Below are 53,569 nucleotides of genomic sequence, written 5' to 3' on the forward strand. Positions count from 1 at the left end.
ATTACATGCACTTCACTACAGCCCTTTAGCAATTGTTAAAAGTTAACCATGCCAAATTCCATCATTACCGAAGACAAAAAGCCACAGCATGACGTATTTGCTATAGCTGCCTTGACCCCCGCGCAAACCAAATATTTGCCAATCGTGGTGGCAATCGCCTTGTTTATGCAAATTTTAGACTCAACGGTGCTCAATACCGCTTTGCCTGCGATGGCGCATGATTTGAGTCAGCCTGCGTTATCAATGCAGTGGACGGTGATTAGCTATGCGCTCACTTTGGCAATTTTTACCCCGATTAGTGGTTTTATTGCTGATAAATATGGCACTAAGACCACCTTTATGGTGGCAATTGGCGTGTTTACCGCAGGCTCGATGATGTGTGCGGTGTCACCAACGCTCAATAGCCTAATTTTTTCTCGCGTGGTGCAAGGATTGGGCGGTGCGATGCTCATGCCTGTGGGCAAGTTAACGCTGATCAAAAGCTATCCGCGAGAGCGTATGCTGTCGGTGATGAATTATGCGGTGATGCCTGCGATGATTGCGCCAGTGATTGGACCTTTGGTCGGGGGGTATTTGGTGGAGCTTGCAAGCTGGCATTGGATTTTTTTGATTAATATTCCCATGGGGGCATTGGGGATGTGGGCAGGGTGGAAACTGATGCCCAACTATCTACAGCGCAATCCCAGCATGGATTTGCTTGGGTTCTTGCTGTTTGGTGGCGCGATGGCAAGCTTTACTTTTGCGCTCGAGTTTGCCAATAACATTCATGCCGATAGTCTGGCTTCAGCGGTTTTTCCCGTGATGGTTGCTTTATTGGCGTTTATGCTGCTTATTGGCTATTATTATCACGCCAAATACTCAGAATCGCGTAATGGACAACAACCGCTATTTGGCTTGGATTTGTTTCAAGTGCGTACCTTTCGCGTGGGCATCGTTGGCAATTTGCTGACCCGTTTGGGGATGAGTGCGATTCCTTTTCTACTGCCGCTACTGCTGCAAGTGGTGCAGGGTTATTCGCCGTCACAAGCGGGTTGGATGTTGGCACCGATTGCGGTGGGCGCGCTGTTGACCAAGCCGCTAGTCACGCGTATTGTGAAGCGATTTGGCTATCGTAAAACATTGGTGGGCAATACCTTGTTGATTGGCGTCAATATCATGTTGCTATCACAACTTAATCAAACCACGCCGATTTGGTTAAGTGTGCCATTTTTGACTTTTATGGGAGCGTGTAATTCGCTACAATTTAGCACGATGAACACCATCAGTATTGCACGGCTTCGCCCAAGTCAAACCAGCAGTGGCAATAGTTTATTGTCGGTCAACCAACAGTTGGCGATTAGTTTTGGGATTGGCTTTGGGGCGATGCTGCTACATTTACTGACGCCCGCTCGCGCCTCGCTGGCACAGACGCAAACCGCATTTTCATACAGTTTTATCATTTTGGGTATCATGACGATTTTATCTGGGCTGTATTTTTTGCGGTTGCACCGATTTGATGGCAAAGGACTATACCAGTAGTCGCCCTTGTACTCTTGCCCATATTGTCGATACCATGTTGTCGATATAGGTTGCCAAGCCATACCGATAGATAGCGTGGTGATTTATTTCACTTATTTTTATGATAATTTTAATCCTTTAACCCGATTGTCCCTAATTGCTATTCTATTGGCGCAATCGTTTTGGAAAACCTATGCTCTCCAATGCTTTTTCAATGATAATTGATACCCGTTGGTGTCTTGATGAACTGCTAAAAGATGACATCATTGACCAACGTGATTATAATTTGGTGATGACCCATAACCGCAAAACCTTGCATCCCCTGCAAGTGATTGCAGGCTTTCATCTGGTCGATAAAACCACGCACATGGCGCTCAGTCTTGACCAGCTCAATCGCTGGTTGGCACAAAAAGCAGGCGTTGATTATGTACGTATTGACCCGCTGAAAACCGATGTGCCCTCAGTGACATCGATTATGTCATTTGAATATGCGCGCTCGCAGCACATTTTGCCAGTCGCCGTCACCCAAGATACGGTGGAAATCGGCACTGACCAGCCATTTTATCAAGATTGGCAGCTCAATATTGCGCATATCGTGTCGCCCAAAAAAATCAAAACCGTATTAATCAGTCCCGAGCAAATCAACCGCTATCGCCAAGAATTTTATCAAGTCACCAAAGCCATTGCGGGGGCAAACCATCAGCAAAAACGCGCGGATGCCGATATCACCAATGTCGAAGCGTTATTACAACTGGGCAATGCCGCCAATATTGAAAACCCCGATGCCAATGACCAACACATCGTCAAAATTGTCGATTGGTTATTACAGTACGCCTTCGACCAACGTGCCAGTGACATTCACTTAGAGCCGCGCCGAGATAAAAGCAACGTGCGATTTCGTATCGATGGTATTTTGCATACCGTTTATCAAATGCCGACTGGGATTATGACCGCGGTAGTGGCTCGGATAAAAATTTTAGCAAGACTCAATGTCGCTGAAAAACGTAAACCGCAAGACGGACGGCTCAAAACCCGTACCCCTAAAGGTCAAGAAACCGAGCTACGGTTATCGACGCTCCCCACTGCGTTTGGCGAAAAATTGGTGATGCGGGTATTTGACCCAGAAGTACTGGTGCGCTCTTTTGAACAGTTGGGGCTGACAGGGCGAGATTTGCAAAAATGGGATGACATGACCCGTAAAGCTAATGGCATTATTTTGGTCACAGGTCCGACAGGCTCGGGTAAAACCACGACGCTGTACAGTACCCTCAAAAAACTGGCGACAGAAGAAGTCAATGTCTGTACCATCGAAGACCCCATTGAGATGGTGGAGCCGTCGTTTAACCAAATGCAAATTCAAAACAATATTGATTTGACCTTTGCTGACGGTATTCGCTCGTTGATGCGTCAAGACCCCGATATCATCATGATTGGCGAGATTCGCGATACCGAAACCGCAGAAATGGCGGTACAAGCCTCGCTGACTGGGCACTTGGTGTTATCGACTTTACATACCAATGATGCACCCAGTTCGTTAACAAGGCTGCATGATTTGGGCGTGGCGCCGTTTTTAACCTCAGCGACCATCTTGGGCATCATGGCACAGCGTTTGGTGCGTACCCTTTGCCCGCATTGTAAATCCAATAAACCCATGAATGACATTGAGCAGCAGACTTGGCAGGCGTTAGTCAGTCCTTGGAAAGCCGCAGCCCCAGATAGCATCAATCATGCCGTTGGCTGTGAACATTGCCGTAATACCGGGTATCTTGGGCGAGTGGGACTGTATGAAATCATGGTGCTCAGTAATACGCTTAAAAAATTGATTGGCGAAGGCGCTGACTTGTCGCAAATCGCGCAAAAAGCCTACCAAGATGGGTTGCAGCCGTTAAGACTGGCAGGCGCGAAAAAGATTGCCGAAGGTATTACCACGTTTGAAGAAGTGATGAGAGTGGTGCCGTTAACTTAGGCGGCTACCCATTATTTGAAAGACAATAAGTAAAATTTGAAAAGCAACAGGTAAAATTCAAAAATAACCGGCAACAAAAAAGCCTAAACGTAAAAGTTTAGGCTTAATCAATGGTGCCCGGGGCCGGACTTGAACCGGCACGCTCGTAAGAGCGAGGGATTTTAAATCCCTTGTGTCTACCAATTTCACCACCCGGGCAGGGTAGTCACAGCACTGACGCTTGGCGTCGTGTGGTGTCTGTGTCAGAAGTGGGTGCTATTATAATCAGTTTTGTTAACTTTGCAAGCAATTTTTTACGATATTTTTTCGCGTTTATTGCTGACTCGTAATAACAAAACACCCATAATAAAAAAATAATAGTACCGCAAAATGAAAATGGAGGCTGAGGCCGGAATCGAACCGGCGTCCGCGGATTTGCAATCCGATGCATGGCCACTGTGCTACCCAGCCATTTCATTTAGGTTTGCTATGATAGCAAAAATTTTTAAAAGTGCAAGGACTTTTTTAGCCATTTGAGCAATGTAATGAAGGATGGTGAAGGGCATTCGAGCGCTAATTTAGCGGTTAAACATTTTCAATGGATGTTATCACACCGCAAAATCGGTTAAAATAACGCAAATTTTTTGCTAACCGACTTTTTGTTGACCGATTCGTTATTGATTGAGGAACCACCATGACTGCGACAGTTTTAGATGGCAAAGCGTATGCCAAACAAATGGAAGCTGAACTTGCTGAGCGGGTTGCCAAGTTAAAACAAGACTCTGGACGCACGCCGATTTTGGCAACGATTTTGGTGGGTGATGATCCTGCCTCTGCAACTTATGTCAAAATGAAAGGCAATGCCTGTCAACGTGTGGGTATGGATTCCTTAAAAGTTGCCATGCCACAAGCCACCACCACCGAGCAACTATTGGCAAAAATTGCCGAGCTTAACAACAATCCAGACGTGCATGGGATTTTGCTACAACACCCTGTGCCCAGCCAAATCGATGAGCGTGCCTGTTTTGATGCCATTGCACTGGCAAAAGATGTGGATGGCGTGACTTGTTTAGGCTTTGGCAATATGGCGATGGGCGAGCCTGCGTATGGTTCTTGCACCCCGCAAGGCATTATGTATTTATTAGAAAAAAACGGCGTTGAGCTTGCTGGTAAGCATGCGGTGGTCGTGGGTCGTAGCGCGATTTTGGGTAAACCGATGGCGATGATGCTATTAAATGCCAACTGTACTGTGACCATTTGCCACTCACGTACCCAAAACTTGGCAGAATTGGTCAAACAAGCGGATATCGTGGTGGGTGCTGTCGGCAAACCAGAACTTATCAAAAAAGATTGGATTAAATCGGGCGCCGTGGTGGTCGATGCAGGGTTTCATCCGCGCACCCATGCGGATGGCACGAGCGGTGGCGTGGGTGATATTGAGCTGACAGGTATCGAAGCTATTGCCTCAAGTTATACCCCAGTGCCAGGTGGCGTAGGTCCAATGACCATCAATACACTCATCCGTCAAACGGTAGAAGCGGCAGAAAAAGCAGCAGCAAAATAATGGATTTGAATTAAAAAAGGAAGTGTTTGAAGCTTCCTTTTTTTGTACATTTTTTTTGTATTCATTTTTTTACCATGACTTATGACTGGAAATCTTTACGTGACTGTTGTTAAAACTTCCGCTTATAAAAATTCGCCCTATAAAACTTCAATGCCATCAAATACTTCTGACCCATCAACCGTTTTTCACCAACTGATTACCGCATTGCAGCAAGTGTTGCCTAGCGCTAATCTTGCCAAGACATACGTGCCATTATTATCTAAGCCGAATCAACCTTTTTATTTATGGCTTATTGATCCAGATTTTTGTCATGAAGATTTGACGCCAGCGGTGATAGAAAATCTGTGGAATAATTGTCCATATTGGGTGTTTGCATGGGCGTCCGGGCAAGTATTGGCGCAGTATATTTTGCAGCAGCCACAGATGGTGCGCAATAAAGTGGTGATGGATTTTGGCGCAGGGTCGGGGATTGTCGGTATTGCCGCAAAAATGGCCGGTGCCAAACGAGTCATTTGCTGTGATATTGATAGCGTGAGCCTAACTAGCTGCCAAGCCAATGCGCAATTAAATGGGGTAACGGCTGAACTGCTAGATAATTTATTTGAGTTAAAACAGCAATTGGGCATGGATAAAGTCGATGTGCTGTTGGTCGCGGATGTGCTGTATGACAAAGCCAACTTGCCGTTATTAGATGTGTTCTTACAATACGCGCATGATGTTTGGGTGGCTGATAGCCGCGTCAAAAACTTTGCTCACCCGCGCTACCACAAGGTAACGACGTTGGATAACACAACCACCTTGCCCGATATGGATGAAGCCAAGCAGTTTAACCAAGTAGTGCTTTATCGCAGTACGGATTAACTCAGAAATAGCAGGGAACAGCAGTATAGGTAGTGTATGCTCACAAAAAACCCTCGACTTTGCTTTCTATATTTTTAAGGCTATGAAATAATTTGTAACATAGTTATCGCATTATCGCTATTTTCAAGGCATAATAAGCCACACCCCTATTTTTAATCATCTGTTTGTTCAATACCATTCCCGATGTCATGCATCGCGGCATCATTATTGATGACGACAGCTAGATGATTACCTTCCCGTTTTACGTTTAGAAAAGGAATCCTAATATGAGTATTTGTATCACTGCCACAGGATTATATACCCCGCCTTATAGCATCAGTAACGAAGAGTTGGTCGCTACTTTTAACCAATATGTTGATAACTATAATGCCAAAAATGCCGATGCCATCGCCCGTGGTGAGAAGACGGCACTTGTGCACTCGACGGCTGAATTTATCGAAAAAGCCTCAGGTATCAAATCCCGCTATGTGATGGAAAAAGACGGCATTTTGAACCCCGATATCATGGCGCCTGTGATTCCTTATCGCAAGCTTGGTGAAGAGATGTCCATCATGGCAGAAATGGGTCTAGATGCACTCAAACAAGCACTGGACAATGCAGGTTTACAAGGTAAAGACTTAGACGGTATTATTGTTGCTTGTTCAAATTTCCAGCGCGTGTATCCTGCCATCGCCATCGAAATCCAACAATACATTGGTATGCAAGGCGGTTTTGGCTTTGATATGAACGTCGCCTGTAGTGCAGCAACCTTTGGTATCGCCCAAGCGGTCGGTCTGATCAAATCTGGCACTGCCAAACGTGTCGCCATGGTCAATATCGAAATTACCTCAGCGCACCTCAACTGGCGCAACCGTGACAGCCACTTTATCTTTGGGGATGTGGCAACGGCGACGATTATCGAAGAGATTGACGAAAAAACAGCCACACCCAAAGGCTATGAAATTTTAGATAGTCATCTGTTTACCCAGTTTTCAACCAATATTAAAAATGAATACGGCTTTTTGGATCGCAGTGAATTCTTAGCCGCTGGCACGCCGATGTATCCTGATATCGACGCGCCTGTGACCGACAAATTGTTCTTGCAAGAAGGTCGCAAAGTATTTCGTGAAGTGTGTCCTGCCGTGTCCAATTTAATCCTTGAACTGCTCCATAAAAACCACGTTGAGCCACAACAGCTCAAAAAAATGTGGCTACACCAAGCCAATGCCAACATGATTGATTTGATTTTACGCACCGTGTTGGGCAAAGAAGCGGATAAGTCGATTGCGCCTATGGTATTAGCAGAATATGCCAATACTAGCTCAGCCAGTCCCATGATTGTGTTTCACAAGCACCAAGAAAATATGCAATCGGGTGATTTGGGGGTGATTTGCTCGTTTGGCGCAGGTTACTCAATTGGGGGGGTGTTGGTCAAAAAAGTCTAAGCTTTTTATTGCCTCTCACGAAACCCATGCAAATCCCCCCAAAATGTGGCAAAATATCCGATTATTTTGCCATTTTCTATTTTTAAGCCCTAAATTAAGTAAATTAAGCCAAAACTTTTAAGCCATTATTTTTAAGCCATCATTATGAAAGAATCTTTACGTTTTCGCCTTGACCAAATGTCTGACCGTTTCGAAGAAGTCACCGCCATGCTGTCTGAGCCAGAAACCATGAATGACAACAAAAAATTCCGTGAATTATCGGTTGAGCACAGTGATTTATCCGCATTGGTCGATGTCTGGGGCAAATACCGCCAAGCGGAAGAAGATTTGGCAACCGCTGAAGAAATGCTGTCAGATTCAACGGGCGATGGCGACATGAAAGAAATGGCGCAAGAAGAAATCCAAGCCGCCAAAGACACCATCAACGCGCTTGAAGACGTGCTCAATGTGATGATGCTGCCTAAAGACCCGAATGATAAAGTGCCTGCCTTCTTAGAGATTCGAGCGGGGACGGGCGGCGATGAGGCGGCGATTTTTAGCGGTGATTTGTTCCGTATGTATGAGCGTTATGCGGCAACCCAAGGTTGGACAGTGGAAGTATTGTCCGAGAACGAAGGTGAGCATGGCGGCTACAAAGAAATCATCAGCCGCGTATCAGGCACGGGCGTATATGGCCGCTTGAAATTTGAATCGGGTGCACACCGGGTGCAGCGGGTGCCAGAGACTGAAAGCCAAGGACGGGTACATACTTCGGCTTGCACGGTTGCGGTGATGCCAGAGGTTGAGATTGATGATACCGTAGACATCAACCCTGCTGACTTGCGTATCGATACTTATCGTGCCAGTGGGGCAGGTGGTCAGCATATCAATAAAACCGACTCTGCGGTGCGTATCACCCATATTCCAACAGGCACAGTGGTTGAATGTCAGCAAGAGCGTAGCCAACACGCCAACCGCGATAAAGCCATGAAAATGCTGGTATCCAAAATTCAGCAAGAAAAAGTACAAAAACAAATCGATGCGTCAAGCGATATGCGTCGCAATTTGGTCGGTAGTGGTGATCGCTCGGAGCGCATTCGCACTTATAATTTTCCCCAAGGGCGTATGACCGACCACCGTATTAATTTAACCTTGTACAAACTCGATGCCATTATGCAGGGTGACTTAGATGAGTTACTTGATAGCCTACTGCGTGAGCACCAAGCTGACTTGATGGCATCGGTGAGTGGGGAAGAATAAGATGGCAAAGTTTTTAAATACCAGTGGTACTACTTACCATTTGGAAGAACTCATCAAAAAGTCATCTGACCGTTTAATTTTAATTAGCCCTTATCTAAAGCTCAATGAAAGAGTTAAAGAATTACTCGAAGACAAAAATCGCCTAAAAATTGATATTCGCATTGTATATGGTAAAAGTGATTTACAGCCCGAAGAGATTAATTGGCTAAAAGGCTTGGATTTCGTGCGTACCAGTTTTTGCAAAAATTTGCATGCCAAATGCTACATGAACGAGAATGAATGCATTATCACAAGTTTAAATTTATATGAATTTAGCCAAATCAATAACAATGAAATGGGCATTTTAATCGCTCGTGATGCAGATAATCAGCTATATAGCGATGCATATGAAGAAGCACAGCGTATTATTCGTATTAGTGAAGAAGTGAGAATGTCAGTTGACAAGGTAAATGAAATGTCAACGACATCAGAAAATAAAGAGTATGGCAAAATAACGATTGCTAAATTAGCCAGTCAGTTGGGTATGAAAACCCCAGAACTCTCTGCCAAAATGATTGAAAATGGTTATTTACAAGAAATTGCAGGCGAATTGCGTTTGACTCAACTTGGTAGTGAAAAGGGTGGTGAAGAAAAACGCGGCAAGTTCGGTATTTTTACCATTTGGCATAAAAATTTTAACTTTTGATAGCGTAACTAAAATTGTGGGAAAACATCATGTCACAGCAAAACCAAACTGAAAATGCAGCAACCGAAGCGCATGTGGAAGACATCCAAGACGTCAACGAACTCATCAAACAACGTCATAGCAAATTAGATTTAATCAAACAAGCAGGCAAAAACCCTTACCCAAACCAATTCAAACGCAAAGAATACGCCCAAGACTTGCAGCAGCAATTTGCCGATAAAGACAAAGAAACATTGGCAAACAGCGATAAAGTCATGGTAACTGTCGCCGGTCGTATCATGCTCAAACGGGTGATGGGTAAAGCCAGCTTTGTGACCATTGCCGACATGACAGGTCGTATCCAAGCCTATGTCAGCAAAAACGACTTGGGCGAAGAGATTTATAATGACTTTAAAACATGGGATATCGGTGACATTATTGGTGTGACAGGTTATGTATTTCGTACCAACACGGGTGAATTATCTGTGCATGCCACTGAAGTACAGTTATTGACCAAATCACTACGCCCACTACCAGACAAATTTCATGGGTTAAGCGATACGGAGGCTCGCTATCGTAGCCGTCACCTTGACCTGATGACCAATGAAGACAGCCGTAACGCCTTTATTATCCGTAGTAAAGTCATTGCTGGTATTCGTGAGTATATGCTTAACGAGCGTTACATGGAAGTCGAAACCCCGATGATGCACGTCATTCCAGGCGGTGCGGTGGCTCGTCCATTTGTCACGCATCATAATGCGCTTGATATGCCGCTTTTTTTACGCATTGCGCCAGAGTTGTACTTAAAACGTCTAGTCGTGGGTGGTTTTGAGCGTGTGTTTGAGATTAACCGTAATTTTCGTAACGAAGGGGTATCGGCGCGTCACAACCCAGAATTTACCATGATTGAGTTTTATCAAGCCTATGCCGATTATGAAGATTTGATGAAATTGACTGAAAATATGTTTGAAAAACTGGCAAACGATATTTTAGGTACCACCGAGATTGATTATCAAGGTGAAGCAATTAGTTTTAAAGCGCCTTTTGAACGCTTGCCAATGACCAAAGCGATTGAAAAATACGCGGATAATTTTGACATGAGCAAAATTGCAGACCGTGATTATCTAGCGGATTATGCCAAAAACGTACTCAAACAAGACGTTAAAGACATCTTTGGGATTGGTAAACTGCAAACCATCATATTTGAAGAAACTGCAGAAACTAAACTGCGTCAACCAACCTTCATCACAGAATATCCTGCCGAAACCTCACCGCTAGCACGCCGTAACGATGACAATAGCGAGATTACTGACCGTTTCGAACTATTTATCGGCGGGCGTGAAATTGCCAACGGCTTTAGCGAGCTCAATGACCCAATCGACCAAGCCGAGCGGTTTAAACAACAAGTGGCTGAGAAAGACGCAGGCGATGATGAAGCGATGCATTATGATGCAGAGTTTATCGAAGCATTGTCCTATGGCTTGCCACCGACTGCAGGCGAGGGCATCGGTATTGACCGTTTAGTGATGTTATTTACCAATGCACCAAGTATTCGTGATGTGATTTTGTTTCCGCATATGCGTCGTAAAGACGTCTGAAAAATTCCAATACAGCGTTAATATAGCGATAGCTTTCAAAACCGCAGTCACAGTAATGACTGCGGTTTTTTTATGATAATCCAGTCCTCAACAAAGCCAACCCTTACCCTTATTGAAGCCAGTAATATCAAAGATATCTTTTGAAACAAAACTAATAAAAAATCGGCTCAACTCACCAAATAATCAGTGTTAGACTAAACCGTATTTTTCGCTCAAACCCGTCTATTTTCTGACCTATCGTTGAGAAACGTTGACTATGACAGACCCCCGTTCAGACAAGCCTTTGGAAACCCCACCTGTTTTGCCGCCTACTTATCGTAAACCTAACAAATTTACTCTAATACTACCCTGGATTTTGTTACTGCTAGTGCTGTTGGCGGGTTTGTGGATGATGACCAAGCCACAGCTGCCTTGGCAAAAAAATCAAGCAGTGGTAGCCAGTCAGCCCGGTTGGCAGCCGCCGAAATCTGAGCCTGTCGATACCAAAAAACTCGGTGAAAATCCAAATGCTGCGGTGGCATCTTATCACAATGCTGTCGCTGTCGCTGCCCAGTCAGTCGTCAATATCTATACCACGCAAAAAATCGAGGAGCATCCCTATATGAATGACCCGATGATGCGCCGCTATTTTGAATATCACGGTATCCCCAATGGTGAAAGCGATAATACCAATTTAGGCTCGGGTGTCATTATTTCGCAAGATGGCTATATCGTCACCAACTCGCATGTGATTTCTAAAGCCGATAACATTATCGTGATGCTCAATGATGGTCGCAAGGCAACGGCAAAAGTCATCGGCAACGATGTAGAAAGTGATTTGGCGGTGATTAAGGTTGATTTGACAGGGCTGAAACCCTTAGGATTTCGTGAACAGTCGACCCAAGTGGGCGATGTGGTATTGGCAATTGGCAACCCGTTTGGGGTCGGTCAAACCGTCACCCAAGGTATTATCTCGGCAACAGGTCGCACGGGACTCGGTATCAACACGGTGGAAGATTTTATCCAAACCGATGCCGCTATCAATCCCGGTAACTCAGGGGGTGCGCTGGTCGATGCTTATGGTCAGCTGGTTGGTATCAATACCGCGATTTTTTCACGCTCAGGTGGCTCGATGGGTATTGGATTTGCCATTCCTACCGAGATTGTTAAGCTTGTGATGAATGGCATTATTAAAGATGGTAAAGTGCACCGCGGCTGGCTTGGGATCGAATTACAAAGTTCGATGAAAGACCCAACCAAGCTGAGTGATGACACCCAGGGCGTTGAAGTGATGAACGTGATGCGCGATGGTCCTGCCGCCAAAGCGGGCTTGCAAAAAGGGGATATCATCACCGCAATGGATAATAAACCTGTAGATGATGCCAACACGCTGATTCAAATGGTCGCACGTAAAGCACCCAACAGTGTGGTCAATCTACAAGTGATGCGTAATAAAGCACAAAGTAGCGTCAATGTGACCCTAGGCGAAAGACAACCCCAAGAGACTTTGACCGAGCTACCCACGTCACAAAACTTTGACCAAAACAATGATAGTGCTAATCAAAATGGCGCCAGCAATGAGGATGACATTCCAGCCGAGTTAATGGAATTACTGAAAAAACATCATTAAACGTTATTCAAAACTTCAAAAGTTTGCTGCGTTGCGGTTAGTCAGGTACTTTACCTGCTCTGGCTGCCTGCTGTTATTACCTGTTTTCATTACCTGCTAAGGTCAAACCACGCCCGCCATCCACTGCAATAATCTGCCCTGTGATATACGGGGCAGCTGCCAAAAATACCGCCACTTGCGCGATATCTTGCGGTGTGCCAATTCTTTTTAACGGTACGGCATGGCAGATTTTTTCAATCGTTTCAGCGGTGAGCGCTTGCTCAGTGCCTTCCATGGGTAGAATGTTAATACCCGGTGCAATGCCATTGACGCGGATAGCGGGCGCTAGTTCGATTGCTAGCGACTGCACCATCATTTGGTGCGCGGCTTTTGCCATGTTATAGACTGTATAACCCCCAAATGGCTTGCCATTGGCGTGAATGTCCAAAATGCTGATAATGCAGCCTTGCGATTTTTTTAGATAAGGGTATAAATATTGGCTGATAAATAACGGGGTTTGCGCATTGGTCAAAAATAAATTTTGCCAGTCTTGCTGAGAGATTTGACCAAAGGGCGTCGGGTAAAACCGTGAGGCATTATGAACCAAACAATCCAATCGACCAAAACTGTTGATTATTTGCCAAGTCAATTGTGGCAGCGTTTCAAAATCCTCTAAATCCCCTTGCACGCTTTTTGCTGACTGTGGGCGAATGGCATTACAGTAATCAACAAGTTCCATGGCTTCTGATTCACTGGTGTGGTAATGGATGATGATATTATAATTGGCTTGGTGCAGTGCCAGCACAAGCGCCCGACCAATTCGTTTGGCGCCACCTGTGACACACGCCACGCGGCACGGATTGGATACTTCGCTCATCGCTGCTTGATTCAACATCATTTGCTACCTATGGCTATTTGATTAATCGGTTTGTCGTTTTAATCATTCATGCTTTAATCCATATGAGCCCAATTGGTTGGGATTGGAAAACCCCATGATTATTACACACCTTGAACGAGCGACACAACTTTATCAAGCGCTGCAGGATTATCAGCAAAGCACCCATGCCTTTAGCCAAAGCATCACCAAATGGCGCACCAGGTCCTAACGATTTACCTTAAATCTACATAAAAAAAGAGCAGGGCTTATCCTGCTCTTAATTTTTGACACTTAAAAATTAGTTAGCTTTAAAATAGTTAACTTTAAAAAAAATTAGTTACCTTGCTCAAGCGTTTGTTGATAGGCTTGGTCAAAATTGACAGGCGCAAGTAACAATTGTGGGAAGCTACCACGGGTCACAATGTCACTGACCACTTCACGGGCATAAGGGAACAATACGTTTGGACAATACGCACCTAAAATTGCGCCCAATTGTTCTTCAGAGATATTTTGCAACATAAAGATGCCTGCTTGGTGTACTTCTGCGATAAACGCGGTTTCACCACCATTATTGGCAGTTACATTAACGGTTAATACCACTTGGTAGTGGTCGTCATCCAATTTTTCAGCGGCACTTGATAGGTTGATATCAAGCTCTGGTTGCCATTCACGGGTGAATACATCTGCACCCGGTACTTCTAATGACATATCTTTAACATAGATACGTTCTAGCGCCAGTTGTGGTAAGTTTTGTTCGTCTGCCATGGTAGTGTCCTCAATTAACTGTTTTTACGTGGATTATAACAATATGACAGCTTTAACTTTCTCTAAAAACTATCAACTGTATTTATAAAGGGTGTATTTTATTGAGTAAAGTTTTAATAAGTTAACGGGTTAATCCGCTAATAGACCATCAAGTTTGCCTTGACGCTCAAGACTGGCAAGTTGGTCATAACCACCAATAAAATTATCGCCAATAAAAATTTGCGGTACTGTGCGGTAATTATTGGTTTTTTGCGCCAATGCCTGACGTTCCTCTGTGGTCACATCATACATGTTAACTTCTTCAAACGCTTGCCCTTTATTTTTTAATAACATTTTAGCTTGCATACAGTAGGGGCAAGTCGGTGTGGTATAAATTTTCACCATAGCCATAACAATCTCCTTATTTCTGGATTTTTTAAAATGGGTTAAAAGCTTATTATCAGATACCGATGACATAATAAAGCGTTATTGATGGTTATGGGGCTTGGCGATTTAAATTTCAAATTGTGAACAGCCAAGCAGTCTTATTTGGTTTTGCCGGGCACGGTTTTTTCTACCACTAAAGGTAAACCTGCGGCTTGCCAATTGGTAATACCACCATCAAGACGATAAACGTTGTCTTTACCAATCATTGCCACTGCGGTACCCGCGGTCATACCCATTTGACAAACGATGATAATAGGATGGTCAGCACTGCGAAGTGTTTCAACGTGGTTTTTAAGCTCAGTAAACGGGATATTGCGGCTGCCTTTGATATAGCCTTTTTCAAAATCTTTTCGTGGGCGGATGTCAATCAGCTGAGCATTTTGGTTGTTAACCATCAAACCCACTGCATTTGGATTGATTTTTTTGCCGCCGCGTTTGTTCTCAAGCATAAAAAATAGCACAATTAGCACAAACATGGTGCCAAATAAAAATGGGTGATGACCCATAAACTCAAACCAACGTTCCAAGATATCCTCCACAGGGGCATGTCGTCAAAATTATTGTTTGATTGCCCATAAAAAATTGACTGTATTATAACGGTAGTTGTCAATTTTAAGAAACTTTTATTTAGTCTAATATTTAGTCTACTATTTGGTCTAAAACCGCAAGCTTAAAAATCCTGCGAAGCCGCTTCTTGTTGCAGAAGCACCAAATTATCCACCCGCCTTGCTAGCACTTGCCCTTCTGTCACCGCCTGCCACATCGCACAATTGGGCGTGGACTCGGTGTGTTTGCAATCGCGAAAACGGCAGTAGGGTGCAAGCGGCGCAAGCTCGATAAAGCCTTGCAAAATATCATCAGGGGTCAAATGCCAAAGCCCATATTCGCGAATACCGGGTGTATCAATAATGGCGCCTTTGCTGAGCGCCATTGGGTCAAACGCTAAAAATCGGCTGGTGGTGGTGGTATGTTGACCCAACTGTGAAATGGTTGAAATTTCATTGACTGATTGTCCCGCAGCAGGCAATAACTGGTTGACCAAGCTGCTTTTACCAACCCCTGATTGACCAGCAAAAATCACATTCTTGCCGGCAACGGTGTTTTTTAGGTGGGTTAAGTCACCACTCGATTGGGTCACCAAGGTGGCATAGCCAAGCTGTTGATAGGCTGACAGTAGCTCTGTCACCTCGCTATGACTACCATCCGCCAACAAATCGGCTTTATTTAAAATCAGCAATGGCGTGATGTCTGAGTGATGACAAGCCACCAAATACCGATCAATCAGCTGGGCAGACGGTAGCGGCAGTGGGGCAAATACGACTGCTAAAATATCAACATTGGCGGCGATGGGTTTGAGCTTGTGGTAACGGTCGGGGCGGTTGATGATGCTTTGTCTATCATAAATCGCTTCAATGCGTCCAAGTCCTGTATTTGGGTCAGCGACAAAGCGGACTTTATCCCCAGTGGCAATCAGTGGCAAGTTAGTACGGGTGTGACAACGCCAAACACTGTGCAGGGTGATGGGTTGCCAAAACGGCTCTGGCTCGTCAGCGGCGACAATCGGTTTTTCAGGCAGGGTTTGCGGTAGGCTAGTGGCTTGGACTTCAAGCTGCTTGCCAAAGTTTGCGACAACAATGCCATCCATCAGCTGGGCATCGTCCAGCACTTGCTGGGATTTTTGCTGTTTTTGGATGCGGCGGGTTTGCTGGTCAGTGAGTTTACGTTTACGGATTAACGCCATACGCTATCTACTACCTCAGCCACTAGGGGATTTTTTACCATACTAACACCTTATAAAATTTTACAATACTTTTGGACTCGCTACATGAGCACGCATGGCTACATGGGCAGGCATGAGCAATCGCCAACAAAACCGATATTTTACCTGTAAAATCTGCTAAGATGGCGGATTATTTGTTAAAGCGTATGAAAAGGCAGCAGTATGGCGGTTGATAAAAAACATCTGATTTGGATTGACCTTGAGATGACAGGTCTAGATACCCTCAACGATACCATCATCGAGATAGCGACGATAGTGACTGACAGTGAACTCAATATCCTAGCCGAAGGTCCTGTGTTTGCTATTCATACGCCTGACATTGTGCTCAACAGCATGGATGATTGGAACACGCGCCAACATGGGCAATCAGGACTGATTGACCGTATTCGCCGTAGTAACGTGACCATGGCGCAAGCAGAAACCGAAACCATTGCATTTTTGAGTAAATATGTCGAATCAGGACGCTCACCCATGTGTGGCAATTCGATTTGCCAAGACAGACGGTTTTTGGCACGTCAAATGCCAACGCTTGAGCGGTTTTTTCATTACCGCAATTTAGATGTGTCAACGGTCAAAGAGCTGGCTTATCGCTGGCGCCCCGATATTTTGTCAAGCTTTGAGAAAAAAGGAAATCATTTGGCACTTGACGATATCCGTGATTCGATTCGTGAACTGCGCCACTATAAAGCGCATTTTTTTAAATTTATTGGTTAACAGTAAATTTTTTAAAACGATACAATTCATATCATAATACTTGAAATTGTCCAAAAGTTTAGGCATCATAAGCTGACAAAAGGAATTTGTTAGCTTGACTTGAGACAAGTAAATCGAGATACAAATAAATCAGCGTGAGTGTAAATCGGCAATAGTTGTGAGCCCATCGTAAAAAAACTGGTTGTATCAACTCAAATTTATTCCAAGCCAGATTTATTTCAAGTCAGCGTTATTTTAAGCTAGTGGGTGACCGTTGACACTGGCACTTATTCCTATCTCATGGACGACATTAGGAGCCTGTCATGGACAATCTTGACACCCAAACCCCGCAATCTGTTTATTTCTTTGGGGGTGAAAAAAGGCGATCGGGTATCAACCATGCTGCCCCGTACACCGACAGCCATAACCGTGAAAAATTTAATCACATAAACCCACTGCTTTTAACACCAACAAAAATAACAGGTTAACGGAAAAACAATGCAAGTACAAAATAATACATTTTTGGTCACAGGCGGCGCGTCAGGTCTAGGTGAGGCGACAACCCGTTATTTGGTGGCGCATGGCGCAAATGTTATCATCGCCGATCTGAACCAAGAAGCCGGTGAGAAATTAGTGGCGAAATTGGGCGACAACGTGATTTTTGCAAAATGTGACATCACCAGCGAAGCGGATGTCAAAAATGCGATTGAGGCGGGTGTGAACAAATTTGGTAAATTATCAGGGTCAATCAACTGTGCCGGTATCGTGGTGGTGCAAAAATTACTGGACAAGGAAGGCAACCCAGCCGATTTAACCACCTTTACCCGTGGTATCCAGATTAACCTCATCGGCACTTTCAATGTGGTGCGACTGGCAGCGGCGGCGATGGCAAAAAATACTGCAGACAGTAATGAAGATAAAGGGGTGATTATCAACACCGCTTCAATTGCCGCATTCGATGGTCAGGTGGGGCAAGGCAGTTACTCGTCATCTAAAGCAGGTGTGGTGGGCTTAACTTTACCACTCGCGCGTGAGCTGCAGCGCCATCAAATACGTATTATGACCATCGCACCAGGGGTGTTCGGCACACCGATGATGGCAAGCCTGCCAGAAGCTGCCCGTACCAGTCTTGAGCAAGCCGTGCCTTTTCCCAAACGTTTGGGCAATCCAGAAGAATTTGCTAAATTGGTGGTACACATCATTGAAAATAGCTATCTTAATGGCGACGTCATTCGTTTGGACGGGGCTATTCGCATGGGTTAATTTAGGTGATTGTTGCCAGTAACTGCGCACAGTGACTGGCAACAGAGCCTATCAATTTAGCCATTTAAAAAAGCCACTCTGAAGAAGATTGGCTTTTTTTATTAACAATTTCACCGGGACTATTTGGTAAGTCACTATTTGGTGAGTATTAGGCGGTTATTACGGGTCAATCGAAGACGGTATTCTTCGCCGTCATGCTGAATGCGAATCTCTTTGGTCAGCGCAAATAAATGATTGGAATATAGCGTAGGCAAGGAACTTTGTTGGATGAGATTGGCACGATTTAATAAGTGTAGCATGGGATACTCCTTTTCTCTGTAAGATGGGCGAATAGTGTTTTTAATTGATAATGATTATCATTTATATTTAATGGGTCGTCAAGTGACTTTTTTCACTTTTTCATCAAATTTAATGCTTTATAATGGGTAATAATCAACAGTTTGAGAAAAATATGTCAAAAGTCGTTAATGTGGCAGTCGCGGTGATACATTTTAACAATCAATATCTACTGGGATTTCGCCATGTCAGTCAACACCAAGGCAATCGCTATGAATTTGTTGGGGGGAAAATTGAGCCAAATGAAACCCCAATACAAGGGTTAATCCGTGAAGTCCATGAAGAGATTGGCTTGGATATCGCGCAAGATACCGCAGTCAAAATGGGGGTGATACGCCATGATTATGCTGATAAAATCGTGGTATTGCACGTTTTTAAAATTCAAGTGAGCCAAGCCCAGTTTGATGGTTTACAAGAAGGTAAAGGCAAGGAAGGTCAAGCTGTCACATGGGTGCGCCAGTCAGACTTAGTTGCCAATCAGTACCCGCTGCCCGATGCCAATGCCCGAATTTTAGATTGGTTAAAATTGCCCAATGCGATTTATATCACGCAGCCCTTAGATAGCTTCGTTGGTGTGGATAAGTGGGTTGATTTTTATAGCCAAAAACTGCCCGACGATGCCCATTGTTATCTTCGCCCGCAAACCAGCGATGAAAATGCCACCGCTATGATTGATGGCTTACTAAGGATAAGGGCGGATATCACCCCGATTATTCAATATGCAACACTAGCGTGCTTATTTAAGTGCTTACCTGAGCGTTTAGATGCGTGGTTAAAAAACGGCATGGTACATTTAAATCACCAACAACTCATGACGCTGGATTTCTCAAGTTTATCAAAAAATTATCGCTATTTTGCCAGTTGTCATGACCAACATAGCCTAAGCAGATTAAATACCTTGGCAACATCGCATACTGTGATGGGCTGCTTTTTATCCCCGGTGAAAGCCACACCGACACACCCAGAAACCTTTCAAAGTGGGGGCATGGGCTGGCAAACCTTGAGTGAATTGGCAAAAATCTGTGATGTACCGGTATTTGCGCTGGGCGGGTTGGAGCAGGCAGATTTAGCCACCGCCTATGAGCATGGGGCGATGGGAATCGCGGGTATTCGGTTATTGGTCGACAAGGTATAAAAACTAGCCAACAGGTTGATTTTTTTGTTACAATTTTGTTACATATTTTGTGGGCGGTAGAACGATTTGCTTTTTTAACTTAGTCGGTTTGTTGTTTACACTGTGTACAATCTTTAACCTAATAAAAAACGCCCATAACCGTTTGGGCGTTGCTATTTGACAATAGCGCATTTATTGTAACAACTGGCTGACAAAAAAGGCCCCAATAATCACCGTTTGAGCGTTTATTTTGGGCTAAAATGAGTACTTTAATGCGCAGTAAGACTGAGCAAAATAAGGGGATATAGACAATGAAAATAATGAGTAAAAAAACGCTAGCAGTGGCAGGTATTGCAGGTACATTGCTTGCGATGAGTGCTTGCTCCACCACCCCCACCAAAACTACCGCAACCAAAACCACTGCCAAGCCCATAGGCGTTGGTAAAGCTCAGGCGGTGCAAAGCGTCGATTTAAACCGTTATGCGGGCAAATGGTACGAAATCGCCCGTTTACCGATGTTTTTTCAGCGTAACTGTGCCAGTGGATTTTGTCACGCACGCCCACGATGGATGAAGACACTTATCAAACAATGGTTGCTACCGCAAAATCTCAAGGCTATGATGTTAGTAAATTGCAAAAAACCGTACAAAACAGCCGATAAGCTAGGTAGTTGAAACACCCTGCTTTAAAATTGCTAAAACGCCTAAATTCCGTTACAATTTAGGCGTTTATTTTTGCTGCATTTTCCACAGATTTTATTTTTCCTTCACAAAAAAAGGTCATACTATGTCTGCCAATCTTTACCAAGACCACCTCGCTAATCGCAAAAATCAAGAAGCCCAAGCGGTTCAGTTGTTAGTTGAGCTAAATACCCTAGCCAATAAAGGCGTCGATGTGCTGTTTTTTGGCAACCGCATTGCGCTAAACCTTGTTGATATCATTGCCCATCATGACAAAAACGCCCTTAACATCGCTGATACACTCGCCTTTGCCACCGCGTTAAACGACCAAAATCTAAGCCATACCTCGGTGGACTTGGGTCAAGCGCTCAAATCAGGTAAACAAGCCGATAGCTTTACCAGCGGTGACGAAGTGCCTGCGACAGATGTCGTGTTGTACGGTTTTGGTCGTATCGGTCGTATTTTGGCTCGGTTGCTGATGAGCCGTCCTGCCTCAGACAAAGGCTTACAATTAAAAGCCATCGTCGTCCGTCCAGCCGGTGAAGCAGACGCTTTATTAAAAGACTTGGAAAAACGTGCAAGCTTGCTTGAGCGTGACTCGGTACATGGCTGGTTTGATGGCTCAGTGGTGGTGGATAAAGCAAACAGTGGTATCATCGCTAACGGTCGTTTTATCAAAGTCATTTATGCTGCTGACCCAAGCGAAATCGACTACACGTCTTATGGTATTGACAATGCCTTAATCATCGACAACACCGGTAAATGGAAAGATGAAGCAGGTCTTGGCAAGCATTTACAGTCAAAAGGTGCCAAAAAAGTGCTATTGACTGCCCCAGCGTCAGGCGATATCAAAAACATCGTCTATAATGTCAATGACGACACCATCGGCAGTGATACCATCGTGTCAGCGGCAAGCTGTACCACCAATGCGATTACCCCTACGCTCAAACTCTTAAACGATAAATACGGCATTGAAAACGGTCACATGGAAACCATCCATGCGTTCACCAATGACCAAAACTTGGTTGATAACCACCATAAAGCCGAGCGTCGTGGGCGTGCTGCAACCTTAAATATGGTAATGACAAGCACAGGCGCTGCCAAAGCGGTCAGTAAAGCGATTCCAGAACTAAAAGGCAAATTGTCAGGCAGCTCAGTACGTGTACCAACGCCAAACGTGAGCCTTGCGATTTTGAATTTGAATTTCAAAAACCCGGTCAATTCAAGCGATGAACTCAATGCCTTTATCAAAGAAGCCAGTCAGAGCGAACAATGGCAAGCGCAAATTGCTTATTCAGATTCGGATGAAGCGGTTTCTACCGACTTTGTGGGCTGTGAAAAAGTGGCGATTTGGGACGCCAAATCTACGCTTGCTCAAGAGAACCGTGCGGTGATGTACCTATGGTATGACAACGAAATGGGCTATAGCACCCAAGTATTGCGTGTCGCTGAAACCATGGCAAAAAACGCCTAAGTGTTCCTTAGCGTTAAGGACGATTACAAGACCGCTCAAGTTTGGGCGGTTTTTTATTGGATAAAATTTCAAACATCGATTGAGTTCAAATTTTTCTTGTTAAAATTCATGCTATAATACTTGGTTATTCAAGAATTTAAGGAAAGTCTTCAATGCGTTTTATCGATGAAGCAATCGTAACAGTCAAAGCAGGCGACGGCGGCAATGGTATCGTCAGTTTTCGCCGAGAAAAATACGTCCCCAAAGGCGGTCCTGATGGCGGTGATGGCGGCAAAGGTGGGGATGTGTACGTGGTGTGTGACGACAACACCAACACCCTCGTCGATTACCGGTTTACACGTCGCTATGATGCCAAACGCGGCGAAAATGGCGGCGCCAAAAACTGTTCAGGTCGTGGTGCGGATGATATCTATCTGTCTGTGCCCATCGGCACCACCGTGGTTGATACTGAAACAGGTGAGGTTTTAGCGGACTTGACCAAAAAAGGGCAAACGGCGAGGATTGCCAAAGGCGGTGACGGCGGGCAAGGCAATACCCATTTTAAAACCTCCACCAATCAAGCACCACGACGTGCCACCCCAGGTTTTCCAGGTGAATTAAAAGTCTTGAAGTTTGAGCTAAAAGTGGTGGCTGACGTTGGTCTTATTGGTCTGCCAAACGCGGGTAAATCCACCTTTATTCGTCAAGTCTCTGCTGCCAAACCCAAAGTGGCCAATTATCCGTTTACCACTTTGGTACCGAATCTAGGTGTCGTGGATGTGGGTAAACACCGCTCATTTGTCATGGCAGATATCCCAGGGCTCATTGAAGGCGCCTCTGAAGGGGCTGGACTGGGTATTCGCTTTTTAAAACACGTCGCTCGTACCCGTCGATTATTGCATCTTGTCGATGTACAGCCCATTGATGGTAGCGACCCTGTGGCAAACGCCCAAGTGATTTTTAATGAGTTAGAAAAATTCTCGCCAGAGCTATCAAAACTGCCACAGATTTTGATTTTAAATAAAATCGACCAAGTGCCCGCAGAAGAATTAAACCAACTTTGCACTCATATCGTGGCAGAGCTTGGTTGGACAGGGATGGTTTTTCGTACCTCCACGCTCACAGGCGAAGGGGTTGATGCCGTGGTTTGGCATTTGATGAACGAAATCGAGCAAGAGCGCGAGATGGAAGAAACCGATCCTGACTTTGCCGAAAGTCAGCGTTTGCGTTTTGAACGACTGGAAGCGGAAGTGCGCGCCAATACGGAAGAGCAAAAAGAAGCGTATCGTGCCAAACGTAAAGCTGAGCGTGAAGGTCGCGTATTGGATGAAGATGATTTTGATGACGACGACTACGATGACGATGATGGCGTGGAAGTGGTCTACGCACCTTAGCAGTAATTGAAATAGCTTTAAAAAGGTTAGCGCGGGCTAACCTTTTTTATTAGCTGAATGTAGATAAGAATAGGTCATTTTTTTAATGCTTTGACAATGTGGGGTAATTCACCATAAAACACCCCAATGCCTGTTCCCATCAAGCCATGATTGGCAAGTGAAATAGTCGACACGCGAATGACAGGTAAATCATCCCAACCAAAATGGGTCGCCAATAAATATTTAAGATACTCGGTGCTTTCATGATGCCCCGTATCTGTCAAATAGATAAACGCGGGTTGATTTGCGGCAAGTTTTTCGACGGTTTTTCCCATGGTAGTCAGGGTTTTTTCAAGCTTGCGCACTTTTTCCACCGCGACAATCTCACCAATTTGATTAATTTGCATAATCGGTTTGATATCAAATAAGTTGGCGACAAATACGGCAGGGGCGGACAATTTTTTGTTGCGAATAATATAGTCTAAGTCACTGAGGGTAAATAAAAATTCACTGCGACGTCGCAAATCGTCAAGCTTTTTTGCCACGTTTTCAAACGACTCACCTTGCTCAATCAACACTTTTGCCTCGTACGCCAGCGCCCCTTCAGCAATATTGAGTGTTTTGGTGTCATACACAAAGATGTGCAGACGATTGGCATAATGTACTTTGAGTTCTTCTAGCATGGGTAAGGTTTGGCTAAATTTGGACGAGATACCGCAAACAAATACCTCAGTGACCCCGCGAGCAATCAAATCATTAAACAACAGATGCATCTCATGGATGGATGGCGGAAATGTCCTTGCTACCGATTTGAGGTTGGTTTTCATGATGGTTGCCAGACGCTCACTGGTGATATTTTTACCATCGATAAAATCAACGTTATTGATGTTTACGTGTAAGCGCAGAATGTCCATGCCTTGCGACAATCCGAGGGCTTCAAGACAAGATGAGGAAGTGGTGACAACAGCTCTTTTCATAAATTTGATAAACCCAGTAGCCCATGAAGATGAGCAAATTTATATAAAAGCAAAGTTGATAGCAAGTTATCCTCATCTAAATTGAGAAAACCTCAAGTCGATATTTTTTAGTTGACAATGTCAATTTGTTTTTCCAATGGTTGCTACTTAATTGGGATAAAAATGCGTATGGCAAAAACGTGTGATATTTAACGGCTACCGGCATCGATTAGCATTTATAAAGCCAGTAAAAATTGTTACAATGCTCAGCCAAGCCATTATGGCATTTAATTTGATTAAAAAATTGCACTTGACTGATTATGACTGCCAACTTATGACTGCCACCGCCTCACCTAGCTCAACTAAAAAAGCCCTTAAGTCCAACACCATTGTGGTAAAAATTGGTTCATCGCTACTGACCAATAATGGTAAAGGCTTGGATCGCACCGCAATTTATGAATGGGCGAAGCAAATTGCCAAGCTGCATAATGAAGGCTACCAAGTATTGCTAGTGTCCTCAGGAGCAGTGGCAGAAGGGGTGGTGCGAATGAATTTGGAAGAACGCCCCAAAAAATTGCAAGCCTTGCAAGCCTGCGCCGCCATTGGGCAGATGGGCTTGATTGAAACTTGGTGGTCGGCGTTGATTCAGTATGGTGTACAAAGTGCGCAGTTGCTACTGACACATGACGATCTTGCCAATCGAAATCGTTATCTCAATACCGCTAGTACGTTAAATCAGCTACTTGAATGGCGCGTGCTACCGGTCATTAATGAAAATGACACCGTCAGTGTCGATGAAATCAAATTTGGTGATAATGACAGTCTAGGTGCGATGGTGGCAGCCATGGTCAAAGCTGATTTATACATTATATTGACCGACCAGCAAGGCGTATTCACCGATAATCCTCGCACCAACCCGGATGCAAAGCTGATTAAGACTGAGCGGGCAATGGCAGATTATTTGTTTGACGTGGCGGGAGATGGCGGCAAATTGGGTCGTGGCGGGATGATTACCAAAATTCGTGCGGCAAGGCTTGCGGCAATGGGTGGTTGTCCCACCGTGATTGTCAGCGGCAGCATCGATAACGTGATTAATCGCGTGGTCAAAGGGGAATCCTTAGGTACGATGCTCACCACCAATGACGATGATAAACGCATTGCCAAAAAACAATGGTTAGCCGCGCATCTGCGTATGGCAGGTCGCTTGGTGATTGACGATGGCGCAGTGGATGCCATCATTAAAAATAACAAAAGCTTATTGCCTGTCGGCGTGATTGAAGTGCAAGGTGATTTTGATGAGGGCGATGTAGTGGAGTGCGTTGATAAAACAGGAGTGCGTATCGCGGTAGGTCAGGTGGATTTCTCATCAAGTGAAGCTAAGCGCATCGCTCGCAAACGCAATAGCGACATCGAAGCGATTTTGGGTAAAAATGAGGAACGCCACGTGATGGTACATCGTGATAATATGGCGATTATCGTATAATTTTCGACAATTTTTGATTGAAATTTAACTAATTTTAGACTGATTCAATAGTATTTTTACCCAATAGTATTTTTACCCAATAGTATGTTTACCCAATAGTATTTTTAGCCAAGATTATTTTTACCCAAGATTATTTTTAAAGGCAACGACATGACCCATAATTTTCCGATGTTAAAAAATGACCGTATTTTAAGAGCCATGCGTTTTGAGTCAGTGGATGTGACCCCAGTGTGGATGATGCGACAAGCCGGTCGATATTTGCCTGAGTATAAAAAAACCCGTGCCCAAGCCGGTGATTTTCTATCCCTATGCAAAAATACCGATCTGGCGACGGAAGTCACCATTCAGCCATTTCGCCGTTTTGAGTTGGATGCGGCGATTTTGTTTAGTGATATTTTAACCATTCCTGATGCGCTCGGTTTGGGTCTATATTTTGAGGCAGGGGAAGGTCCAAAATTTCACAAAACTGTCAGAAGCATGGCAGAGGTTGAAGCTTTGCCAACCGTCGCGATGGCAGATGCACTCGACTATGTGATGAAAGCGGTGACCAGTATTCGTCATGCGCTGGCAGGTCGTGCGCCATTATTTGGCTTCTCGGGTAGTCCGTGGACGTTGGCGACCTATATGATTGAAGGCGGTAGTTCTAAAGAGTACCGCTATGCCAAAGCCATGTTGTATGGCGAGCCTGACACCTTGCATGCGCTGCTCGCTAAAATCACCGATGCCGTGATTGATTATTTGCTAGCGCAGATAGCAGCGGGGGCGCAGTTAGTACAAATTTTTGATAGTTGGGGCGGAGCATTGGCGCATCGCCAGTTTGTTGAATTCTCGCACCATTACAACACTAAAATTGTCGCGGCGATCAAAGCAACATACCCAGAGGTACCTGTGGTATTATTTACCAAAGGTGGCGGCTTGTGGTTAGATACCCAATGCCACAGTGGCGCGGATGCGCTAGGACTTGATTGGACGATGCCACTAGATAGAGCGCGCAGCATCGTCTTTGAACAGCAAAAAGCATTGACCAAATTGCGCAACAAGCAGCATACAGGCATCGCGCTGCAAGGTAATCTTGACCCAGCGACATTATTTGCATCGCCTGAGCATATTCGCCAGCAGACGCATTTGATGTTACAAGACGCCTACAGCCTCGGTGACAGAACAGGCTATATAGCAAACCTAGGTCATGGGATTAACCAATGGGTTAATCCTGACCATGCCAAAGCTTTTATTGATGCGGTGCATGAATACAAACTTTAATAACAATATTAGGAGACGACCATGATCAAAGTAGGTATTGTCGGTGGCACAGGCTACACTGGCGTAGAGCTAATTCGACTATTGAGTCGTCATCCACAGGCACAAGTGACGATGCTGACATCGCGCTCAGAAGCGGGCAGACGCGTCGATGATATGTTTCCAAGTTTGCGGGGCGTGACCGATTTAACGTTTTCGGATTTGGATGAAAAAAAATTAGCCGCATGTGATGTGGTATTCTTTGCTACTCCCCATGGCGTCGCCATGAAGCATGCCAGATTTTTAACCGAAAATGGCACTAAAGTCATTGATTTGGCGGCAGATTTTCGTTTGCAGTCGCTACAAGATTTTGAAGCTTGGTATAAACTTGAACATACTTGCCCCGATATTTTAAAAGACGCTGTGTATGGGTTACCCGAAGTCAATCGTGATGCCATTGCCAAAGCCAAGGTCATTGGCAACCCAGGTTGTTACCCCACCACGGCGATTTTGGGATTAAAACCGCTAATCGATGCCCAAAACAGCAAGCAGCAGGCATTGATTGAGCCTTGGATTATTATTGATGCCAAATCAGGGGTCTCAGGTGCGGGTCGCCAAGCCAAAATGAATTTATTGTTTAGCGAGACCTCGGATAGTTTTAGTGCCTATGGCGTGGCAGGTCATCGTCACGCTCCAGAGATTACCCAAGGGATTGACCAAATATTGGGTCAAAGCAAACGCTTTCAGCCGCATGATATCCGCTTTGTACCCCATTTAGTACCCATGATTCGCGGTATGTTTACCACGATTCATGTTCGCTTGACGGCGGCGGGTCAAGCGTTAGATTTACAATCTTTGTATGAAACCAGCTATCAAAATGAATATTTTGTAGACGTCATGCCAAAAGGGATGTACCCAGATACCCGTAGTGTACGCGGTAGCAATTATTTAAGAATTGCGGTGCAAACACTAGAAAATAGCCTGATGGCGACGATTTTGGTGGTACAAGATAATTTGGTCAAAGGTGCGGCAGGACAAGCCGTGCAAAATATGAACGTGATGTTTGGGCTTGCAGAGCAAACAGGGTTGGAATTGGTCGCCGTAGTGCCTTAAGGTATTTCTTTAATAAGGGGTTTTCTTAAGCTATTTATGGTCAGCCTGTTTAGAAATTTTAATGCCATAACAAGCATTGCTTTATTTTTTTTAGCCAAAAAAATATGACGCTATGATGAAATGGGCTAACTTTATTATTTTTTCAGTCGATAAATTTAGCTGAATTCATCATAATTTTTGTTTATAATGGGATTCGCTTTAATGGATGTCATATTCATCAACCCTTTTTGAGCTATCATCAGTACTGTGATTATCCATGTTTTGATCGTTTTTCAATTTGAGTATCTCTATGGATTTGCCCGAAGATAATAACTCTTCTCAATCTTTGCCAGAAGCACAACGTAATTATATTACCCAACCCAACAAGGTGTCTGGGTGGTTGATTGCGTTTGGGGTTAGCTTGTTGTTAGTCGCCATCATTGCACTGGTGTTAGGTCAACGCATTGGTTATCATCGCGGCTTAAGCTTTGCGGCTGAAGAAGCGAAAAAAACCGCCGCAGGTCTTGAAATCTCAGCAGAAAACATCAAATCATTAAAGCTAAAATCTGATACGTTGCAAAGCCAATTAACCACCGCGCAGCAAGAGCGTGATATCAGCTTGGCGAACCTATCAGCACTGCGTACCGATATTCAAGATCTAAAAGTGACCAACTTACAGCTTGAACAAGGTCAGCAATTCTTAACCACGTCGCTTGCCAAAAAAGGCGGTATGAGTTTACAAGTCATCGGGGCAAAAATCGCACCGTTGCCAGAAAACGCCTATGAATATCGCTTTGATGTCGGTATGGTCGATCCGTCAAATCAGCCAAAAAATCTGATACCAAAATTGACCTTGCTTGATGAAGTTAATATGGTCGAAGTCCCATTGCAACCCAATAGTTACTCGATTCATGGGATTGCAAGAATTCGCGGGCGTTTTTTGATGCCTAAAAACTTTGTACCCAAACAAGTAAAACTTGAATTAACCGTCGGCAACCAAAAAACTGAGCAAGTGTATGATTGGCAACTCGGGCAACCGATTGATAACATGCCATATACGCTTGAAGAAACGCCTGAAGCGGATAAACGGCCTGTGAGTTCAACCGATAGCACGCCAGTGGCAAGCACAGCCAATACGCAAAAATCTGCGCCAGCGACTGCTGCAAAGTAGTATAATCAATGTTTCGTCTAATCTTAGGTAAATGTTCAATTAATGATGCTTCAAACGCTTAATTTTTCTCGTCAATCAGTCGTGTCACAGTCAACCACCACTAATATGGATTGGCATCTACCGACATGGTTGCCAACACAGTCCCCTAAACAGCCACCTAGCCAATCACCAAATTCATTGCCAGCCCGTTTGACTGATATAGATGGCGAGCCAAATACCGACCCCGTCGAAGATGTGCTATTGGCTGACCCTGAACTGAAAAAACCACAGATGTATGCGGTGGTCATGTATAACGATGACTATACGCCGATGGAATTTGTGGTGGATGTTTTACAAAATCATTTTAAACATACGCTAGATTCCGCTATCAGTATTATGCTTGCCATTCATCACCAAGGCAAAGGCATTGCCGGTATATACCCTAAAGACATCGCAGAAACCAAAGCCCAAGCCGTCAACCGTGAAGCGCGTCAGGCAGGCTATCCGTTATTGAGTCAAATTGAGCCGCAAGGTTAGTGGCATTTTGCTATTTAACCCCGTTTTATTTTGGGTAGCACCTTCTTTCTATTTTTTTATTCATCATTGAAATTTTTGCCATTTTAAAACCCGCCATTAACTACGTTTTATCACTTGAATTTATTAGCAATGTCATTATATTAAACCTAATGATTTTGATTTTTCCCATTTTGTCATCTTTCATTTTTACTTCCTTTTAACCGAACTGAGCATGATTAGCCAGATATCCATAAGATATTTGGTGCTGAGGTGACGGCAAATGAAACTTGAGAAAACATCAACGCAAATAACCATCAACACCTATAACGACGTCAAACCAATTAAAGCGCATGATTTTTCAAGTAGGGCAAAATCAAAAACCGTCGGTGACAAGTATTAAGGACATCTTATGTTAAGTTTAGAATTACAAAGCACGTTGCGGTTGGTAGTGACACTCGCAAAACAACGTGCGCATGAATATTTAACGGTCGAGCATTTGCTATTGGCACTGCTAGAGAATGAAAATGCGGTAGAAGCCTTGGTGGCTTGTGCAGTCAATGTGGATCAGCTTGGCAAAGATTTGACCCAGTATATTGATGAACACACCCCAACGGTCGATATCAACGAAGATTACTCGCCACAACCGACGCGCAGTTTTGACCGTATCTTGCAGCGGGCGATTTTTCATGTGCAATCGATTGCCAGCAGCCGTTTGGTAGAAGGTTCAGATTTGCTAGTGTCGATGTTCTCAGAGCATGACACCTACGCGGTATACTTGCTTAAAAAACAAGGGGTTACGCGGCTTGAGTTAACCCAGTACCTATCGCATGGCCAAGACAAAAAAGTACGCGACAAATTAACTAGTGTTGAAACTGAAGAAACGGGTGAAAAAGCTAATAAAGACCCATTGACTGAATTTACCATTAATCTCAATCAAAAAGCCTCTACGGGCGGCACCGATCCGTTAATTGGTCGCCAAGCAGAAATCGAGCGTACCGCGCAGATTTTATGCCGTCGCCGCAAAAATAATCCCCTACTGGTGGGTGACCCAGGGGTGGGTAAAACGTCGATTGCTGAAGGATTGGCATGGCTAATTGTCAATGACAAAGCACCCAAACCATTATCAGGTTGTGTGGTTTATAGTTTAGATATTGGTGCGCTGATTGCCGGTACAAAATACCGCGGTGATTTTGAAAAACGGATGAAAGCGCTATTAGATGCCTTAAAAGCCAAGCCCAATGCGATTTTATTTATTGATGAAATCCATATGATTATTGGCGCAGGCTCATCAATGAGCAGCAATATGGATGTGTCAAATTTAATCAAACCTGCTTTGGCATCCGGTGAGCTGCGTTGTATCGGCTCAACCACCTTTACCGAATACCGCCAAGTGTTTGAAAAAGACCATGCCTTAAGTCGTCGTTTCCAAAAAGTTGATGTTAACGAGCCATCGATTGATGAAACGATTGATATTCTACGCGGTCTGAAAAAACAATATGAGAAATTCCATAACGTAAGTTATACCGATCAGGCGCTACAAAGTGCTGTGCATTTGGCGGTAAAACACATTCACGAACGCTTTTTGCCTGACAAAGCCATTGATGTGATTGATGAAGCGGGTGCATTTGTTCGCCTGCAAAAACAAGCTGAAAATCAGGTTGAATCTAGTGTGGACAGCAATCAATCCGTTGATGCCGTCGCAAATGACAAGCTATCAAATCAGCCTGTGGTGGATGAAGACGCACTTGTCGATGATTTGGATGCTAGCCATGCAGCAGATGGTGTTGTCGAACCTGAAGCTATGTTAAGCGAAGCCGATAATAAAGTAATTGATGCGGCACAACAAGATGGCGAAGTGGTGATTGATGTCCCGCAAATTGAATACATTATTTCAAAAATTGCGCGCATCCCACCAAAATCAGTCTCAACGGATGACAAATCGGTGCTGCAAAATCTTGAAAGCAACCTAAAACATTTGGTGTTTGGTCAAGATGAAGCCATCAAAAACTTGGCAGATGCCATCAAGTTGTCACGTGCAGGATTAAAACCCGATGATAAACCGATTGGTTCGTTCATGTTTGCCGGTCCTACGGGTGTCGGTAAAACTGAAGTCAGTCGTCAGTTAGCGAATTTATTAGGCATTGAGCTGGTTCGTTTTGATATGTCTGAGTATATGGAAGCACATACGGCGTCACGCTTGATTGGGGCACCGCCAGGCTATGTGGGCTTTGATCAGGGTGGTTTATTGACCGAAAAAATCAATCAATTCCCCCATTGTGTACTATTGCTAGATGAGATTGAAAAAGCCCATCCTGATGTATTTAACTTGCTGCTCCAAGTGATGGATCATGGCTCGCTCACTGACAATAACGGCCGTACATCAAGCTTTAAACAAGTGATACTGATTATGACCACCAACGTCGGCGCTGATAGCATCAGTCGCAACAGCATGGGCTTTACCAAACAAGACCATAGCCGCGACAATAGTGAAGCGATGAAACGGATGTTTACCCCAGAGTTTCGCAATCGTTTAGATGCCATCATTCAATTTAACCCATTGGATCAAAATGTCATTGTATCTGTGGTTGATAAGTTCTTGGTTGAGCTGCAAGCCCAGCTCGATGACAAAAAAGTGGTGCTTGAAATTGATGATGAGGTCAGAAATTATCTGGCAGAAAAAGGTTACGATCGTCTCATGGGTGCACGCCCAATGAACCGCTTGATTCAAGATGAAATCAAAAAACCATTGGCAGAGCAAATATTATTTGGTGATCTGGTCAATGGCGGTACGGTGTCGATTCGTATGAATGCCGATAAAACAGCGATTGAGCTTGTGCCCATTGATGAAAAGCAAATCGATAATGTCTAGGTCTAGGTTTAGTAATATCTAGTATAAAAAAAGGAGCCACTGAGCTCCTTTTTTTATGCCTGCTGATGATACTTAACGACTATACTTAATAAATGCGCTTAATAATTACACAAAACCAAATTTGGGTTTTTCTGCTTGTTTCTCTCGATAGGACAGATGATCCATGTTGGTTAGCTCTGCCAATGAGTGCGGTTTATTGACGGTGATAGCTTTATCAATCGATGCCAAAAACGCGTTGGATTTTTCAACGGACAATTCTTTGAATTTATACTCAGCTATCAATCGACCTTTACGCAGCAGCGCGGGGTCAATTTTCGAGATATCGGAGTTAAAGGTACAAATAAACTGACACTCCAACACATCTGACAGCATACCATCAGCAATGTTCAAAATCGCCGATACCACATCGGTATTGGCGTTATCAATGCTACGCTCGGCAATGTAGTTTTCACAGTCTTCAAGCACTAATACCGAGTTTTTGTTATCCACCAATAGTGACATAAATTCAGGATTGGTCAAATACCCAATCATGGTAGTGGGTACAAAGATGAATTTTTTATTAGGCACTTGGCTGGTTAGCCATTTGATATAGTTAGTTTTTCCTGAACCCGCCACGCCATGCAACAGTACCACGCCTTTACCATCGTGATTGAGCGATTCTTTGATATGCTGATGCACGGGCAGAAAATCCTCGTGATACATGGTATCTAAATTGATGGGAAATGGCTTGATACGATGGGTTTTAAACACAAAACCATGGACTTCTTTAAGTAAAATCGATACTTTAGCCTCTTGCGAGACATACTTTTGCAAGTATTCATCAAACACGTTTTTGACACTTGCCGCCGAATGCGGATTGGTCGAAATATAGTAAATACTGACGACTTTTAACAAGCCTGACTCAAAGATGTATTCGTCATAGTCATTTGACAAATCTTCATTGGTGAGCATGAACACTTCATATTTGGGATGAAAATAACAAGCTTCACGCTCATACAATGTATTATTTTTATGCGAATAGGCGACGGTAGTAAAATCGGTGCAACGCTCAAAATCTTTAAGCTGCTCTTTACGAATCACCATATCATGGTTGCCAACATGTACCCCAGGGAAAATATCATCGAGTAGCGACTCAAAAGGGTTATATTTGCTAGCGTATTGGATGTTGTCTTCAATAAGTTGAACAGTATAGGGCGGCTCAGACGAGGCGCTGAGCAGCTTTCGCGATTGATAATAGGGCGATTGTAAAATTTTCATAGGAATATAGGCTTATAAAAGGCAGTAGAAAAATTAACATAGTTAGCAGTAAACAAGCTAACTATAGAGATGGGGCAGTTAATACTAGATGCAAGCTAAAAAGTAGCTAGTTAGAAATCAGTTAAAAAATTTTTAGCAACACAGTGAGCAACATACTGGCTAACAGTAAGGCAGTAAGTAAGCAATGGTGAGATAAGATAGACAGGAATTTTGGGCATAAAAAAACCTGCGAGAGGCAGGTTAATTTAACTAATACCGATTTGAGTGGTGGGGCTGAAGAGACTCGAACTCTTACACCTCGCGGCGCTGGAACCTAAATCCAGTGCGTCTACCAATTTCGCCACAGCCCCATGAGTTGCCTCAAAGTGTTGACTCAATATTTGTATCAGTGTCTTTGTGGTTGGCTATTATATAGAAAATTTTCGCTTTGGCAAGAGGTTTTTTAAAAAAATTGCATTTTTTTATTGGTTAAGTAAAATTTTTAGCGCATTGATAATATTTGCCAAGTCATTAATACGGTTTTCCACGCGTTTTGCCAGCAGCTTGTCGATAAAAGGCTGGCAAGCTTGGCAAGCAAATTCTGATAGCTGATGATTTGGGCATAAAAAAGGCACGGGCTGTTGGCAATGCGAAATTGCCCAACCAGGATAATCATTTGCCATAAAAGGCAGACATCCCATCAATAATTCGTACCATACCACCCCCAAACTATAGTAGTCGCTAAACTTGTCAACAGTCTGTCCTGTGAATTGCTCAGGACTCATATAGGCGGGTGTACCAGCGGTGTAAGTTTTGCAGTTCAGTGAGGCATTTTTTGCCATAGCATCGCTAAGACCAATATTACTGAAACCAATATCACTAAAACTAAAATCACTCAGACCAAAGTCAATTAACACCACCTCAAGATTGGGTTTTACAATAAAGTTGGCGGGTTTGAGATCCAAATGCATCAGCCCAAATTGATGTAAACGGTTGACCACTTGGCAACTATGTAAAAAAATGGTCATTTTTTGCGGAAGACTGAGTAGTGGCAATTTAGCATGCGCATACATCAAGGATTTTAACGTCTCGCCTGAATGATAGGACATGACCAGACAGGGACCAACAGATTGCTGCGGCTGCTGTTGGTCAAAGATGAGGGTATCAGGTAGAAGGTTTGAAGCATACAGCGTAGGAATACCGCTTGTTGCATGGGTGCTGTCAATCGCTAGACTTTGGCAATGATGAAGAGCGTTAATTTCTTGCTCAAAATGGGCGAGATTGGTTGCGCTAAAGTGAGGTAGTAATTGTTTAACCACAACGGCTGTAGGCGGGGAGTGAGTTGAATGCCATACCCCATACCAAAGCTTGGTATGGTTGAGTGGATTTGAAGCTGATAGTAGCTGTAGGTCAGTAACGACCGACTGACAGCCATTTTTTATGATAACCAGTGCTGGGTGAGTTGACCTTGTCTCAATCATGATGGCTTAACGGGTCTGCCTTCAATCAACTGCTGGTATTTTCGGGTCACGGTATTGCGTCCCCAACCGAGTAGGTCAGCCGCTTGTCCTTTATGCTGAGCAGTATGGGCGAGTGCCACTTCGAGCAAACATTTCTCAAACATCGGATAAGCGGTTTGCAATATGTCATACTGTCCTTCAGCCAGTGCTTGTTGTGCCCAAACTTGCAGCGGGGTGATCCAATCTGCGGTTGCGACAGTTTGTGGTGCGTGCAAGGTCGGTACGACCGTTGTAGCGGGCAAAGGCGTTGGCAGCTCACTCGAATGGGCACTCAGATTAGAACAAGCACTGGGGCTATCACTGGGAGCTGGCAAAGATGACGGATGTTCGCTAGCAGGTGCCTCAAACTGAGTGTCGGGCTGATAGTTATGTGTCTTATGTGTCTTATGTATTTTGGGCTCACGTGTAGTTACAGGCGTGCTATCTTGCGATTCAAACGCTTGTAAAATCTCGGGTGGCAAATCACTGGGCTGAATGGTTTGCCCTGTTGTCATCACACTGAGCCAGCGGCAGGTATTTTCAAGTTGACGCACGTTGCCTTGCCAAGGATAGCTTTGCAAAATATGCATGGCAGAGGGGGTGATGGTTTTGGTCGAGGTATGCATGCTTTTGGCGATATTTTGCATAAAAAAATCGATTAACAGCGGAATGTCTTCGCGGCGCTCACGTAGGGAAGGTAGCGCCAGTCGAATGACATTGAGCCGATAAAACAAATCTTCACGAAACTTGCCTTGCTGCACAAGGGTTTCTAAGTTTTGATGGGTCGCTGCGATGATACGTACATCGACTTTAATGGGTTTGAGACCACCGACACGGTAAAACTCACCATTTGCTAAGACGCGCAGCAAACGTGTTTGGGTAGGTAAAGGCATGTCGCCGATTTCATCCAAAAACAAAGTGCCACCATGCGCCTGCTCAAAACGCCCTTGGCGCGTGGTAGTCGCACCTGTAAACGCGCCTTTTTCATGACCAAATAGTTCAGCTTCAATCAAATCATGCGGAATCGCCGCCATATTGAGGGCGATAAATGGTTTGGATTTGCGTGGCGAATGTTCGTGTAAGGCACTGGCAATCAGCTCTTTACCCGTCCCTGATTCGCCGGTGATGAGTACTGTCATCGGCATATGCGACAAGCGACCAATCGCACGAAATACTTTTTGCATGGCAATGGATTGCCCGATGATGCCCGATGGGTTGGTGGGGGCTTTTTCTAGCGCGACTGCTACTTTTTGCGCTGGCGGCTGCTGTGCATCACGAATCAGAGAGTCGTTGTAGTTCTCAGACTTACTGCGCTTTTGTGTTTGGTTTGACTGGCTTTGCAGGCAAGCTTTTTTCACCATGGCAATGGCATCATCCAACTCAAACGGCTTGGGTAAGTAATCAAATGCGCCTGACTGATAGCTATCCACCGCAGACTGCACATCAGCATGCGCGGTCATGATGATGACAGGAATTTGTGCAAAGGCTTGTTTGATTTTACTGCTAAAGTCCAAGCCGTTCATCATCGGCATTCGAATATCGGTGACGATAACACTTGGTAAGGAGGCACTATTGCCACTCTTCGCTTGGCTGTCTTGCCCACTATCTTGTAGTAGCCGCCACGCCGATTGCGCATTGCCAAAGGTTTGCACTTGAAACCCACTATCTGTCAGCGTATCTTCCAAAATCATACGTAACGCTTGGTCGTCATCGATGACCCAAACAATAGGTTCGGTGGTTGGCGTTTTATTATTGGTATAAGTCATATAAAAACCCTATATGGGAAACTGTAGTATTTAAAAATTCATAGCCGATCAGTCATGATGCTGTGGTGTATCACGCTTAAACTATCATTTGGTTATTTGCCGAATTTGCCAAGGTAAAAAAATCGTAAATAGGGTTTCACCTGGCTGAGAGGTCACACTGATTTGTCCTTGATGGCGCTGAATAATGTCATGAGCAAGTGCCAGTCCCAACCCCGTACCATTGGCGCGTCCTGTGACCAAAGGATAAAAAATTTGCGGTAACAACTCACTATCAATGCCCAAGCCATTATCAATAAAATCAACCCGCAATACGCTTTTATGTCGTATATCGGCAATGGTTTGTTGGTGCTGAATACGGGTCTTTACCGTGATGCTAGGCGACACAATGTCGTTTTCATTGAGCGCTTGTATCGCATTATTGACGATATTCATAAATACTTGTACAAGCTGGTCTTTATCAGCGGTGATTTCTGGCAACGATAAATCAAAGTCTCTGACTAGACTAATATTGGGGTTTTGTATTTCTGCCAATGTTAGTACATGCTGCAGGGGCTCATGTACGTTGATTACTTGCCAGTTGGGCAAATTTGGCGCACCCAGCAATTGGGTCACCAAGTTATTGAGTCGTCTGGTCTCATCCATGATGATACTGAGATAATTGGCGACCTTTTGCGCCTTGGTGTCGTTAATATAGCGGACAATCCCATCAGATTTCATGATTTGATTAAAATTCTTCTCAAGCAGTTGGCTTGCCCCAAGGATGCCGGCTAAAGGGTTTTTGACCTCATGTGCCATACTGCGAATCATTTGACGGGTTATCAAATGTTGGTGATTTTGATATTGTTCTTGTTGAATACGACTTTCGCGATCTTTTGCCCAAATTTCAATCAAATAGAAAAAACCCGCCTCGGTTTCTAATGGGGAAACCCCATAATCGACCAATAATGGTGCACCAATACCTTGGGTACTTAGCCCCAAAATGGTGCAATCATGATGGATAAAGGCTTGGTACATTTTTTTGGTATGTTCAAATTGGTTTTGCAGCGCCAATTTGACCTGTGCTTTGGTTTTTTTATGGGTTATCGGGTCATCATCCGTATGCGATTGCTCTGATGCTTGCGTTAGTAATTTTTCATAGTTTGCGGGGGTTAAAATATCGATAACATTTTTATGAAGTAAATGCTGCTGACTAACTGACAGAATCTGCTCAGCCGTCGCGTTGATATAGACGCACTCGTAGTTGATGTCAGCGACAATCAGCCCCGATAATAGGTTATTGAACATATCATCAAACAGGGTTTGGTTGGATTCAAGACTATGTAAAAAAGTAGGATGGGTCATTGGATAACTACCACAAATTTGAGCAATGGTTAAAGTGCAATTTAAATGCCAACAACTTATTGGAAAATATTTGGATCATTGTCACAACAGATAAATAATAGAATGATGGGCAGCAAATCAGTCATTGAATATAAAAAAATCACTCATTTATAGCAACGTGCTAATCGTAGTATGATATATTTTGAACCAAAATAGTGCAAAAGTTAAAACGTAATTGCTAAAAAAAGACATATAAAAAAAGGGCATAAAATCTATGCCCTTTGATGTACTGTAGCTATAAAAATTAAAACCATTGGTAGGTTAGTGAGACGAATGAATTGATGCCTTTTTGTCGATAGCCATAAACTGTCTCATAATCTTTATCTGTGAGATTGTTAAGTCGGCTGCTAATGGTTAGGTTGGGACTGACATAATAATTCCCAGTCAGGTTCAACAAGGTGTAGCTGTCTAGAGTTTGTGAATTGTTGGCATCACGATAACGCTCTCCGACGTGTTGTAGCTCTGTTCGAATGTCATATTTTGGCTGTTGATAGCCTAGGTAAACAATACCTTTGTTTTTGGGTTGATAAATTAATTCTTTGCCCGTTTTTTTATCTTCAGTATCTAGATAATCATAACCTAGACCAAATAAAGTATTATTTAACTGCCAGTCACTGGTTAACGAAATACCGTTAATATCCGCTTTATCTATATTTTGCATTTGACCTGCATAAGTAAGTGGGTCGGTGGTTACCCAAGCTAATTTATCGGTAAATTTAGATTGGTAGGCTGTTACGCGTGTGTGTTGATGATGATTGCTGTTTTCAATAAAGATTTCTGCATTTTTGCTGGTTTCAGGTTTTAAGTTGGGATTTTCTGAGCCTGGCCAATACAAATCGTTGAATGTGGGGGCACGAAAATTGGTTGCGTATGATGCACCAATGCGAGTGCTGGGGCTAAGACGATACGCACCGCCCACATTGTAGGTGGTTTTGCTATCAAATTGTGAGTTATCATCGTGACGCACATTTAATTGCACATCATATTTATCTTGAGCGAGCTGATAACCCAAAAACTCACTGTTGATAGTGCGGTGAGTCACGTCATAGTCATTAGAGCTATCAACTTCTTGTTTTAAATTCTCATAACCACCGATAAGCTTACCGAGTGGCAACTGATAGCCAAGCTGTATGGTTACTTGTTTCTGAGTCGTATTGATTACATCGTCTAGGCGACCTGTTTGCCAATCTGCACCATCATACGTGGTAGATTTATCATAACTTTGACCATATTTAATATTGGCAGACAGTTTATCTTGTTGATAATCGGCAAAAGCTGAGACAGCCGCGTTTTTTTGGTCAGCATACGCGTTTGGCACTTCTGAACCATTATCAATATCTGTAGTGGATTTTGCAAATAATCCTGTTGCTCCAATCTCAACATTGTCATTGACTTTATGCTTGGCGACCAAACTTGCGTTTTTGGACTCAAAACCGTCTTTGTCAGCATGATGTATGCCGAACTGAGCGTAAGGTTTCGTCGCGTCAATGCCATTGGTCTTTTCATAACCCGTAGAAAGGCTTAAAGTCGTTGCAGAATTAACCAGTTGTCCTGTAATTTGCCCTTTATAGCTGTCCTCTGAACCTGCACCCAAGGTCAAGGCTATATTTGATTGTTGAGCATTTTGACCTTTAGTAAAGACTTGAATCACGCCGCCCATCGCATCTGAGCCATAAAGACTTGAGCCAGAAGCACCATAAACTATTTCTATTCTATCGATTTGGTCGACTGGTAATAGCGATAATGCTGCTCCACCTGCGGTTGCAGAGCTGTAACGAATCCCATCGATTAATACTAAGACTTGACTATTGGAGTAACCACGCAATCTGACACCACTGCTCGCACCATCCCCACCATTTTGAGTAACATATATGCCACCTTGTCCACGAAGTACATCTATCACGCTTTGACCGCGATAACGTTGTAATTGTTCTTCATCAATCACAGTGGTTTGGGCGATGGTATTCTTGACAAGCGTCGGCGTTTTGGTTGCTGTAGTAGTAAAGGTAAGGCTCGGCAACGTCGTTTCAGCTTCGCTAGTAGCAGCGTCGCTAGTCGCCGCATGAGCGCTAACACCAGTCATGGACATGCCAATAATCACCAAAACGCTTTGCGTCATTGGATGCATATTAAAAAATGGCTTTTTGATAAAACGTGGTGATGTCTGACAGGTATAACGCATAACTTGACCCAAAAAAATAGTTTAAAGACACATTGTAGAAAAATATCGTTACATAAGCTATTACTTTTGCTTGGTCATTGCTCATCAAAGCTTGAGAATTTTTCAATAAAAAACCCCTCTAGTACCTAAAGGGGTTTTGATACAAGCCTTCGTATCAACAGTTAGCTTGCTTGCTGCTGTAATTTTTTAGCTTTTTGGTAGCATTCATTAATGTGATTTTCAGCAATTTTTTTAAACATCAAATAACCGATGGTACCTGCTACTAATTGACCGCCAAATGGTACAAATTTGGTGACTTGCTTGGCGATAATACGGCTACCAAAACCTTGGAAAGTTTTTTTGGCGATACTGCGCGTCACCACTAGCCCTGCAAAATCCACCGCTTTATCTTTTAGTTGGTTGATTTGCGCGCCGTTGTTCAAATCTACGGCTGCTTGGGCTGATTCAATTAAACCAAATTTAGCGGAGATTTCAGGTAGCAATTTTGATAACAGACCTGCGTCAACCGCAACGTCTAGTAGCGGCACAGGGACAACCGCGGCTGCTGCCGATATTTTGGCTTTACTTTTAATCATCGCCTCGCATTCGCGTTTGATTTTTTCTAAGTCAAGTTTTGGGTCGATGGTTTTGGTCGAATTTTCTGCTGACATAATTTTTCCTTCTAAAAAATTTCAATTATCAATAGTAAAGGTAGTATTGCAAACGTTTGTAACAAGAGACTTGCAACAAGAGATAAGTATTCATTAATGGTCATTGATGCTGTTTCATTAATGGTAAGTGATGACTCTTTGGTTTGATTATAACTGAGTGTAAAGGTATCAATAAGCATCTTTTTGCAAAAAAATGCTAATGGTTTGTAGTGGCATTATTACGATATGCAAAATTCACAAATATCTATGAAAGCTGATGGGATGTTTTTCACCGTTTCGCTGTTGTAATTTTGCCTATTCACTCTCATTATGCTAGTTTGTTCTCTCTATTTTATTTGGCAACCCTGATAAATTTATGTTGACTGTGACTCCCCGTTTTAGTGCCACCAAGATTGACGATATTCCCCGTGATTTACAGCCGTTGGCGCAGACATCGATGACATTAGCACGCATTTTGGCTGGGCGGGGTGTGCGAGATGCGGCAAATTTAGACACTTCCTTTAATAAGATGTTACCTGCAAATTCGCTTACAGGCATTACCAAGGCAGTGGCGCTGCTTGACAAGGCGATTGATACGCAGCAAAAAATACTGATTGTGGGTGATTTTGATTGCGATGGCGCGACCAGCACGGCACTGATGGTAAGGGTGCTCCGTGAAATGGGCGCACAGGTTGAGTTTTTGGTGCCCGATCGTTTTAAGTACGGTTATGGACTGACGCCAGAAATTGTTGCGCTAGGTATTGAAGCCTATTATCCTGATGTGATTGTCACGGTTGATAATGGTATCTCCAGCCATGCGGGGGTCGAGCTTGCCAAAGCCAAAGGGCTAACGGTGATTATTACCGACCATCACCTGACGACGCAGGCGACACCAAACGCCGATGCCGTGGTCAATCCCAATCAGCTGGGCTGTGATTTTGCTAGTAAATCATTGGTAGGGGTTGGGGTGGCATTTTATGTGCTAGGCAATCTTGCCAAAGTCAGACGCCAAGCCAATAAATCCACCACCCAAGTGAGTCGCTATATTGATTTGGTGGCACTTGGCACGGTGGCGGATGTGGGCGTATTAGACCAAAATAATCGTATTTTGGTGCACCAAGGTATCCAAGCCATCAAGCAAGGTCGTTGCTGTGTGGGTATTTTGGCGTTGTTGGAACAGGCAAGTCGGCAGGCAGCCGACATCACGGCTCAAGATTTTGGTTTTATTTTGGGACCACGCATCAACGCCGCAGGTCGTATGGATAGTATGCGCATAGGCATTGACTGCTTGCTCACCGATGATTGGGGGGAGGCTCAGCGGCTTGCGCATCAGCTCGATAAACTCAATCAAGAGCGCCGCCAAGTCGAGCAGGGCATGCGACAACAAGCCGATAGTGTATTAACGACGCTTGAGAATCCATCTGAGCAAAGCGCCGTAAATCAAGTAACGCACCGCAAACGCAGTATTATTTTGTATCAAGATGATTGGCACCAAGGGGTGATTGGCATCGTCGCAGGCAGGCTAAAAGAAAGCTACCATGTGCCTGCTATCGTGTTTGCCCCTGCGGATACGTCATTGATTGAAGATGACGATCCTATCAAAGGCTCTGCACGCTCCATTGAAGGCATTCATATCCGTGATGCCATTGAATCAGTCGCGCAAACCTATCCCGAACTTATTAGCCACTTTGGCGGGCATGCGATGGCGGCAGGTCTGACAATCAAACGAAAAAACTTTGAGCCGTTTTGTAAAGCGTTTGATGAGGTAATTGCAGCGGTGGCTGATGAGGTATTTGCAGAGACGTTATATAGCGATGGCGAATTGACAGCTGGTGAATTCACGGTCGATTTTGTAGATAGCTTGCAGACGTTGGCTATTTGGGGACATGGTTTTGTGCCACCGATATTTGATGGGGTGTTTGTGGTGCAGGATTATCGGGTGTTAAAAGAGCGGCATTTAAAATTATGGTTATCGTATCCCGATGTCCCTTTTACTATCGAAGCGATTTGGTTTAATGCTGACTTTGACGCGATAGCTTTGTCTGCCATCAATCGCAGTGTGTCAAAAGTGCATTTACTCTATGAGCTGGAGAAAAATTTATTTAATGGACAAACCAAATTGCAGTTAAGGGTAAAAAAGGGTGTACTCCTCTAGACAAGCGTTTTTGCTGATTCATACACAATCCGGTAACCATAACACCCAATAAAGATGATAAACGACATAAAATGACATGTTAATATAATTTATCACCTATACCGCCCCAAATTTTGATAAATTATGCAGGTATCAAGGTGTTAATTTTTAGCGCTAATTTTTTAAATTTTGATAAAGCTTTGGCGCTTAGCTAGCTATTATTTATTATTTAACCGTTTGTGTTTTAACCGGCTATCTTTTAACTGGCTGTTTTTTAACTATCTGTCTTTTACCTGCGTATGGAGAATTGCCATGAGTAAATCCCTTGCCAACAATGCAACCGCAACGACGGCTCGGCAATGGCAAATCCTCTCACAGCTGGATCGCAAACGTTGGCTCGGTACCACCCATATCAAAGAACAGCTTGATTTGATGGGTTTTGATATCAGTTTGCGAACCATTCAGCGAGATTTAAACGCTTTGGCAACACGTTTTCCGATTGAAAAAAACAATACCAATCCACAAGGTTGGCGCTGGCGTGAAGATGCACCGATGCAAAGCTTGCCGCACATGAATTTGTCGCAAGCGGTGGCGTTTAGTATGATGCGCCATAATTTGACCCAGCTATTACCCCCCGCTATTTTAGATGAATTGATTCCGTGGTTTGACCTAGCGAATCGGCAACTCAAAGAAAGCAAAGTGGCAAACACTTGGCTTGATAGAGTGCGTATCCTGTCAGCCAATCAACCGCTCATCCCACCATCGGTCAATCCAGCCGCCAAAGACGCCGTCTATGATGCGTTGTTTCAAAATAAAAAACTCATCGCCTGTTATAAAGCGCGTGGGCGAGAGGGAGCGCAAAAATACACCTTAAATCCGCTAGCCATTGTGCAGCGTGGTGTGGTGATTTACTTGATTGCCTCTCGAACTGACAGAGCCTCTGACGATGTGCGCCAATTTGCTTTGCACCGTTTTGAAAGTGCGGAAGTGAGCGCAAGCGACGCGCAAACCCCGAAAGATTTTAATTTAGACAATTACATCAACACAGGCGCGATGGGGTTTAATTACCCGTTGTTCCAAAAACTCATGCCTGACAGTGAAAAAAACAACCACGAGCCCCCCATACAGCAAGTGCATTTATTGTTTCATCCGTTATCGGGGGCAAGTTTGCTTGAAAGCCCATTATCAACCGATCAGCAAAGCTGGGAGGATGATGAAGGATTGCATATCACAGCCACAGTGAACATGACATCGCAGCTAGTATGGTGGCTACGCGGTTTTGGTAAAGGACTGCGAAAAATCGAGCCTGAGATTTTATCAATCGCCGTCTTTGAAACCCAAACGCCAAACCAACAAGCGCCTAATCAACAACCCACCGTCCAAACAATAAGCGAATAACTAACAAACGCCCAAGTAAACTAACTACTTTGTCCGATTTTTCGAGAATCTTATGAAACATGATAATAATACCCTTGAATCCACTGCCAACGACACCAACTCACAGCAGCCTAGCAAGCCAAAAACCACGATTTTATACAGTGATTTGACGGATGATTCACCTATCACATCTGTCAAATCGCCTGATAATCTGACACCTAGTACTACTACAGAAACGTACCAGATTATTTCGGCGCAGTTTGCCGACCCAACGCCAGCACCATCGGTTGAAGTGAAAGCGCCAGTCAACTCACCCAACTTGACCGATAAAAACACTAGCGAGGTCGTATTGGCAAGCACCTCGCCGCTACACCATTCGCGACAGAAAGCGCCAACAAACAATCCCATGACTGATGACAATATTTTGCAAAAAAGTCATCAGCTAGCAATCACCCAAGACGATCATCTGGAAGATGATAAAACAGCGACAGGTATAGCTGTCGAGCATATGGATGTGGTACTCAAGCAGTGGTATTTTACTGTACAATGGGAGCACACACAGATGCCAAAATCGGGGCTTTACAATAAATTTAAAAAACGCACGCAAGCCATCGACCTAGACTTATCCTGCTTGCTTTGTAACCGATATGGCGAGGTGATTGAAACTGTCTGGTTCAAAAATGTCCGTGATAAAGCGCAGTCCGTACGCTATCAAGGCGATGAATTATTGGGCAAGAAGCCATTTAGCGCTATCGATGACCGCAAAGAAGACCCTGACAACAATCAAGGCACAAAACTCAATGATGCCAACTTAAACCAAGAAAGTATGGTGCTTTTTTTAAGTAAGCTCCCCCCACAAGTATTTCATGTGGTGATGATTGTGTCATCGTATCATGGCTATGCGCTTAGCAAAGCGAAACAAGCGTCTTGTCAGATCAGTGATGATGAAGGTAATGTGATTAGTGAGTTGGCTTTGGCCAAACTGCCAAGTAATACGAAGGCATTATGGTTTGCCAGTCTGACCCGTTCTGCCGATAGCTGGCGCTACAACAACGAGCATCAACCTTTAGATAATAACAAGATGGCGCTAATTGAAAAAGAAGTGAGTGAAAAATTGGTACGTACGGCGAGATGACTTGGGTGTAGCATAAGCTTACTCTTTAATTCTCCTGAGTAAAATCACCAAGCAATTTTAAAGCCAAAATTTTATACATTTGACGACGTTGCCATCGCATCTGTCAGTGATTGGATATATTCGCCACTGTGATACTGTGGTACACTATGACAAAAAAGGGATTGTCTTAATCGATAGGGATACATCGCATCTGCATTATTTTTCTCCTAAATATAGGTATTCCTAGATACATTATTGACTCATTATGCGGTAACCGTATACTTTGCGTTTAAAATGGTCAATCACATTTTATCCCATAATTAGTAATACTTACTGTGAAATTTCTCACGCTGCTAGATGCATCATCTAGTATCTCAATTAACATTCATATAAAAGAGGTTCTCTATGGCTAGTGGAAAGTCAAATATTATCTATACCTTAACTGACGAAGCACCGCTACTGGCGACTTATTCACTACTTCCTATTATTGAAACATTTACCAAACCCGCTGGCGTTAAAATCACCAAAACCGATATTTCCGTTGCCGCGCGTGTATTGGCAGAATTCTCTGACTACCTGAAACCAGAACAACAAGTGACCGATAATCTTGCTGAGCTTGGTCGGTTAACCCAAGACCCAGACACCAATATCATCAAATTGCCTAATATCAGTGCCTCAGTGGCTCAGCTGCAAGAATGTATTGAAGAGTTACAAGCCAAAGGCTATAACATTCCTAATTACCCAGAAAACCCAACCACAGACGAAGAAAAAGCCCTCAAAGCCCGTTATGGTAAATGTTTAGGTTCTGCGGTAAATCCCGTATTACGTGAAGGTAACTCAGATCGCCGTGCCCCCGCTGCCGTAAAAAACTATGCCAAAAAACACCCGCATTCAATGGGTGAATGGAAACAATGGTCAAAAACCCACGTCTCTCACATGGAAGAAGGTGATTTCTACCATGGCGAAAAATCAATGACCCTTGATAAAGCGCGTAAAGTCAAAATGGAGCTCATCACCAACAGTGGCAAAGCTTTGGTGTTAAAACCCGAAGTTGCCCTACAAGACGGTGAAGTGATTGACTCAATGTTTATGAGCAAAAAAGCCTTAATCGAATTTTATGAAAAAGAGCTAGAAGATTGCCGCGAAGGTAAAATCCTGTTCTCTCTACACGTCAAAGCCACGATGATGAAGGTGTCACATCCTATCGTATTTGGTCACTGCGTGAGAGTGTACTACAAAGATGCCTTCGAAAAATGGAACAAAACCTTTGACGAATTAGGTATTAATGTTAACAATGGTATGGCAGGACTATACGAAAAAATCGAAACCCTACCGACCACTATCCGTGAAGAAATCGTCCGTGACCTGCATGCCTGTCAAGAACATCGCCCCGCATTGGCGATGGTGGACTCAGCAAAGGGAATCGATAACTTCTATTCGCCAAATGACGTCATTGTAGATGCCTCAATGCCAGCGATGATTCGTAATGGTGGTAAAATGTGGGCAGCCGATGGCAAGCCTTACGACTGTAAAGCCGTGATGCCAGAATCGACATTTGCCCGTATTTACCAAGAAGTCATCAACTTTTGTAAATGGCATGGCAACTTTGACCCAGCAACCATGGGTACCGTACCAAACGTAGGTTTGATGGCACAAAAAGCGGAAGAATATGGTTCTCACGACAAAACTTTTGAAATCCCAGAGGCAGGCGTTGCCAATATCACTGACATTGAGACAGGCGAAGTGCTGATGTCGCAAAATGTTGAAGAAGGTGATATTTGGCGTATGTGTCAAGTCAAAGATGCGCCAATTCGTGACTGGGTAAAACTGGCCGTTACGCGTGCACGTAATTCAGGCATGCCAGCTATCTTCTGGCTTGACCCATACCGCCCACATGAAAATGAGCTCATCAAGAAAGTTAAAAAATACTTACAAGAGCATGATACCGAAGGTCTAGATATCCAAATCATGTCCCAAGTTCGTGCGATGCGTTATACCCTTGAGCGTGTGGTGCGTGGTTTGGATACCATCTCAGTCACAGGTAACATCTTGCGTGACTACTTAACTGACTTGTTCCCAATCCTAGAATTAGGCACATCAGCCAAAATGCTATCAATCGTCCCATTGATGCAAGGCGGTGGTCTTTACGAAACAGGGGCAGGCGGTTCAGCCCCAAAACATGTCGAGCAGTTGGTTGAAGAAAACCACTTGCGCTGGGATTCACTCGGCGAGATGCTGGCGCTTGCGGTATCTTTAGAAGACTTGGGGATTAAAGAAAACAACCCCCGCATAAAATTACTGGCAAAAACCCTAGACTTGGCAACGGGTAAATTGTTGGATAACGACAAATCACCATCACGCCGTACCGGTGAGCTTGACAACCGTGGTAGCCATTATTATCTAGCCAAATACTGGGCAGAAGAATTGGCGAACCAAGAGGAAGATAGCGAGCTTAAAACCAAGTTTGCGCCACTGGCTCAAGCGTTGTCAGAAAATGAAGACAAAATCGTTGCTGAATTAAATGAGGTTCAAGGTCAACGTGTGGATATTGGCGGTTACTATAAACCAGACCAACAAAAACTAAGCCAAGTGATGCGGCCAAGTGCGACATTTAACCAAGCATTGGCTTCGTTTGATGCCTAATTCAATAGTATAAAAAAAGCCGAAGCTGGATGCTTCGGCTTTTTTAGTGCCTGGCTTTTTTAGTATCTGTAAATGGTTAAACATAGCTAAGCTAAGAGTATAGCTGAGTTAAAAAAACGGGTGAGCCAAAACCGTCAACATCATTGTTTGTGCTTTTCTTCAACAAGCGCCAATGCAGATTTTAGCTGGTTAGTAATATCATTTTTATCATAATTACGAATATCATGAAAATTTAAATGCAGGTTAAACCCAGGTAAATTAAAGTTCACCCAATCGGTTTGCTCCATGGATTCGCTTTTAGGCTCTAGCAATTGCCACACATTCATGGCATCTTGAAAGCCTTTAAATTTAAATTGCCCCACGGCTTGGCAATGATGGACATGACCAATTAAATTAAACGTACTTTCACTGATCAAAATTTGATTGTTTTGCGCGGCAGATTCAAGGCGAGAGGCAAAATTCGCTTCTTTTCCAACCACGGTATAAGTCATACGATTGCGGCTGCCAAAATTACCGACATAACAATACCCTGTATTGATACCCATACGTACATGCAGCCCTTCAAAACCGAGTAATCGCCATTGGTGGCGCAGCACTTCCATTTCACGGCGCATCTCAATGGCCATACTGGCACAAGCAATCGCGTTATCACGGTCATTACCACCCATATCGCCAAAATAGCACAATAAGCCATCTCCCAAAAACTTATCGAGGGTCGCCCCATATTTTTGGCTCACTTGGGTCATACGGTCAAGGTAAGTATTTAAAATATTGGCTAAATGGTCGGAGCTAATATGATCCGACAAATCGGTAAAGCCAACAATGTCCGAAAACAAAATAGTTAGCTTGCGCCGTTGATTAATGACTTCAACCTTGGTGTTATTTTTGACAATGGGCTGCCAAATCTGGGGAGGCAAAAAACGGGTTAATTTATTGGTTACCTTGACTAAGGTATCAATCCGTGCCTGCTGCTGCGCAAGCATTTGATTTTTTTGGCGTAAGCGAACTACCATGGACCAAATATGATAACCAACAATCAAGATATCAGTAAATACGATGACAAAATTTAAAATGTCTTCTTGCTTGGCCGACAAACTAATGGCAGGTAATAAAAAATGCGCGAATATCAGACTAAGTAGACCTACTGCTACGGTTAATAATACCAACGAAACGGTGTATTTGGTATTGGAAAAAATCAGACGAATCAAAATCAACAACCATAACGCAAGGCTTGGGATATAGTTAAACTGCAACATACCCGTTGCCAACGCCATCAGGGTTAATACACTGGCCGAAGTAATGTAGTGATGGGGCCGGATAACACTCAAAGTGGTGACGATAACGCCTACTACCAACAGCAAGATACTGAGCATATGATAAATAGGCGGTACATCAAGAGAGGTTAAGGTAAGCAATACAACAAAAAATGCCACTAACTCAATGAATTTCGGACTTTTTAGATTGGTCGAAAGACCTTGAATGGATTCACGCAATTTAGTTCGTCTACCTCGTGGTAAAATTTTTTTTAGACGTTCATTTGCCAATCAAATGGCATATCACGATGACCCCGCAGTGCCATCATCAGTGTCTGCTGCATATGGCTGAGCACTTCAGGGGTATAAGGGATGGCTGGATTACCCCATACTGGATTGGGCCAAGCAATGTCATTTTGGTAGCGCACGATATGATGAAAATGCAATTGCGGCACTTGGTTGCCAAGCGCGGCGATGTTCATTTTGTCGGCTTGAAAAGTTTTGGCAAGCTGACTTGATAGCCAGCTAGATTCACGTAAAAACTGGGCTTGGTCACTGGCGGACAGTTCATATAATTCTTTGATACCTGGGACACGCGGAATTAAAATCAACCAAGGAAATTGACAGTCGTTCATCAAGCGGCAAGTAGATAACGGAAATTCGCCCACCAAAAAAGTATCTTTTGCTAGTTGTGGATGTAAATTAAACATAATAACTCAATGCATTTAAAAGTGTTTTTGGAATTTAAAACTGATAAAATCAAATAATTCGCGTATTTTAGCAGTTATACCTACAAGACGAAATACTTTATTCAGAATAAGCGCATTGCAATTTAGGGTTTCTTAAAACATAAATCAAGGCCGTTTATTTAGCCTAATTATGTCTGAGCGTTTTACAAATTTTGGGAAGTTTATGCAGTTGTCAAAGTCTCTTAATCAATGTCAGCATCATGCTGATGCAACATCTTTATACCGCCGTTGTTTTATGATGGCATTGTTTGCCTTATTCATGGTTATCACCAGTGTCAAACCCACCGCTGCATGGGCGGCTGATAGCAGCAAATCAGCCAGTAGCGCCAGTGGCACGGCAACCCCACAAGACACCTTTGGGCGTGACACCCCCCGCGGCAGCATGCAAGGCTTTATTGAAGCTTTGGCAAAAAGTGATTGGATGCTCGCGAGCCGTTATGTGGATTTAAGTTCTACCAAAGACCCCAGTGGCACGCTCGAATCTTTAAAATCGGCACTCGATAGCGGCGGACGTATCAACGAGCAGCTACAAATCAGCAATGACCCTACCGGCAATCTCGATGATAAACTAGCGCCCAATCTCGATAAGGTAGGGGAAATCAACAATCCCACCGCTGACAAAAAGAGTATCGACATCTTAATGCAGCGTGTCAAACAATCTAACGGTACCTATATTTGGCTGATTTCACAACAAACCTTGCGAGAAGTGGCGTCGTTATCACAGGTTACCCAGCCGACACTGGTAGAAAAGTACATTCCCAAACAATGGATTGAGAAAGATATTAAAGGCTATAGTCTTGGGCACATCGGGGCAGTGATTGCGCTCATGATAGCGACTTATCTCGCCTGTCTATTGATTAGCCAAATCTTATACATGATTATCACGCGGATGTATCTAGCGACTCACCCAGATAAAGAAAAACAATTTCCGATTGATGGGCGAGTGGTCGTACCTGCCGCAATGGTGCTAACGGCGCTGATTATCAAAGAAGCCATGATTTTGGTGGGTATCAATTTGGTTGTGCGCAATATGGCGTCCAGCCTTGCCGATATTTTATCTTGGGTATCCATGGTATGGTTGATTTTACGTATTTTGGATTTGATTTTTAAACGTGCGGAAAACTATGCCAGTAATAACCATCATCCAGAGCGGCTATCGGTGCTAAATCTGCTGCGAAAAGTGGTAAAATTGATTTTGATTGCGGTTGCGACCATTGTGATTTTGGGTAATCTAGGCTACGACTTAACCACAGGTATTGCCGCATTGGGGATTGGTGGTGTGGCGTTGGCATTGGGTGCACAAAAAACGATTGAAAACTTGGTGGGCAGCGTATCGGTCGTTGCTGACCAGCCTGTCAATGTGGGCGACTATTGCCGCTTTGGCACGCAAGAAGGTACGGTTGAAGACATCGGTATCCGCTCCACCCGTCTGCGCACCACCGATCGCACGGTGGTGACGATTCCCAATGGTAACTTCTCATCAATGAGTATCGAAAACGTTAGCAAACGCGACATGTTTCATTTTTCGCAAGTGTTCTATATCTCGCGCGATAGCGAAATCAGTGAGCTAAAGGAATTTATCGAGCAGACGCAAATTTATATCACCAATCATCCGGACACCAACAGTGTGTGGAATCAAGTGCGTATTTCTGGTACTCAGCAAGATGCGTATCTCATTGAAGTGCGATGCTATCTCAATGTAAAAGGCGCGATGGATTTTAATCAAAAACAAACCGATATGATTTTAAAAATCGCGGAGATGATGAAAGAAGTGGGACTCAAAAATGCGTTACCGACCAGCCGTGTGATGATGGGCAAACCGATTGATATTACCTATTCAAATTTTGCCAATACTGTACCTGTAAAAGATAAAGTAGCGGCGTCAGAAAAACTGGCACAATCGGATAAGCCTGATACCAAGCCTTAATGACTCATAGTTTTGACATTGGCTTTTGAATTGGACAGGGTGGTGGCAGGTGTGGCATCACCCAAGTCAACATAGACAGGAATTGGACTGTCGTATGTTTGGGGCAATGAGGCACAACTGCTAATATTAAAAACACAAACAGTAAGCAATATTTCTTTCATTAAACTAGTCATTTAAAAATACCCATTTAGCTATTATTCAATAGTAATATTAGAATAAGTTTTAACAACGGTATAACTTTGTATAGAATTGAATTAAATGAGCAAACCTAATTTAAATTAATATTCTCAAATTCTAAATTCCCATAAATATTGTAATACATCTGTTTTACTTGAAGATGCTGAAGATTTTCATTAGATTTAATTAATTTGATAATTCTTTCTTTATCTTTTTCGCTCATAGCATAGCCAAAAAACAGAGTATCAAAAGCGTCAAATGGAATTTTCTTTAAACAAACTTCTGAGTATTTTGGAAAAACACTTGAAAAGTGTTCGGGTATTTTATCTTCAAAATCTGGTTCTATTAAATTTTGGAGTTTTTTATCTGAATAATTTAGAGGAATAACAATCCTAGATTCCATCTCATGCATCCATTGTGGCGCTTTGGTAAATAACAGCTTTTTAAAAAGCTCTTCATATTTCATTTTATTTTCTAAGTACAATTTGAAAAAATCTTTAAATTCAAATTGTTCTCTTATTTCATAGGATTTAGCGTACTCACCATTTATTCTTATGTCACCTTTATAGCAAGTTATTGATGCCCTGTCACTTTTATTATAACTAACCTCCATAGGTTTAAAAGTATGAAAAAATGAGTGTGTTTCCTTAAAAGAAAGAGCAACACCCCTTCCTTCACTAGCGTAATGTGTCCACATTTGATCATTATCAATTCTTTTAGATAAAGAAAAAACGCCTATATGACAACTCAAAGCTTCAACAATGAACTTATTAAATTTTTCAACAGTATCATAAAGTTGTTGTTTGACAGCTCTACGATAATCTTCAACAGAAATATAGTCTGTAAAAGCTAAAAGAGTAGGAAATTCTTCAATTGAATATCTTCTACCAGCAGGCTCTAAGTGCAGTTTAATCAATTCGTCGTTTGATGGATATTCTGTATTTCCTACATTAAACTGTCTAAAACATTTCCTTGCATATTCTATATCAGCAGGTGAAAACTCCTCAGAACCTGTTCACAATCTTTTCAATAACAAAGCGATGAAAGCAAGATTGGTAAAT

Annotated in this window: 43 protein-coding genes, 3 tRNA genes and 1 pseudogene; 27 read left to right on the forward strand and 20 right to left on the reverse strand. The window is 43.5% G+C overall.

Features of this window, described 5'->3' with window-relative positions:
- Positions 1-48: 48 nt before the first annotated feature.
- Both RTN07_RS08195 and tfpB read left to right on the forward strand, forming a co-directional pair.
- Complete coding sequence (locus RTN07_RS08195; protein WP_312177302.1) at positions 49-1,518, forward strand: DHA2 family efflux MFS transporter permease subunit; 1,470 nt, start codon at positions 49-51, stop codon at positions 1,516-1,518.
- Positions 1,519-1,690: 172 nt separating this feature from the next.
- Positions 1,691-3,463, forward strand: coding sequence for a type IV pilus assembly ATPase TfpB (gene tfpB / locus RTN07_RS08200; RefSeq protein ID WP_312177304.1), 1,773 nt, complete (start codon positions 1,691-1,693; stop codon positions 3,461-3,463).
- 111 nt (positions 3,464-3,574) lie between these two features.
- Here tfpB and RTN07_RS08205 read toward each other — a convergent pair.
- Together RTN07_RS08205 and RTN07_RS08210 are read right to left on the reverse strand one after the other, a co-directional pair.
- Positions 3,575-3,661 (reverse strand) — tRNA-Leu (locus tag RTN07_RS08205).
- A gap of 178 nt (positions 3,662-3,839) precedes the next feature.
- Positions 3,840-3,913, reverse strand: a tRNA-Cys gene (locus RTN07_RS08210).
- A 223-nt stretch (positions 3,914-4,136) separates the two neighbouring features.
- Here RTN07_RS08210 and folD point away from each other — a divergent pair.
- From folD to RTN07_RS08245, 7 genes are all read left to right on the forward strand, one after another.
- Positions 4,137-5,006, forward strand: a complete 870-nt coding sequence (folD, locus tag RTN07_RS08215) for a bifunctional methylenetetrahydrofolate dehydrogenase/methenyltetrahydrofolate cyclohydrolase FolD (protein ID WP_036589930.1) — start codon at positions 4,137-4,139, stop codon at positions 5,004-5,006.
- A gap of 150 nt (positions 5,007-5,156) precedes the next feature.
- The gene (locus tag RTN07_RS08220) at positions 5,157-5,867 is read left to right on the forward strand and encodes a class I SAM-dependent methyltransferase (RefSeq protein ID WP_312177308.1); all 711 of its coding nucleotides are present in this window, start codon (positions 5,157-5,159) and stop codon (positions 5,865-5,867) included.
- 266 nt (positions 5,868-6,133) lie between these two features.
- Positions 6,134-7,291: a beta-ketoacyl-ACP synthase III gene (locus RTN07_RS08225; protein ID WP_188875005.1), complete on the forward strand. Its 1,158-nt coding sequence runs from the start codon at positions 6,134-6,136 to the stop codon at positions 7,289-7,291.
- A gap of 144 nt (positions 7,292-7,435) precedes the next feature.
- On the forward strand, positions 7,436-8,530 hold the full coding sequence (gene prfA / locus RTN07_RS08230; RefSeq protein ID WP_128679832.1) for a peptide chain release factor 1: 1,095 nt from the start codon (positions 7,436-7,438) through the stop codon (positions 8,528-8,530).
- Between the two features lies 1 nt (position 8,531).
- Positions 8,532-9,215, forward strand: a complete 684-nt coding sequence (locus RTN07_RS08235) for a phospholipase D family protein (protein ID WP_203172077.1) — start codon at positions 8,532-8,534, stop codon at positions 9,213-9,215.
- 29 nt (positions 9,216-9,244) lie between these two features.
- A complete protein-coding gene (lysS, locus tag RTN07_RS08240; RefSeq protein ID WP_312177315.1) occupies positions 9,245-10,792 on the forward strand; it encodes a lysine--tRNA ligase in 1,548 nt (515 codons plus the stop codon).
- Between the two features lie 256 nt (positions 10,793-11,048).
- Positions 11,049-12,401 (forward strand): S1C family serine protease, encoded by a 1,353-nt coding sequence (locus RTN07_RS08245; protein WP_312177317.1) that lies wholly within the window; start codon positions 11,049-11,051, stop codon positions 12,399-12,401.
- Between the two features lie 76 nt (positions 12,402-12,477).
- Here the strand turns inward: RTN07_RS08245 and RTN07_RS08250 are convergent, their stop codons facing one another.
- From RTN07_RS08250 to rsgA, 5 genes are all read right to left on the reverse strand, one after another.
- The gene (locus RTN07_RS08250; RefSeq protein ID WP_312177320.1) at positions 12,478-13,278 is read right to left on the reverse strand and encodes a pteridine reductase; all 801 of its coding nucleotides are present in this window, start codon (positions 13,276-13,278) and stop codon (positions 12,478-12,480) included.
- Positions 13,279-13,590: 312 nt separating this feature from the next.
- Positions 13,591-14,022, reverse strand: coding sequence for a protein-export chaperone SecB (gene secB / locus RTN07_RS08255; RefSeq protein ID WP_159374966.1), 432 nt, complete (start codon positions 14,020-14,022; stop codon positions 13,591-13,593).
- A gap of 129 nt (positions 14,023-14,151) precedes the next feature.
- Positions 14,152-14,412: a glutaredoxin 3 gene (gene grxC / locus RTN07_RS08260; protein ID WP_100270201.1), complete on the reverse strand. Its 261-nt coding sequence runs from the start codon at positions 14,410-14,412 to the stop codon at positions 14,152-14,154.
- A 134-nt stretch (positions 14,413-14,546) separates the two neighbouring features.
- Positions 14,547-14,975, reverse strand: coding sequence for a rhodanese-like domain-containing protein (locus tag RTN07_RS08265; protein ID WP_312177327.1), 429 nt, complete (start codon positions 14,973-14,975; stop codon positions 14,547-14,549).
- A 143-nt stretch (positions 14,976-15,118) separates the two neighbouring features.
- A complete protein-coding gene (gene rsgA, locus RTN07_RS08270; protein ID WP_312177329.1) occupies positions 15,119-16,189 on the reverse strand; it encodes a ribosome small subunit-dependent GTPase A in 1,071 nt (356 codons plus the stop codon).
- A gap of 201 nt (positions 16,190-16,390) precedes the next feature.
- On the opposite strand from rsgA, the gene orn reads away from it, so the two are divergent.
- The 3 genes from orn to RTN07_RS08285 all read left to right on the forward strand — a co-directional run bounded on the left by orn (position 16,391) and on the right by RTN07_RS08285 (position 18,184).
- Positions 16,391-16,942, forward strand: a complete 552-nt coding sequence (orn, locus tag RTN07_RS08275) for an oligoribonuclease (RefSeq protein ID WP_076774072.1) — start codon at positions 16,391-16,393, stop codon at positions 16,940-16,942.
- Between the two features lie 302 nt (positions 16,943-17,244).
- Positions 17,245-17,409 carry a hypothetical protein gene (locus RTN07_RS08280; protein WP_157819377.1) on the forward strand — a complete coding sequence of 55 codons (165 nt, stop codon included), beginning with the start codon at positions 17,245-17,247 and terminating at the stop codon, positions 17,407-17,409.
- Positions 17,410-17,419: 10 nt separating this feature from the next.
- On the forward strand, positions 17,420-18,184 hold the full coding sequence (locus RTN07_RS08285) for a 3-hydroxyacyl-CoA dehydrogenase (protein ID WP_312177333.1): 765 nt from the start codon (positions 17,420-17,422) through the stop codon (positions 18,182-18,184).
- A 134-nt stretch (positions 18,185-18,318) separates the two neighbouring features.
- Here the strand turns inward: RTN07_RS08285 and hemP are convergent, their stop codons facing one another.
- On the reverse strand, positions 18,319-18,483 hold the full coding sequence (hemP, locus tag RTN07_RS08290; protein ID WP_007114963.1) for a hemin uptake protein HemP: 165 nt from the start codon (positions 18,481-18,483) through the stop codon (positions 18,319-18,321).
- Between the two features lie 152 nt (positions 18,484-18,635).
- Between hemP and RTN07_RS08295 the strand changes: the two genes are divergently transcribed.
- The 4 genes and pseudogenes from RTN07_RS08295 to obgE all read left to right on the forward strand — a co-directional run bounded on the left by RTN07_RS08295 (position 18,636) and on the right by obgE (position 23,161).
- Entirely contained in the window at positions 18,636-19,655 is a 1,020-nt protein-coding gene (locus tag RTN07_RS08295) for an NUDIX domain-containing protein (RefSeq protein ID WP_312177336.1), read from the forward strand.
- Positions 19,656-19,945: 290 nt separating this feature from the next.
- Positions 19,946-20,295: pseudogene (locus RTN07_RS08300) on the forward strand (lipocalin family protein).
- A gap of 125 nt (positions 20,296-20,420) precedes the next feature.
- A complete protein-coding gene (locus tag RTN07_RS08305) occupies positions 20,421-21,788 on the forward strand; it encodes a glyceraldehyde-3-phosphate dehydrogenase (protein ID WP_312177339.1) in 1,368 nt (455 codons plus the stop codon).
- 152 nt (positions 21,789-21,940) lie between these two features.
- Positions 21,941-23,161, forward strand: a complete 1,221-nt coding sequence (gene obgE / locus RTN07_RS08310) for a GTPase ObgE (RefSeq protein WP_076774077.1) — start codon at positions 21,941-21,943, stop codon at positions 23,159-23,161.
- Positions 23,162-23,235: 74 nt separating this feature from the next.
- On the opposite strand, the gene RTN07_RS08315 is transcribed toward obgE, so the two are convergent.
- On the reverse strand, positions 23,236-24,117 hold the full coding sequence (locus RTN07_RS08315; protein WP_144917849.1) for a DegV family protein: 882 nt from the start codon (positions 24,115-24,117) through the stop codon (positions 23,236-23,238).
- A gap of 313 nt (positions 24,118-24,430) precedes the next feature.
- Between RTN07_RS08315 and proB the strand changes: the two genes are divergently transcribed.
- The 6 genes from proB to clpA all read left to right on the forward strand — a co-directional run bounded on the left by proB (position 24,431) and on the right by clpA (position 32,442).
- Entirely contained in the window at positions 24,431-25,579 is a 1,149-nt protein-coding gene (gene proB, locus RTN07_RS08320; RefSeq protein WP_312177340.1) for a glutamate 5-kinase, read from the forward strand.
- Positions 25,580-25,729: 150 nt separating this feature from the next.
- Complete coding sequence (gene hemE / locus RTN07_RS08325; protein ID WP_312177342.1) at positions 25,730-26,839, forward strand: uroporphyrinogen decarboxylase; 1,110 nt, start codon at positions 25,730-25,732, stop codon at positions 26,837-26,839.
- A gap of 21 nt (positions 26,840-26,860) precedes the next feature.
- Positions 26,861-27,928, forward strand: coding sequence for an N-acetyl-gamma-glutamyl-phosphate reductase (gene argC, locus RTN07_RS08330; RefSeq protein WP_312177345.1), 1,068 nt, complete (start codon positions 26,861-26,863; stop codon positions 27,926-27,928).
- Positions 27,929-28,217: 289 nt separating this feature from the next.
- The gene (locus RTN07_RS08335; RefSeq protein ID WP_312177347.1) at positions 28,218-29,078 is read left to right on the forward strand and encodes a hypothetical protein; all 861 of its coding nucleotides are present in this window, start codon (positions 28,218-28,220) and stop codon (positions 29,076-29,078) included.
- Positions 29,079-29,123: 45 nt separating this feature from the next.
- Positions 29,124-29,594 carry an ATP-dependent Clp protease adaptor ClpS gene (locus tag RTN07_RS08340; protein ID WP_409455555.1) on the forward strand — a complete coding sequence of 157 codons (471 nt, stop codon included), beginning with the start codon at positions 29,124-29,126 and terminating at the stop codon, positions 29,592-29,594.
- A 388-nt stretch (positions 29,595-29,982) separates the two neighbouring features.
- Positions 29,983-32,442, forward strand: a complete 2,460-nt coding sequence (gene clpA / locus RTN07_RS08345; protein WP_312177350.1) for an ATP-dependent Clp protease ATP-binding subunit ClpA — start codon at positions 29,983-29,985, stop codon at positions 32,440-32,442.
- A gap of 105 nt (positions 32,443-32,547) precedes the next feature.
- Here the strand turns inward: clpA and RTN07_RS08350 are convergent, their stop codons facing one another.
- The 7 genes from RTN07_RS08350 to RTN07_RS08380 all read right to left on the reverse strand — a co-directional run bounded on the left by RTN07_RS08350 (position 32,548) and on the right by RTN07_RS08380 (position 41,155).
- Positions 32,548-33,699: an AAA family ATPase gene (locus RTN07_RS08350; protein ID WP_099834175.1), complete on the reverse strand. Its 1,152-nt coding sequence runs from the start codon at positions 33,697-33,699 to the stop codon at positions 32,548-32,550.
- Between the two features lie 265 nt (positions 33,700-33,964).
- Positions 33,965-34,049: transfer RNA gene (locus RTN07_RS08355), tRNA-Leu, on the reverse strand.
- A gap of 111 nt (positions 34,050-34,160) precedes the next feature.
- Positions 34,161-35,159: a serine/threonine-protein kinase gene (locus RTN07_RS08360; protein WP_312177354.1), complete on the reverse strand. Its 999-nt coding sequence runs from the start codon at positions 35,157-35,159 to the stop codon at positions 34,161-34,163.
- The gene (locus tag RTN07_RS08365; RefSeq protein ID WP_312177357.1) at positions 35,156-36,943 is read right to left on the reverse strand and encodes a sigma 54-interacting transcriptional regulator; all 1,788 of its coding nucleotides are present in this window, start codon (positions 36,941-36,943) and stop codon (positions 35,156-35,158) included. The genes RTN07_RS08360 and RTN07_RS08365 overlap by 4 nt, the downstream gene beginning before the upstream one ends.
- Before the next feature lie 84 nt (positions 36,944-37,027).
- Complete coding sequence (locus tag RTN07_RS08370; protein WP_312177359.1) at positions 37,028-38,284, reverse strand: two-component system sensor histidine kinase NtrB; 1,257 nt, start codon at positions 38,282-38,284, stop codon at positions 37,028-37,030.
- Positions 38,285-38,567: 283 nt separating this feature from the next.
- Positions 38,568-40,505: a TonB-dependent receptor domain-containing protein gene (locus RTN07_RS08375; RefSeq protein ID WP_312177361.1), complete on the reverse strand. Its 1,938-nt coding sequence runs from the start codon at positions 40,503-40,505 to the stop codon at positions 38,568-38,570.
- A 161-nt stretch (positions 40,506-40,666) separates the two neighbouring features.
- Positions 40,667-41,155: a hypothetical protein gene (locus tag RTN07_RS08380; protein WP_312177363.1), complete on the reverse strand. Its 489-nt coding sequence runs from the start codon at positions 41,153-41,155 to the stop codon at positions 40,667-40,669.
- 355 nt (positions 41,156-41,510) lie between these two features.
- Here RTN07_RS08380 and recJ point away from each other — a divergent pair, with 355 nt between their 5' ends.
- From recJ to RTN07_RS08400, 4 genes are all read left to right on the forward strand, one after another.
- A complete protein-coding gene (gene recJ, locus RTN07_RS08385) occupies positions 41,511-43,289 on the forward strand; it encodes a single-stranded-DNA-specific exonuclease RecJ (protein ID WP_312177364.1) in 1,779 nt (592 codons plus the stop codon).
- Positions 43,290-43,580: 291 nt separating this feature from the next.
- Entirely contained in the window at positions 43,581-44,666 is a 1,086-nt protein-coding gene (locus tag RTN07_RS08390) for a helix-turn-helix transcriptional regulator (RefSeq protein ID WP_099808232.1), read from the forward strand.
- 52 nt (positions 44,667-44,718) lie between these two features.
- Positions 44,719-45,780, forward strand: coding sequence for a TerD family protein (locus RTN07_RS08395; RefSeq protein ID WP_312177365.1), 1,062 nt, complete (start codon positions 44,719-44,721; stop codon positions 45,778-45,780).
- Between the two features lie 384 nt (positions 45,781-46,164).
- Entirely contained in the window at positions 46,165-48,402 is a 2,238-nt protein-coding gene (locus RTN07_RS08400) for an NADP-dependent isocitrate dehydrogenase (RefSeq protein ID WP_312177367.1), read from the forward strand.
- A gap of 140 nt (positions 48,403-48,542) precedes the next feature.
- Here RTN07_RS08400 and RTN07_RS08405 read toward each other — a convergent pair whose 3' ends face one another.
- Together RTN07_RS08405 and RTN07_RS08410 are read right to left on the reverse strand one after the other, a co-directional pair.
- Complete coding sequence (locus RTN07_RS08405; RefSeq protein ID WP_312177368.1) at positions 48,543-49,895, reverse strand: adenylate/guanylate cyclase domain-containing protein; 1,353 nt, start codon at positions 49,893-49,895, stop codon at positions 48,543-48,545.
- A gap of 32 nt (positions 49,896-49,927) precedes the next feature.
- On the reverse strand, positions 49,928-50,365 hold the full coding sequence (locus tag RTN07_RS08410; protein ID WP_036601311.1) for an HIT domain-containing protein: 438 nt from the start codon (positions 50,363-50,365) through the stop codon (positions 49,928-49,930).
- A gap of 202 nt (positions 50,366-50,567) precedes the next feature.
- Here RTN07_RS08410 and RTN07_RS08415 point away from each other — a divergent pair, with 202 nt between their 5' ends.
- Complete coding sequence (locus RTN07_RS08415; RefSeq protein WP_312177370.1) at positions 50,568-52,331, forward strand: mechanosensitive ion channel family protein; 1,764 nt, start codon at positions 50,568-50,570, stop codon at positions 52,329-52,331.
- Here the strand turns inward: RTN07_RS08415 and RTN07_RS08420 are convergent.
- A complete protein-coding gene (locus RTN07_RS08420) occupies positions 52,328-52,504 on the reverse strand; it encodes a hypothetical protein (protein WP_157797026.1) in 177 nt (58 codons plus the stop codon). The genes RTN07_RS08415 and RTN07_RS08420 overlap by 4 nt on opposite strands.
- 95 nt (positions 52,505-52,599) lie before the next feature.
- A complete protein-coding gene (locus RTN07_RS08425) occupies positions 52,600-53,424 on the reverse strand; it encodes a DUF2971 domain-containing protein (protein ID WP_312177372.1) in 825 nt (274 codons plus the stop codon).
- Between the last annotated feature and the right edge of the window lie 145 nt (positions 53,425-53,569).

This window comes from Moraxella sp. CTOTU46934 (genome assembly GCF_031979465.1).
GTDB lineage: Bacteria > Pseudomonadota > Gammaproteobacteria > Pseudomonadales > Moraxellaceae > Faucicola > Faucicola tetraodonis.

Bases quoted from the DNA above. Each gene is read 5' to 3' on its own strand.
- RTN07_RS08195 (WP_312177302.1), top strand. From the start codon at position 49: ATGCCAAATTCCATCATTACCGAAGACAAAAAGCCACAGCATGACGTA.
- tfpB (WP_312177304.1), top strand. From the start codon at position 1,691: ATGCTCTCCAATGCTTTTTCAATGATAATTGATACCCGTTGGTGTCTT.
- folD (WP_036589930.1), top strand. From the start codon at position 4,137: ATGACTGCGACAGTTTTAGATGGCAAAGCGTATGCCAAACAAATGGAA.
- RTN07_RS08220 (WP_312177308.1), top strand. From the start codon at position 5,157: ATGCCATCAAATACTTCTGACCCATCAACCGTTTTTCACCAACTGATT.
- RTN07_RS08225 (WP_188875005.1), top strand. From the start codon at position 6,134: ATGAGTATTTGTATCACTGCCACAGGATTATATACCCCGCCTTATAGC.
- prfA (WP_128679832.1), top strand. From the start codon at position 7,436: ATGAAAGAATCTTTACGTTTTCGCCTTGACCAAATGTCTGACCGTTTC.
- RTN07_RS08235 (WP_203172077.1), top strand. From the start codon at position 8,532: ATGGCAAAGTTTTTAAATACCAGTGGTACTACTTACCATTTGGAAGAA.
- lysS (WP_312177315.1), top strand. From the start codon at position 9,245: ATGTCACAGCAAAACCAAACTGAAAATGCAGCAACCGAAGCGCATGTG.
- RTN07_RS08245 (WP_312177317.1), top strand. From the start codon at position 11,049: ATGACAGACCCCCGTTCAGACAAGCCTTTGGAAACCCCACCTGTTTTG.
- RTN07_RS08250 (WP_312177320.1), bottom strand. From the start codon at position 13,278: ATGATGTTGAATCAAGCAGCGATGAGCGAAGTATCCAATCCGTGCCGC.
- secB (WP_159374966.1), bottom strand. From the start codon at position 14,022: ATGGCAGACGAACAAAACTTACCACAACTGGCGCTAGAACGTATCTAT.
- grxC (WP_100270201.1), bottom strand. From the start codon at position 14,412: ATGGCTATGGTGAAAATTTATACCACACCGACTTGCCCCTACTGTATG.
- rsgA (WP_312177329.1), bottom strand. From the start codon at position 16,189: ATGGCGTTAATCCGTAAACGTAAACTCACTGACCAGCAAACCCGCCGC.
- orn (WP_076774072.1), top strand. From the start codon at position 16,391: ATGGCGGTTGATAAAAAACATCTGATTTGGATTGACCTTGAGATGACA.
- RTN07_RS08280 (WP_157819377.1), top strand. From the start codon at position 17,245: ATGGACAATCTTGACACCCAAACCCCGCAATCTGTTTATTTCTTTGGG.
- RTN07_RS08285 (WP_312177333.1), top strand. From the start codon at position 17,420: ATGCAAGTACAAAATAATACATTTTTGGTCACAGGCGGCGCGTCAGGT.
- hemP (WP_007114963.1), bottom strand. From the start codon at position 18,483: ATGCTACACTTATTAAATCGTGCCAATCTCATCCAACAAAGTTCCTTG.
- RTN07_RS08295 (WP_312177336.1), top strand. From the start codon at position 18,636: ATGTCAAAAGTCGTTAATGTGGCAGTCGCGGTGATACATTTTAACAAT.
- RTN07_RS08305 (WP_312177339.1), top strand. From the start codon at position 20,421: ATGTCTGCCAATCTTTACCAAGACCACCTCGCTAATCGCAAAAATCAA.
- obgE (WP_076774077.1), top strand. From the start codon at position 21,941: ATGCGTTTTATCGATGAAGCAATCGTAACAGTCAAAGCAGGCGACGGC.
- RTN07_RS08315 (WP_144917849.1), bottom strand. From the start codon at position 24,117: ATGAAAAGAGCTGTTGTCACCACTTCCTCATCTTGTCTTGAAGCCCTC.
- proB (WP_312177340.1), top strand. From the start codon at position 24,431: ATGACTGCCACCGCCTCACCTAGCTCAACTAAAAAAGCCCTTAAGTCC.
- hemE (WP_312177342.1), top strand. From the start codon at position 25,730: ATGACCCATAATTTTCCGATGTTAAAAAATGACCGTATTTTAAGAGCC.
- argC (WP_312177345.1), top strand. From the start codon at position 26,861: ATGATCAAAGTAGGTATTGTCGGTGGCACAGGCTACACTGGCGTAGAG.
- RTN07_RS08335 (WP_312177347.1), top strand. From the start codon at position 28,218: ATGGATTTGCCCGAAGATAATAACTCTTCTCAATCTTTGCCAGAAGCA.
- RTN07_RS08340 (WP_409455555.1), top strand. From the start codon at position 29,124: ATGCTTCAAACGCTTAATTTTTCTCGTCAATCAGTCGTGTCACAGTCA.
- clpA (WP_312177350.1), top strand. From the start codon at position 29,983: ATGTTAAGTTTAGAATTACAAAGCACGTTGCGGTTGGTAGTGACACTC.
- RTN07_RS08350 (WP_099834175.1), bottom strand. From the start codon at position 33,699: ATGAAAATTTTACAATCGCCCTATTATCAATCGCGAAAGCTGCTCAGC.
- RTN07_RS08360 (WP_312177354.1), bottom strand. From the start codon at position 35,159: ATGATTGAGACAAGGTCAACTCACCCAGCACTGGTTATCATAAAAAAT.
- RTN07_RS08365 (WP_312177357.1), bottom strand. From the start codon at position 36,943: ATGACTTATACCAATAATAAAACGCCAACCACCGAACCTATTGTTTGG.
- RTN07_RS08370 (WP_312177359.1), bottom strand. From the start codon at position 38,284: ATGACCCATCCTACTTTTTTACATAGTCTTGAATCCAACCAAACCCTG.
- RTN07_RS08375 (WP_312177361.1), bottom strand. From the start codon at position 40,505: ATGCGTTATACCTGTCAGACATCACCACGTTTTATCAAAAAGCCATTT.
- RTN07_RS08380 (WP_312177363.1), bottom strand. From the start codon at position 41,155: ATGTCAGCAGAAAATTCGACCAAAACCATCGACCCAAAACTTGACTTA.
- recJ (WP_312177364.1), top strand. From the start codon at position 41,511: ATGTTGACTGTGACTCCCCGTTTTAGTGCCACCAAGATTGACGATATT.
- RTN07_RS08390 (WP_099808232.1), top strand. From the start codon at position 43,581: ATGAGTAAATCCCTTGCCAACAATGCAACCGCAACGACGGCTCGGCAA.
- RTN07_RS08395 (WP_312177365.1), top strand. From the start codon at position 44,719: ATGAAACATGATAATAATACCCTTGAATCCACTGCCAACGACACCAAC.
- RTN07_RS08400 (WP_312177367.1), top strand. From the start codon at position 46,165: ATGGCTAGTGGAAAGTCAAATATTATCTATACCTTAACTGACGAAGCA.
- RTN07_RS08410 (WP_036601311.1), bottom strand. From the start codon at position 50,365: ATGTTTAATTTACATCCACAACTAGCAAAAGATACTTTTTTGGTGGGC.
- RTN07_RS08415 (WP_312177370.1), top strand. From the start codon at position 50,568: ATGCAGTTGTCAAAGTCTCTTAATCAATGTCAGCATCATGCTGATGCA.
- RTN07_RS08420 (WP_157797026.1), bottom strand. From the start codon at position 52,504: ATGACTAGTTTAATGAAAGAAATATTGCTTACTGTTTGTGTTTTTAAT.